We start from the raw sequence: 53,908 nt of genomic DNA on the forward strand, positions 1-53,908 counted from the left end.
GAAACCTCGTCTGCACATGCCCCCCAATGGACGCATACGAAGACGCCGCGGAATAACATCAAAAAACCCCGCCGAGTTTCGGCGGGGTTTTTCGCCAATCGGAAACTCATGTTCTGATTTGAGCCCTTTTGGGATGTCGTTTTTACCCAGCGAAGCGTCTTTTTCGCTTGCTGCGGGTGCGAAGGGCCCATAGCTCTGTGCGTGGGACACCCCTCCCCAACGAGGGGCGTGTATCTGGAAGGGTAATACAGATGAGCACTCAAAAACCGGCGACGCGGCCGGCCAATCCGCGTTTCTCCTCGGGCCCTTGCGCCAAACCCCCCACATTTGATCTGACCAAACTGGCCGATGCCGCCTTGGGACGCTCGCACCGTGCCGCCGTTGGCAAGGACAAGCTGAAAGCGGCCATCGAAGGCACGCGCGAGGTGCTGGGCATTCCGGCAGATTACAGGATCGGCATTGTTCCCGCCTCGGACACGGGCGCGGTTGAGATGGCTCTTTGGTCGCTATTGGGCGAACGCAAGGTCGAGATGCTGGCGTGGGAAAGCTTTGGGTCCGGTTGGGTGACCGATGTGGTCAAGCAGCTTAAGATCGACGCCGAGGTGAAGACCGCCGATTACGGACAGATCGTGGATCTGGCATCGGTCGATTTCGCCAATGACGTCGTATTTACCTGGAATGGCACGACTTCGGGCGTGCGCGTGCCGAATGGCGACTGGATCGCCGATGATCGTCAGGGTCTGACGATCTGCGACGCAACCTCGGCTGCCTTTGCGATGGACCTGCCCTGGGACAAGCTGGATGTGACCACCTTCAGCTGGCAGAAGGTTCTGGGCGGTGAGGCCGCGCATGGGATGCTGATCCTGTCGCCGCGCGCCGTTGAACGTCTGGAGAGCTACACCCCTGCATGGCCGCTGCCGAAAATCTTCCGCCTGACCAAGGGTGGCAAGCTGATCGAAGGCATCTTCACGGGGGCGACGATCAACACGCCGTCGATGCTGGCGGTTGAGGATTATCTGTTTGCACTGGATTGGGCGCGCTCGGTGGGCGGTCTGAAGGGCCTTATTGCCCGCGCGAACGCCAATGCCGATGCCGTGCATGCGTTCTGCGACCGGAACGACTGGATCGAAAACCTGGCCGAAGACGCAGCGACGCGGTCGAACACATCCGTCTGTCTGAAATTCACCGATGCCCGAATTCAGGACGGCGCAAGCTTTGCCAAGGCTGTGGCCAAACGGCTGGAATCCGAGAATGTCGCGCTGGACATCGGGGCCTATCGCGACGCGCCTGCGGGCTTGCGGATCTGGTGCGGCGGTACGGTCGAGACCTCGGATATCGAAGCGATGCTGCCTTGGCTGGCATGGGCCTTCGAGGCCGAAATCGCGGCGCAAACAGAAGCCGCCTGATCGCATCCCATCTTTACCGGGCCGCATCGGCCCGGACCTCTCAATACATTCAAGGACCACAAACATGGCTCCCAAAGTACTCGTTTCCGACAAACTCAGCGAAACCGCCGTTCAGATTTTCCGTGATCGCGGCATCGACGTGGATTTCATGCCCGATCTGGGCAAGGACAAGGACAAGTTGGCCGAGGTGATCGGCCAGTATGACGGTCTTGCCATCCGCTCGGCCACCAAGGTCACGCCGACCATTCTGGAAAAAGCCGACAAGCTGAAGGTGATCGGCCGCGCCGGAATCGGCACTGACAATATCGACAAGGAAGCGGCGTCGAAAAAAGGTGTGATCGTGATGAACACGCCATTCGGCAATATGATCACCACTGCCGAACACGCCATTGCGATGATGTTTGCCGTGGCGCGGCAGATCCCCGAGGCCAGCACTTCGACCCATGCGGGCAAGTGGGAAAAGTCCAAGTTCATGGGGATCGAGCTGACCAACAAGACGCTCGGCGTCATTGGTGCGGGGAACATCGGTGGCATCGTGTGCGAGCGCGCGCTTGGCCTGAAGATGAAAGTCATCGCCTATGATCCCTATCTGGGCGAAGAGAAAGCCGCCAAGATGGGCGTGGAAAAGGTTGAGCTGGACGAGTTGCTGTCCCGCGCCGACTTCATCACCCTGCACGTGCCGCTGACGGATCAGACCCGCAATATTCTGAGCCGTGAAAACCTTGCCAAAACCAAGAAAGGCGTGCGCATCATCAACTGTGCTCGGGGCGGTCTGGTGGATGAGGAGGCCTTGGCCGAGGCGCTGCAATCCGGTCACGTTGCGGGCGCCGCGTTTGACGTGTTCAGTGAAGAACCCGCCAAGGACAACCCCCTGTTCAACCTGCCCAACGTGGTCTGCACGCCGCATCTTGGCGCGGCAACGACCGAAGCGCAGGAGAATGTGGCGCTGCAAGTGGCCGAGCAGATCTCGAACTATCTGCTGACAGGTGCGGTCGAGAACGCTTTGAACATGCCTAGTGTGACGGCGGAAGAAGCCAAGGTGATGGGGCCGTGGATCAAGCTGGCCGGCCATCTGGGCAGCTTCATCGGCCAGATGACGGATGAGCCGGTCAAGGCGATCAATATCCTGTATGATGGTGTGGCCGCTGAAATGAATCTGGCGGCGTTGAACTGCTCGGTGGTCGCCGGGATCATGAAAAAGTTCAACCCCGAGGTGAACATGGTGTCGGCCCCGGTTGTCGCCAAGGAACGTGGGATCAAGATCTCGACCACCAATCAGGACAAATCGGGTGCCTTCGAAGGTTATATCAAAGTCACCGTTGTGACCGACAAGCGCGAGCGTTCCATCGGCGGCACCGTGTTCAGCGACGGCAAACCGCGGTTCATCCAGATCAAGGGCATCAATATCGACGCCGAGGTCGGTGCCCATATGCTCTACACCACCAACGAAGACGTGCCGGGCATCATCGGTGCTTTGGGGCAGACCATGGGCGAGAACAACGTCAACATCGCGAACTTTACCCTTGGTCGATCCGAGGCCGGCGGAGAAGCGATTGCGTTGCTTTATGTCGACGAACCGGTTCCGGCCGAGGCACGCGCCAAGCTGGCGGAAACGGGTCTGTTCACGCAGATCAAGCCGCTGGAATTTGATGTCACCTGACGTGGCCTGTTGAGTTTGAGAAACAGTTCAGGACCCGGTTGACCGAAGGCCCGGGTCCTTTGTTTTCTCAGCCTGCAATCTGCGGCACAAGCGAGCTGAACCTTACCGTCGGAGGATCTATGACACAGCCTGTCTACGTTGTTGGTGATCTGCACGGGCAGGTGGCCGAGCTGGAACGCGCGCTGTCTCTGATCCGGGGCGATGGCGGCCCGGATGCCCAGATCGTGTTTCTGGGTGATTACGTGGATCGCGGCCCGGACAGCCGCGGGCTGATCGAGCGTCTGATTGCCGGGCGCGATGCGGGCCTGAACTGGGTCACTCTGCTGGGCAACCATGACCGCATGTTCGCCTGGTTCATGGAGGATACGCCGCGTCACGATCCGCATTTGCTTGTCGGTTATCATTGGCTGCATGAAAGGCTGGGTGGGGTCGAGACCCTGCGCAGTTATGGCGTGGAATTCGAAGGCCAGATTCGTCTGGAAGATCTGCATCGGATGGCGCAGGCGGCGGTGCCGAAATCGCACCTGACCTTTTTGCGGGATCTGGTTCTGATGCATCAGACGCCCCAGCTTGCCTTTGTTCACGCAGGCATTCGCCCGGGCGTACCGCTCAACGCGCAGCGGGACAACGACCTGGTCTGGATCAGGCAGGATTTTCATGCTCATCGGGGCCCGCATCCCAAGCTGATCGTGCATGGCCACACTCCGGTAGACCGGGCAACGCATTATGGAAATCGCGTCAATCTGGACACAGGTGCCGGATATGGGCGTCCGGTGGGTGTCGCGGTGTTCGAAGGGCAGACCTGCTGGGAATTGACCGATCAAGGCCGTTTGCCGTTGACCCCCTAGATCACCTCGCCCGGCCAAGAAATTTGGAGATTGAAGATGTATGTCGCCACTTTGCTGACCAATCCGGCAGCGCCTTCGCTGGACAGCGCATTGCCCGAGTCATTGCGCAATGCGTGGGGTGGCGGGGACATCCTCTGGCTCAACCCGGATGAGGCGGCAGAGTTCGAGTTGAACGCCATCCCCGACAATCGCTGGGACGTTTGGGCAGACCTGCAAGGGATGGGGGTGGACCTGATCGTGCAACCTGCGCAAGGACGGCGCAAACAGATGCTGCTGGCCGATATGGACAGCACGATGATCCAGCAGGAATGTATCGATGAACTGGCGGATGAGGCCGGCGTCGGCGACCGGGTCAAGGACATAACGGCCCGTGCCATGAACGGAGAGCTTGATTTCGAAGGCGCCCTGATCGAGCGGGTTGGTTTGCTGAAAAATCTGGATGAACGCGTCATCGGCAAAGTTCTGCGGGAACGGATCACCCTGATGCCCGGAGGCAGGGAATTGCTGGCGACGATGCGGGCCAACGGGGCCTATACAGCATTGGTATCCGGTGGCTTTACGGCCTTTACCGCCCGGGTGGCAGAGCTTTTGGGGTTCGATGAAAACCGCGCCAACACTTTGCTGGCGGAAGATGGCAAGCTGACCGGAGACGTCGCGCGTCCAATTCTGGGGCGTCAGGCCAAGGTCGAAGCGCTGGCGCAGATTTCAACGCGTCGGGGCCTGTCGGAAAGTGACGTGATCGCCGTGGGTGACGGGGCCAATGACCTTGGAATGCTTGGCCGGGCCGGGACCGGGGTTGCCCTTCATGCCAAACCGTCGGTGGCCGCCCAATGTGATGTGCGGGTGAATCACGGCGACCTGACGGCACTGCTTTACCTGCAAGGCTATTGCCGCGCCGATTTCGTAGGCGGCTGATCAGGGCTATCTTTTATTTAACATTTGTGTTAAATAAGGGGTATGAACACACTTCTGACCACGTTTTCCGCTTTGTCCGATGCCACCCGGTTCTCGATTGTCGAGCAACTGATGGAGCAGGGCGAACTGCCTGCCGGTGATCTGATCGAAGGGCGCGGCATGTCCGGCGCGGCGATTTCGCGCCACCTCAAGGTGCTGCGCGAGGCCGGGTTGGTGCAGCAGCGCGTGCAAGGAACCCAGCGCATGTATTCCATCCGATCCGAAGGATTGCGGGCGATTGCCGACTGGACGATTTCCAAGCGGCAATTCTGGGAAGGCAGCCTGGATCGTCTGAGTGAAATAATAGAAAGGGAGAATTCATGGCCGACCTGAAACTGGAACGGGAATTCCCCGTCAGCCCCGAAGAACTGTTTGCTTGGATCAGTGACGGCACCAGATTGCTTCAGTGGTGGGGGCCCGAAGGGATGCACGTGCCGGACCACAACCTGGATTTCTCGCGCACCGGTCCTTGGTACTCGGTGATGGAGAATGGCGAGGGCCAGCAATACAAGGTCTCGGGCCACGTGACGCATGTCGACCCGCCTAAATCAGTGGGTTTTACATGGGGTTGGCATGACGATCAGGATCAACGCGGTGCCGAAAGCCACGTGACCCTTTCCGTTGCCGCAACCGAAAACGGTGCCCGCCTTGTGCTGGACCACCGTGAACTGGCCGATGCTGAAGCAGCTGCGAACCACACTCAGGGTTGGACGTCTTCGCTGCGCAAACTCGAAGCACTTTGCACTTAGGTTTTTGTCACGGAGGAGCGATATGCCCAAGTTTCTGTTTGTCTATCACGGGGGTCACACCCCGACCGACCCCGCCGAGATCGAGGCGACCATGGCCGCCTGGAGTGCCTGGTTTCAGGATATGGGCGACGCCCTCGATATCCCCGGAAACCCGGTGGGGCAGTCTTACACAGTCAGCAACAACGGAGTGGTCGATAACGGCGGCGCAAACCCGGCCTCGGGCTTCACGGTGATCAAAGCTGACAATATCGACGCTGCGACCGAGATGGCCAAGGGCTGCCCGATGGTCGTCAACGGCACAGGCTCGGTTGAAGTGGCCGAAATCCACGAAATCGAGATGTGAGGACCTTAGTCGGGGAAACCCGTCGCAGGTTTGATCACGCCGCATTCCAGCCCGCGCCGGCTGTATTGCGTGGCGTTCATGAATTTGCGGGTGGCCGGGTGATCGGCCTCCAGCACGCCAAGGCTGACAAGAATGGCGGCAATCGCGCATTCGCTGGCGCGGGTGGTGCCATCGGTGATCTTCAGCGCAACACCCATGCGTTTTTCCGGGATGATGGCCACGAACACGGCCTCGGCCCCGGTTTTGATGGCTACACGTCCGTTCATCGCGCGCATCAGTTCGGTGCAGGCCCGGGTCTCACCGGCAACAAGTTCCGGGTGTTTCACCATCGCGGCCACCAGCTGCATCGCTGCATCGCTGGAACGGTCGGACCGGTCTGCGGCTGAAGCAAACCAAGCCATCGAACGTGCCAAACCGAAAAGCGATGTGGCGAAATTCGGGGCGGAACAGCCATCGATGCCGTATGCCGGGCTGGTCTCGGCCGTTGTTTCTTCGACGGCAGACAGGCAGGCTTGTTGCACCGGATGATCAATTTCAAGGTATTCCGGCCCGGCGCCCATATGCTGTGCCAGAGTCAGAAAGCCGCAATGCTTGCCGGAACAGTTGTTGTGGATCTGGCAAGGCGTGTCGTCCGCCAAAATCAGCCGGTCGCGCGCGGCGGTGTCGGCGGGCTCCTGTGGGCCGCAACGCAGATCGTGCTCGTTCAACCCCAGATGGTCCAGCCACGCCGTCACGCGATCTGTATGGATCGCCGCCCCGTTATGCGAGGCGCAGGCCAACGCGAGGTGTTCGCTGGTCAGCCCGTATTTCGCCGCTGCCCCTGATGTGACCAACGGAAGCGCTTGAATCATCTTGGCCGATGACCGCGGGTATATGACGGATTGCGGGTCGCCCCAACTGCGCACGATGTGGCCCGTGTCATCGCAAATAACCGCATGACCCAGATGCAGACTTTCCAGCAGAGGGCCGCGCCAAAGTTCTGTCATGGGTACGGGCTGCGTCATCTCGACCTCCGAAATTTATGCGCAAAATTCTGCCAATCGCCCTTTCGCCTGTGGCGAAATCTGCGTTAGTGTGTGTATGTCGGCAATCATCGGAAGACGCAAACGAATAGACGAACCGGCAGGGTTCGCAGACGTGTCCGATGGGTATGAGGTAAGGGTCGAGCTAGGAGGCTGGACAAATGGGATCAATGCTCGTTCGCACAATAGCGGGCCTGTGTGTGGCAGGCATCGCAGCAACATCTGCAATCGCCCAACAGGCGACAAGCACCAACCGCGTTGCTGCAAAAACGGATTGGAGCGTTTTTGTCGAAGACGATCCCACCGAATGCTGGAGCGTCTCGGCGCCCAAGGAAACCGTAAACACCCGCGGAGGACGTGTGGTTTCCGTACGGCGCAGCGATATCCTTCTGTTTGTCTTCTATCGCCCGAATGCGGAGGTGAAAGGCCAATTGACCTTTACCGGCGGCTACCCGTTTGCTGCGGGTTCGACGGTGAACCTGAATGTGGACGGGACCGAGTTCGAACTGTTCACAGAAGGCGAATGGGCCTGGGCCGCATCGGATGCGGATGATGCCAAGATCATCACCGCCCTGAAGCGCGGAACCGAGGCTGTTCTGACCGCCCGGTCCGAGCGCGGTACGCAGACGAAAGACACCTTCTCGCTGCTGGGCTTTACCGCAGCGATTGAAGACGCTGAGAAGCGCTGCACCAACTGATCTTGTCGCGTCGAGTGTTGAAAAGGCCCCGCCTCGTAGCGGGGCTTTTGACGTCTGGTCATCTGCCAGATTTGATCCGTATCAAAGTTTCGCACTCGGCAATGTGAACTAAGTGGTTCAGCCACCTAGAGAGGACATCGTGATGAAACAGAAAACTTGGATCACTCTGGTTCTTGCCGCATCCGTCGCCGTGCTGAGCGCTTGCGAGAAAACCGCGGATTCCTATCCGATATCGGGCGAGCAATGTGGCCCGGAAGATCCGGTTCAGACCCTGGACGCCAATGATTGCTACACACCGCCGCCGGTAAACTGATCAAATAGGCCCGGCATGTGCATCGTGCCGGGCCTGCCGGCACAGGAAACCTTTTGATCTTTGCGCGGGTTCCTATATAGAGGCGCATCCCAAGCCCGATTCCTTTGAGATACGCCAATGTCGCCCAAAGCGCCGATCACCCAAGACGTCATGACCATCCCGCGCAAACTGCCCGACGGGAAGATCAACCTTGTCGGTCTTACGCGCGACAGGTTGCGCGACACCTTGATTGAACACGGCACGCCCGAGAAACAGGCCAGGATGCGCACCGGCCAGATCTGGCAATGGATCTATCAATGGGGTGTGCGCGATTTTGCCCAGATGACCAATCTCGCCAAAGCCTATCGGGCACAACTGGCCGAGCATTTCGTGATCGAAATCCCCGAAGTGGTGACGCGTCAGGTGTCCGAGGATGGTACCCGCAAGTATCTGTGCCGCATCGCCGGCGGGCATGAGGTCGAGGTGGTTTATATCCCCGAAGAAGATCGCGGAACCCTGTGCATCTCGTCCCAGGTGGGCTGTACGCTGACCTGTTCGTTTTGTCACACCGGAACCCAAAAACTTGTACGAAACCTGACATCCGCAGAAATCGTCGGCCAAATCATGATGGCGCGTGACGATCTTGAAGAATGGCCAACCCCCGGCGCACCCAAGGACGAAACCCGCCTGCTGTCGAACATCGTTCTGATGGGCATGGGCGAGCCGCTTTACAATTTCGAAAACGTCCGCGACGCGATGAAAATCGCCATGGACCCCGAGGGCATTTCTCTGTCGCGCCGGCGGATTACCCTGTCGACCTCGGGCGTGGTGCCCGAGATCGCGCGCACGGCCGAGGAAATCGGGTGCCTGCTGGCGATCTCGTTCCACGCCACCACCGATGAAACCCGCGACGTTCTTGTGCCCATCAACAAACGTTGGAATATCGAGGAACTGCTGACCGCTTTGGCCAGCTATCCCAATGCTTCGAATTCCGAACGGATCACGTTTGAATATGTGATGCTGGACGGTGTGAATGACAGTGACGAAGATGCGCATCGTCTGATCGATCACATCAAGCGACACAACATTCCGGCCAAGATCAACCTGATCCCGTTCAACGAATGGCCCGGCGCACCGTACAAGCGCAGCTCGAACAACCGCATCCGCGCCTTCGCCAACATCATCTATCAGGCCGGCTATGCCTCGCCCATCCGCAAGACACGCGGTGAGGACATCATGGCGGCTTGCGGTCAGTTGAAGTCGGCCACCGAACGGGCGCGCAAATCACGCAAACAAATCGAGGCCGAAACAGGCCTGAGCCGATAGGGTTTGGTCCATCTGGGCCAGGCTTGATCGGATCGCGCCTTAAGTGTTTTCTGGCTCTGTCTGCACGTCACAATTGTTTTGTTCAAACTTAATGTTTCAGATGCTGAAACCACATGCATAATTTGCTATATTTCTCGTGCCCGTCGCTGAATTTGCCTCTTCAATTCGATGCACAAGCCGGTGAGGTGTCCGGGTCAGAGATGGCGAGTTTTTGCGATTCCGCTAGACTGTTCCAAGTGGTGCAGAAAGCGCTCAGGTGAACTGAATTTCAGGTGGGCCACGATTATGAATGCAAGTTCTTTTTCGATCATCCGTTTTGGTGCCGCTGCGCTTGCTATCGTCTCGGGTTCAGGCTTGGCCTTTGCTGACGGCCAGGACGCTCATATCGCAATCGAAAACCCTGCCGAGTTGAGCAAACAAGAGGCTTTGGAACACTACCGATCCCTCAATCGCCGCATGGCGCGTGGCTACGCCGTGGCGCAACTAGACCTGATCCTCAACTACCAAAGCTGGCCGCTTTTCAACGATGCGCCCTATATTTCGGCAACCCACGGGCAAAGGTATGTGAACAGCTATGCCAATCGCATGGCGCATAATTACGCGACATTGCAGGAAGGTGAAGAACTTCCCATGGGGTCGGTTCTTGCCAAGGACAGCATGACCGTGACGGATGAAGGTCACGTGCATCCCGGTGCCATGTTCGTAATGGAGAAACTGGCAGAAGATGCCAGCCCGGACACGGCGGATTGGCGTTACATCATGGTCTTGCCGGACGGCTCGGTCTTTGGGGACACTATGGGCGACCGCGCCGGTGCCGTGGCCTATTGCCATGTCTGCCACGAACAGGTGGCAGATCGGGACTATACGTTTTACGTGCCGGAAGAGTATCGAACACGCGACTGAGCCGGCTCAGGCTTGTTGCGCGCCCGGCAGCTTCAGTTCCGTCGCCTCGCGGCGGCTGAGTTGTTCGCCTTGTTTGCGCTTTGACAGAACTTCACGGGCCAGCGCGTATTTGTCGTCCTGCCAGAAAATCAAGCAGCCGTTGCAACCTTTGCCGCAGCATCCCTCGGTGCCGATGCGGTTGGTTTTGAAACGGCGTTCGGTGCCGTCTTCGCCGATCTTTTCAACCAGGGCGTCGCGACGGCGGGCGTAGGCGCCAGGGTTGTCACGGCCCGAGGTTTCCAAACCCTGCACCAGCTTGTCAAAGCGGATGCGGCTCCAGTGTTCGTCGATCAGGGCGCGTTCCTTGCGCAGCACGGAATAGACGGGGAACCGGGCGCGCAGATCGTCGATATCCTCGTGGTCGAACAGGGTGAAGGGCAGGCGGATCACTGTTTTGGTGCTGCCATGCACCACGTCCATCCGCGCACCATCGGATGCGCGTTCGAAATCATAGACCCGCAGCAGAACCGTCTCGCGCGAGATGGGCGAGACGAAATCCAGCACATCGCCCGGTTCCAGCTTGTTCTTTACCTCGACCAGAAAGGCATCCTCGGTCACTTCGGTGACGATCCCGGCATATTCCCATTGCGCGATGGACGCCGTGTGCTCGTAATCATGGGCGTAGTTGGTCAGACGCCCCTCGTGGAAGGCCAGCGTGTAGCCGCGGTTTCCCACGGTCTCCAACTCGCGCATATAGGGTTTCGGGTCCCAGCTCTGGGGGTCGGCATAGTAATCGTCGATGGCCATGCGATAGGCGCGCGCGACGATGGCGGCATAGTATTCCGATTTACCGCGCCCCTCGACCTTGAGGCTGTCGACGCCGATCTTCAGGTATTCGTCCAGCTTGGGCATGATGCACAGATCGCGCGAATTGAGGATGTAGGAACCGCGATCGTCTTCCTCGATCGGCATCAGATCGCCGGGGCGGCAGCCTTCTTCCAGCAGGAATTCGAACAGGTCGGCGTTTTCCTCGGTGATCCGCAGTTCCTGATGGGTGCCATCCTTCAGGCGCAGTTTCAGCGCATAGTTCCAGCGGCAGGAATTGGCGCAGTTGCCCTGGTTCGCGCCGCGTTCCGCCATGAAGTTCGACAGCAGGCAGCGGCCCGAATAGGTCATGCACATGGCACCGTGGACGAAGGCCTCGAGCTTGATGTCGGGGCATTTTTCACGGATCTCCACCAGTTCGGGATAGGAAACCTCGCGCGCCAGAACCACCAGTTCCGCGCCCTGATCCTGCCAGAACTTCACCGACAGCCATGAACAGATATTGGCCTGGGTCGAGATGTGCAGCGGCAGTTCCGGCGCGCGGTCGCGCACGTACTGGAACACGCCGGGGTCGGCGATGATCAACCCGTCCGGCTGCACTTTGCGGACCGTGTCGATATATTCGTCCAGCTTCGGGATGTCCTTGTTGTGCGAGAACAGGTTCAGCGTCAGATAGGCGCGCCGGCCATGGCTGTGGCAGAACTCGACGCCCTCGATCACCTCTTCCAGCGAAAACTCGGATTTCGTGCGCAGCGACATATCGGGCGTGCCCAGATACACCGCATCCGCCCCGTAAAGGACAGCGAGTTTCAGCTTGCGCAGATTGCCCGCAGGCATCAGCAATTCGGATCTGGACTGGGTCATGGCGCCACCTGTCAAAGGATCAAGCCGGCCTTCTAATCCAAATGTTTCGAGTCCAAAACCCCGCTATCTGCGACGGAATCGCGCTGTACCGATGACCTTGACCAGTTGCTGCCGCACAGGTTCGGGTTGCGCCTCGATTGCGTTCAGAACTTCGCGCAGTTCGGCCCGCAGCCCATGCAGCTGGTCGATCAGTGAGATCATCATCGACAGCGCATCCGCCTCCATGTCGTACTGTTCGTGCAACTCGCAGGCCAGTTCCAGACGGGCGACGTCGATGTTTTGATAAACTAGCCCTTGATCCGACTGTTCCGGAATCACGATTTCCGCCGCCAGGTATTCGGTCAGGCGGTCCGATGTCAGGCGGGTGACCGTTTCTATCAGTTCCTTTTCGGTCAGGGTCATAGCTGCATTCCTTTCCGCGGATCATAGCGGTGCTTTTGACGCCAGGTTTCCATGAACTGCTTCAGTTCATCATCGATCTTGTCCGGTGTCGCAATGGTCAGCTCAATCAGCTGATCACCTCGGGCGGACGAGCCGCGCTTTTTCACGCCTTTGCCGCGCAACCGAAGCGTTTTGCCGCTGCTGGTGCCTGCCGGGACGTTGACATTCACCCCGCCGTCTATGGTGGGGGCCGGGACTTTTCCGCCCAGAATGGCCTCGTCGATCGTGATCGGCAGCGTGATATGGATGTCATCGCCCTGACGTTCAAAAACCGGGTGCTTGGCGACCGAAACCGTCACCAGTGCGTCACCCGGAGGGCCTTCGCCATATCCCGGCGCGCCTTTGCCGCGCAACCGGATGGTCTGGCCGTCGGTGATCCCGGCCGGGATTTTAACCTCGATCCGGTCTCCATCCGGCAAGGTCAATTTCTGACTGGCGCCGAACACGGAGTCCAGGAAGCTGATTTGAAGCGAGTAGCTCAGATTGTGACCCGGTGCGTGAAACTGGTGGCCGCGCTGGCCCCCAAAACCGCCGCGACCACGCATGAACTCGGCGAAGATGTCTGACATGTCGTCAGGATCCGCCTGACGCCCGCGATAGGGGTTTCCAGCGGCCTCGGCATAGTCCCGGTAATACTGCTGTTGCGGGCGCTCCTGACCCGAGGCGTCTATTTCCCCGTTGTCGAAACGCGCACGTGTTTCAGGATCTTTTAACAGATCATAAGCAGCCGCGGCGGCCTTGAACTTGGCCTCAGCCGCGTCATCGCCCGGTTTTAGATCCGGATGGCAATCCTTGGCGATACGCCGGTAGGCTTTTTTGATATCGGCTGTACTGGCGTCCTTCGAGACACCAAGAACGGTGTAGGGGTCGTCGCTCATATCACTCTCTCAGGTCGGGGACGGGTTTGATCAGGATGAAGGTGTTCTACCATGCGATTTCAACGGGTAAAACGAAAGAGGCGATTGAATTGTTTCGTAAAATCCCGCAGACCTGATAGTATCTGCATATTTATAATTGTCGAATGACGGAGACCGCCGCATGTCACGCAGAATAAAATCCGCCCTGGCCCTGCTGGCCGGGAATGCCATTGGGTTGTTGCTTGCCGCGCTGATATTGTCTGGATTTGCGATCAAGCCGATCTCGTTCATCGTGGTGGTGATAGTCTTCACCGTCGTACAGGTTGTCGCTGAACCCCTGATCCTGAAACTGGGCGAAAAGAAAGCGCCCGCCCTGAAAGGCGGGATCGCCCTGATCGTGACCTTCGTGGGCCTTTTCGTGACCGACCTGATTGCAGCCGGGCTGACCGTTGGCGGGGTTTCGAACCTGCTTGCGGCAACGTTGCTGGTCTGGCTGGGGGCGTTGATCGCCAGTGTGGTACTGCCGATCTACGTGTTCAAGGAACTGCGTGAACCCAAAAAGTAATCACACGACGTTCAGGCTGGCTTCGATAGCGTGCCACAGTTCTTCCACGGGCTCGCACCCGACGGACAGGCGGATGAAGGCCGGATCAACGTCGTCGCCCCAGCGCGCGCGCCGCTCGGCCGAACTGTGGACGCCCCCGAATGACGTGGCCGGGCGCAGAAGCGGGCAATTGTTGATGAAGGCTTCGGCCTGGTCTTCGCTGTTCAGCGTCAGGGACAGAAGAAAGCCGAAACGCGTGGTCTGTTGTTGCGCCAGTTTGTGCGACGGGTCATCGGCCAGCCCGGGATAGCGCACCTGTTTCACTGCGGGATGTGCCGCCAGGCGTTCGGCCAGTACTTCGGCCGAGCTGCACATCCGGTCGAACCGAACGTCCAGCGTTTCAAGGCCGCGATGCAGCAGCCATGCTTCATGTGGCCCCGGTATCGAGCCGGAGACTTTCCGCCATTCCTCGACCCGTTCCATGATGTCGCCGTTGCGGCTGGCCACATGGCCCATCAGCATGTCGGAATGCCCGCCCATCGCCTTGGTATCGGACGAGACGACCACATCGATGCCCAGATCAAGAGGACGCTGACCCAGCGGAGTCATCGTCGTATTGTCGGCAATGGTCATGCCCCCGGCAGCGCGCACCCGATCCGCCACCTCGGTCAGATCGATCATGTCCAACCCGGGATTCGAGGGGCTTTCGGCAAAGACCGCATCGAACCCGTCAAAACCGCCTTCGGCAAAGGCGGTGGTGGGGCGTTCTTCAACGATCACACCCAGCCGCGACAGGAAACGATCGGCCAAAAGGCGCGTCACGTAATAGCCATCGGAGGGGATCAGCAGGCGTGATCCGGCCTTTACGGTGGCAAACAGTGCCGCGGAAATCGCCGCCATGCCCGAGGGAAAGCTGAGGCAGGGCGCGTCCTCCAAATGCGACAGAACATGCTCCAGATGCACCCAGGTCGGGTTGTCCACCCGACCGTAACTCGCCCGCCCGTCCGGGGTGCCCGGCAGGTGGTACATGCTGCTTTGTATCAGCGGCAGCGCTACGGGTTCGCCATTGCTCAGGGCATTTCCGCGCAGATGCAGCATCTCTCCGGTCTTTGGCGCCATGGTTCAACGCCCCGGAATTTCGTCGCGGGGCGGGGCGGGCTCCCAGTTTTCGATGATCTCGACCGCCTCCTGCGCCGTGTCCACAAAGCGGAACAGATCAAGATCCTCGTCCGAGATGGTTCCGGCATCGGCCAGCGCTTTCCAGTTGATGACCTTTTCCCAGAATTCGCGACCAAACAGCAGGAAGGGCACGCGGTCCATCCGGCCGGTCTGAATCAGGGTCAGGGATTCGAACAGCTCGTCCATGGTTCCGAAACCGCCGGGGAAAATCGTGATGGCGCGGGCGCGCATCAGGAAATGCATCTTGCGGATGGCGAAATAGTGGAAGTTGAAGCTGAGATCCGGCGTCACATAAAGGTTCGGGGCCTGCTCGTGCGGCAGAACGATATTCAACCCGATAGAACATCCACCCGCGTCCTGTGCCCCACGGTTGCCTGCCTCCATCACGCCGGGGCCGCCGCCCGTGACGATCACGTTTTCACGGCAGCCGGTCTCGTTCGATTTCACGGTCATCAGCCGCGCGAACTCGCGCGCCTCGTCGTAATAGGCCGACAGACCAGCCAGCGTTTCCGTTCGTGCGGTGTGTTTCTGCGATGGTTCAGGGATGCGCGCGCCGCCGAACATCACGATGGTCGAGGTGATCTCGCGCTCGCTCATGATCATTTCGGGTTTCAACAGTTCCAGTTGCAGACGCACCGGGCGCAGTTCGTCCCGGCACAGGAATTCATCATCGGCAAAGGCAAGGCGATAGGCGGACGATCGCGTCTGCGGCGTGTCCGGCACTTCGCTCGCGGTCGAGCGATCTGTCTGCGCATCGCGAAACGGATTGTGGCGGTCTTCTCTCATGGGTGATCGATCCCTGCTTGCGTGTTTTCCAAACAGCTATAGGGTTCGCGGGCAGAGTGCCAGTCACGGAAAGACAAGAATGAATTGGAAGAGCGAAATATCAGCGGCGCGGGATCGTATCGCCGGACATACGCAGGTGACGCCGGTGATCGAGAGCCGAATTCCGGGCCATCCCATAGAACTGAAGCTGGAGCACATGCAACACACGGGCAGTTTCAAGGCGCGCGGTGCGTTCAATACGTTGCTGAGCCTCGACGTACCCGATGCAGGTGTCGTGGCTGCATCCGGCGGCAATCATGGTGCAGCGGCGGCCTTTGCGGCGCAGGCGCTTGGATATCCGGCCAAGATTTTCGTGCCCGAACTGGCGGGGCCATCCAAGATTGCATTGATCCGGCAAACCGGAGCGGATCTGAGCGTTGTGCCCGGCGAATACGCCAATGCGCTGACACAGGCGCAGGCGCATGAAGCGGAAACCGGAGCGATGCAGATTCACGCCTATGATGCGCCGGCTACCGTGGCGGGGCAGGGGACCTGCTTTGCGGAATGGGATGCGCAGGGTCTACAGGCAGATACGGTTCTGGTCGCCGTGGGCGGGGGTGGGCTGATCGCCGGGGCGTTGGCCTGGTTTGACGGAGCGCGCAAGGTCGTGGCGGTCGAACCCCAGACCTCCTGCGCATTGAATGCGGCGTTGCAGGCTGGTGAACCGGTGGATGTTTCCGTATCCGGCATCGCGGCAAATGCGCTGGGCGCGCGCCGGATCGGGCAGATATGTTTCGACCTGGCACAGGGGATGACGTCGGTCCTGGTGTCGGATGATGCCATCGCGGCGGCTCAGAAGGCGTTGTGGCAGGCGCATCGTATTCTGGTGGAACCGGCGGGCGCTACGGCGTTGGCAGCCTTGACCTCGGGAGTGTATCGGCCCGAACCGGGCGAACGCGTGGCCGTTCTGGTGTGTGGTGCGAATATCGCCCCGGACCCGCTTGCGGGGTGAATTATCTGGTTGAGGATAGCTGTCGTAGATTTTATCTATAATTTATGACCGCTACGATCTCGGACACGATTTACCAGAACCTCAGCCAGCAAATCATAACCGGAGAGCTGAGCGCCGGGGAAAAGCTGCGGCAGGATCATATTGCCCGCACCTTCGACACCAGCCATGTTCCGGTGCGGGAAGCTCTGTTGCGGCTTGAGGCGCATGGATTGGCCCGGCACGAGCCGCGCCGGGGCATGCGGGTCACGGCGCTGGACCCGGCAGAGGTGCGAGAGGTCATCGAAATGCGCGTGGCTTTGGAAACACTGGCGTTGCAGCAATCGGTGCAGAACATGTCTCCGGTCGCATTGGACAAGATCGATCGCGCACGCATCGCCTGTGACGAGGCGCAGACGATGCCCCAATGGGAGGCGTTGAACAGAGCATTCCATCGCGCCGTCCTGACACCTTGCGGGTTGCCCCGTCTGTTGCACACCATCGACGATCTGCATATCGCAAGCGCACGCCACTTGTTTGCGCACTGGCGGTCGAAATGGGTGCAACAAACTGACAAGGATCACGCCGCACTTGTTCAGGCGCTCAGGCGGAAGGACCTGAGCACGGCAAAAGGTATTCTGACCCGACATATACGCCGCGCCAGCTGATTGCGGGCCTTTCAGACGCAAAACGGCCCGTGTTCGTCGCATTGCGCCATTGGCCCGGCTTGCGTATAGGCCAAACCAACATGAACAGATTCTGTAGGGAGACGCCCCATGTCCAACGCGCAACTGGAAGCCGCCATCGAAGCCGCCTGGGAGGCACGCGACACGATCACACCCGCCACGGCAGGTGAACAACGCGAAGCGATCGAAGACACGCTGGACGCGCTGGACAGTGGGTCGCTGCGTGTTGCCGAAAAGCTGGAAAACGGCGACTGGCACGTGAACCAGTGGGCCAAAAAGGCGGTTCTGCTGGGCTTTCGCATCAAGGACATGGAAATTCAGACTGGCGGTCCGCAGGACGGCGGTTGGTGGGACAAGGTGGACAGCAAGTTCGCAGGTTGGGGTGAAGATCAATGGCGCTCGGCTGGATTCCGTGCGGTTCCCAACTGCGTTGTGCGCAAGTCGGCCTATATCGCGCCGGGCGTGGTGCTGATGCCATCCTTCGTCAACCTTGGCGCCTATGTGGATGAAGGCACCATGGTCGACACCTGGGCGACCGTCGGCTCATGCGCGCAGATCGGCAAAAACGTCCACCTGTCGGGCGGTGTAGGCATCGGCGGCGTGCTGGAGCCGATGCAGGCCGGCCCGACCATCATCGAGGACAACTGCTTTATCGGCGCGCGCTCCGAGGTGGTCGAGGGCTGCATCGTCCGCGAAGGCTCGGTTCTGGGTATGGGCGTGTTCATCGGCAAATCTACCAAGATCGTGGATCGGGAAACCGGCGAAGTGACATATGGCGAAGTCCCGCCCTATTCCGTGGTCGTTGCGGGTTCGATGCCGTCAAAGAACAACATCAGCCTGTATTGCGCGGTGATCGTGAAGCGGGTGGATGAAAAGACCCGGTCGAAAACCGGCATCAACGAATTGCTGCGGGACTGATCGCCCCGGTTGTACAGAAAGGCCGGAGCTGAACCGCTCCGGCCTTTCCAGTTTTTGGGGTGTTACGCGTATGTGACCGAACCTTGGTCAGAGCCGGTCCTGAGATTGTGTCCAGGCTCGGACGAACGCTCTGTGTGGATCAGCGATTTTCACCCTGCATAGCGTCAACTTCTGAGCTTCCTGCGTTGGTTTCCGTGCCTTCGCTTTCGTTGTCGCCGCCGCCTTCGTTTTCTCCACCACTCTCGTTATCGCCGCCGCCTTCGTTATCGCCGCCGCTTTCGCTGTCGCCGCCGCCTTCGTTATCGCCGCCGCCTTCGTTATCGCCGCCGCCTTCGTTATCGCCGCCGCTTTCGTTATCGCCGCCGCCTTCGTTATCGCCGCCGCTTTCGTTATCGCCTCCGCCTTCGTTGTCGCCACCGCTCTCGCTATCGCCGCCGCCTTCGTTGTCGCCACCGCTCTCGCTATCGCCAGCGCCTTCGCTTTCACCGCCGCCGTCTTGGGCGTAAGCTGCACTTGGCGTCACAAAAGACAGCACGACGACAGCAGGTACTCCGGAAAGCACAATCACACTTGCAGTTGTCATCATTAACTTGGACAGAACACTCATTTTAATTCTCCTGTAAAAAATGACTTACGCAGTGGCACCATCCTAGAGTTGGCTTCTCTTCACCGTTGTGAAAGGCAGGAAACGCGTCGAACTCAGCAGGAAATGGCTAAAATTGAGGTCAAAATGTGGCAAAAATGTGCCCGTTTCAACTCAGGGATTGGAATTGAAACGCTGCTCAGTTTTTGGGCGAAAACGGGAATAGGGCTTTGCTGAGTCGCATTTCTGCAAGTCCTCACTGCCTATGGGCGGGGCAAGGGGCTGCGTAAGATCCCATACTTAAAGCCAGGATCGATGGAAGCAGTTGACCCTTCAAAACGCCGCGCGTAATGCAGGGCCCATGGAAAAGCGAAAGAAGCCCTCACGTCAGCAAGTCTATACCCTTCTGGTCCAGATCGGCCGTAAGGATGGCGACGGGCTGCCGGACGGTGCGACCGGGGCGGCACTGATCTGCTATGCCAGTGGCGTGGACGAAGCCGAGGCCGTGCGCGAGACGGTGGCTATTCTGAAGCAGGCCGACACCGCGCCTTTGGATGTCACCGGGTACGGGACCTTGGCCGAGCGTGAGGCACAGGGACATGAAATCGAACCTGACGAACGTGCCCTGATGCAGCGTGCTCTGGATGAAAACGCCGTGATCGTCGCGCAGATGACACCGTTCTTCGGAGACGAGGCACAGGCCTAGTTCCGCATACCGAACCACTTGCGATAGATTTCGTCATAGGTTCCGTCTTCGCGCAATGACAGCAGGGCCTGGTTGACATCCTCGACCAGAGGCGACCCGGTCGGGAAAGCGATGCCATAGTTCTCGCGCAGGAAGACACCGCCTGTCATCGACGCCGTTCGCCGGCCTTCATGGGCCGCATAGTAGGACAGGATTGGCGCGTCGAATACGACGGCATCCAGTTGTTTGGACTGGAACGCATCCAGCATCTGCTCCAGCCCGGGATAGCCGGTGAATTCAATATCACGCCGGTTCAGAAAACTTGCCGCGGTCGAGTCCGTGATTGTCCCGACACTTTTGCCATACAGGTCATTCACCGAATTCACGCTGCCTGTGATCGCATCCACGGTCATGACCGAGGTGATGCGGGCCGTGAAAACGGACACGATGAACAGTGACGAAACAACCAGAACGACACCCAGAAGCCGGCCGAACGGCGTGCGCGGCATCCTCTCTTCGAACCCGCCGTTCACGACGAGGTTCAGCGCCCACCAGAACGAGGGAAACCAAGCCTCGTTCAGCTTGCGATCGAAATAGGGTTGAGCACTACGTTCAAAGCTCCACATCAACATGCCGCCGCCCAACAGAATGGCGAAGGCCAGGCCGATGGCGATAAACAACTCTTTTGAGAGCAGCGCATGCAGCAACGAAGGCTGGCGCGCGGCTTCCGATGGCACCATGATCTGTAGGCCCGCCTCAAAGATCGGCTGGCTGAAGTCCATTTGCGTTTCCCGCAGCGCGGTTATCGAGATATTGGCGACCGCAAGATCGGCGGACCCATTCTGAACCGCCTCCAGCATTTCCGAGAATGAATCGACCCGATTGATGGAATAGTCCCAGTTCAGCGCCTCTGCCAGCGCGGCGAGCAGATCCATCGAAAAGCCGGTTTCCGCACCGTCCTCTACATAGGAAAACGGGGGGCGGGTCACCGTCGTAACCGTTAGAGACTGTGCCATGCTCTGCTGCGCGAGGACGGCGAAAGTCAGGCAGATCAGTGCGTAGAATGCGCGCTTCATTTTCATTCACCTGTTTCGCGGCCCTGTAACGCGATTGTGCAGCGGGCGGCAAGATGGTCGCCGGGTAAACCACCATGATTTGTTAGGGTGTCGCTTTGATATCTGCACACTTGGTCGCAACGATATTTTTGCGAATTGGGGTTGGAAAACCGGCCAATTCGTTGAATCTGTGCGCGAACCCGCGAAAGATACAGTTCCAGAGGCCATTGCATGACCGACCCCGTCCAATTGACAGCCGATCTGATCCGTTGCCCATCGGTCACACCTGCCGAGGGTGGCGCGCTGGTTCTGCTGGGATCGGTGCTGGCGGATGCGGGGTTTGAATGCACGCGTGTCGACCGTGGTGGCGTCAGCAACCTGTTCGCACGATGGGGTCAGAAAGGCCATCCGCGCAGTTTCGGGTTCAACGGCCATACTGATGTTGTGCCGGTCGGCGACGAGGCCGCGTGGACGATGCCGCCTTTCGGGGCCGAAATACGGGATGGTGTGATGTATGGGCGTGGGGCAACGGATATGAAATCCGGCGTTGCGGCGTTTGCGGCGGCGGCAATCGATTTCGTGCGCGACACCCCGCCTGACGGAGCCATCATCCTGACGATCACCGGCGACGAGGAAGGCGACGCGCTGGATGGCACGACCGCCTTGCTGGATTACATGGACGGCGCGAATGAACATATGTCTGTCTGTCTGGTGGGTGAGCCCACCTGCCCGAACAAGATGGGCGAAATGATGAAGATCGGCCGTCGCGGGTCGATGACCGCATGGTTTACGATCACCGGTGTTCAGGGGCATTCCGCCTATCCGCATCGTGCTAAAAACCCTTTGCCAGCCATGGCGCGGCTGATGGATCGGCTGGCGGGGCACGAACTGGATCAGGGCACGGACCACTTCGATGCGTCGACATTGGCAGTGGTGACAATCGACACCGGGAATGCGGCCACCAACGTAATCCCGGCGCAGTGCAAGGGAACGGTGAATATTCGATTCAATGATCTGCATTCCGGGGCCAGCCTGAGCGACTGGCTGAAGTCGGAAGCAGATCAGGTGGCCGCTCGGTTCGGCATTGAAATAGATGTCGCAATCAAGATTTCAGGCGAAAGCTTTCTGACCCCGCCGGGGCCCTTGTCGGATCTGGTGGCCAAGGCGGTAGAGGCGGAAACAGGCGCAACGCCCGAGCTTTCGACGACCGGTGGTACGTCGGATGCGCGTTTCATCAAGAACCATTGCCCGGTTGTAGAGTTCGGTCTGGTCGGTCGCACGATGCATCAGGTCGACGAGTGCGTCGAGGTGGCCCAGATCCAGCAGCTAAAGTCGATTTATACTCGTATCCTGACCGACTATTTCGCCTGATCCATGCAGCGCACATTGGTGATCATGGTGAAGGAACCTCAACCGGGCCGCGTCAAAACGCGGCTTGGGCGAGAAGTCGGCATGGTCGCGGCGGCGTGGTGGTTTCGGCACCAGACCCGGACCTTGATCCGGCGGCTGCGTGATCCCCGTTGGCGTATCGTTTTGGCCGTCTCACCCGATCAGCAGGGTCTGAACAGCCGGGTATGGCCTGCGGACCTGCCGCGCGCCGCGCAGGGGCGTGGGGACCTGGGGGATCGCATGGGGCGGATGCTGCGCGGGATGCCCAAGGGGCCGGTTTGTCTGATCGGTGCGGATATTCCGGGCATTTCGCGCCGCCATATTGCCCGTGCTTTCGACGCATTGGGGCGTTCTCAGATGGTGTTTGGGCCAGCACCGGATGGTGGCTATTGGCTGATCGGCGCGCAACGATATGCGGCCTTGCCGGCAAGTCTGTTCCAAAACGTGCGCTGGTCGACGGAACACGCATTGGCTGACACGCTGGCCTCGATTTCTGGCGGTCGGGTGTCATTGCTTGATCAGCTGCGCGATGTGGATACGGTTGCCGATCTTGAACCCTGAGGCTTTTTGGTCATGACGCGGTCGCAAACGCGTGCTAGGCCGGACGTATGACTCGCATCCCTACCAAGCAGGAGGTCCTGGACTGGATCTCGGCGAACCCCACCCTGACCTCAAAACGCGATATCGCCAAAGCCTTTGGCATCAAGGGCGCGGATCGGATTGATCTGAAACGTATCCTCAAAGAGCTTGAGGCCGAAGGCCATCTTGAGAAGCGCAAGCGCAGTTACCGCGACCCGGACCGCCTGCCGCCGGTCAGCGTGTTGCAGGTAAAGGCGCCGAATGCCGATGGCGACCTGTTCGCGCGGCCGCTGGAATGGCATGGCGAGGGGGTCGAGCCCATCGTTCTGATCATTGCTCGCGCCAGCGACCCGGCGCTGGGCGAAGGTGATCGCATACTGGCTCGTCTGACCGTGGTGCATGAGGAAGATCACAATTACGAAGCCCGCCTGATCCGCCGTATCGGAACGAACCCTCGGAAAATCGTGGGTATCTTCCGCAAAGGGGCCGAAGGCGGGCGGATCGTGCCTATCGACAAGGCCGGATCGACCGAATGGCTGGTGGCCGAAGGCGCTGCGCTGGGCGCCCGGGATGGCGAACTTGTCGAGGCTGAACAAGCCGGGCCGAAAAACCGCATGGGGCTGCCACGCGCGCGCATCGTAGAACGGCTGGGCGATCCGACTGCGCCCAAGGCCGTTTCGTTGATCGCGATCCATCAACACGGCATCCCGGATGATTTCCCCGACAAGGTGATTGCCGAGGCCGACAAGGCCAAACCTGTCGGCCTGAAAGGGCGCGAGGATCTGCGGGATATGCCTTTGCTGACGATCGATCCCTCGGACGCGCGCGATCATGACGACGCCTGTTATGCCCATGCTGATGACGACCCGAAAAACCCGGGCGGTCATGTGATCTGGGTCGCCATTGCCGATGTCGCCGCCTATGTGCGGCCTGGTTCTGCGCTGGACCGCGAGGCGCGAAAGCGCGGCAATTCCAGCTATTTCCCCGACCGCGTCGTGCCGATGCTGCCCGACCGTCTGTCGGGTGATCTGTGTTCGCTGCATGAAGGCGTGCCGCGCGCCTGTATCGCGGTGCGGATGCAGATCGACGCGGATGGCAACAAGCTCGGTCACCGGTTCGTGCGCGGTCTGATGCGCTCGGCCGCGTCCCTGAACTATGCCGAGGTGCAAGAGGCTATCGACGGTACCCCCAATGACCGCACCGGGCCGCTGCTGGAGGGCGTTCTGAAGCCGCTTTATGCTGCATATGCCGCGCTGAAAAAGGCCCGTGCTGATCGCCAGCCGCTGGAGTTGGACCTGCCGGAGCGCAAGATCGTTCTGAACGACAAGGGCGAGGTCGAAAGCGTGGCCTTCCGCGAGCGGCTCGACGCGCACCGGCTGATCGAGGAATTCATGATCCTGGCCAACGTGGCCGCCGCCGAGACGCTGATCGCCAAGCGCAGCCCGCTGCTGTTCCGGGTGCACGAAGAACCCGCGCCCGAAAAGCTGGAAAGCCTGCGCGAGACGGCGCAGGCCGCCGGGCTGAATCTGGTCAAGGGGCAGGTGCTGCAAACCCGTCACCTGAACGCGCTGCTGAATGCCGCCGCCGGCACCGAGGATGCCGAGCTGATCAATCTCAGCACCTTGCGGTCGATGGCGCAGGCCTATTACAGCCCGGAAAACTTCGGCCATTTCGGGCTGGCGCTGCGCAATTACGCGCATTTCACCTCGCCCATCCGGCGCTATGCCGACCTGATCGTGCACCGGGCGCTGATCTCGGCCCATGGCTGGGGCAAGGACGGGCTGACCGAGGACGAAATTGCCCGGCTCGAAGAAACGGCCACGCATATTTCGGATACCGAACGCCGCTCGATGATGGCCGAGCGCGATACGACCGACCGCTATCTGGCGGCCTATCTCAGCGAACGTGTGGGCAACGAATTCACCGGGCGGATCAGTGGCATTGCCCGGTTCGGGGCTTTCGTGAAAATGGACGAAACGGGCGCGGATGGCCTGGTGCCGGTGCGGTCTTTGGGGCGCGAGTTCTTCCATTTTGATCGAGAGGCCGGAACGCTGATGGGCTCGGATTCTGGGCTGATCATCGCCATCGGCCAGCGGGTCACGGTGAGGCTGACCGAAGCGACACCTGTGACCGGCGGGTTGGAGCTGGAACTGCTGTCCATCGACGATCAGGCCCTGCCGCGCGGGCGCGGGCCCGCCAAGCGGTCGACGCGACGCAAGGCCGCCAGCACCAAGCGCAAGAAGGACAAGATCAAGCGCAAGGTCGAACGCAAGCGCCGTCAAAGGTGATAGGTCAGCGCCCGGGCAATCAGCCAGCCATGGCGGGTTTCATCGATCTGGCTCGGGTCATCGAACAGAATGGCCCGGTTCCCGTCAATCCGGTCCTCGCCCGGAAAGGCCGTGGTGAAATCACCGATCAATCGGCTTTGGCAGTGTACGAACAGTGCGAAATCCGCGGATTTGTGAGCCCCCAGCCGGATCGTTGATCCTTTGGGGGCAAGATAGGCGGGTTGGCCCCAGCGCAGCTCTTCTCGCAATGGATTGGCGGCGGGCAGAGACTCTGCTGTGTTCAGTATCAGATCGCGAAGCGCCAGCGCCGCCGCGCGTGCTTGCGGGGGCATGGCTTCAAAGGCCGAGGCGACCGAGGGGTCATCAAAAGGTGTCATGCAATCGGTATCGCCTGTTCCATCCGGTCCACGTAACTGTTCAACAGACTATCCTGTTTGATCCTGCGGGTCAGTGGGGTATCGGCAGGCGTTGCGCGCATGGCGGCGAGCATTGGGCCGACGCTCATATCTGCTGAAGTCGGTTGATCCGCCAGCAGGAAGCGGGATTGCCACAGATGGGCCGAGATTGCCTCGAGATCGCGTTCGACCCGGTCCAGGCGCTCGGGCAACGAGAACCGGCCGATCCCTTGTGACGTGATCCCTTTCAGAACGGATTTTCGGATCGCATTGGACGCCGGCTTTCGGATCAGAGCCGGAATTTCGGTGAAAAAGGTTTCGCGAAGGATCGGCCAGACCTCGTCATTTCCCCAGCGGTCCAGAACGATGTGGAAATACAGATGCTCTTCGGCCATGCGTACCAGCGCGCGGGATTGCGCTTTTTCCACATCCGAAAGCCCCTGATCGAACTCCGCCCCCTTCTGTTCCAGCCAATCGCGGATCAGATCGCTGTCTGGTATCAACCGCTCTGGCGTGCGCAGCACTGGCAGTTTTTGATGCGGCATCCTGCGCGGGTCAAGCATGTCCGAACGCTGCCAGACCTGACCGGAGTGCTGAAGCATCAAGGCTGTCTTGACGCAGAACGGACTGGCGCTGAACAGTCCGAAGGCGGAAGGATAGGTGAGAAGGGTCAGCATCGCATGGCTCCGTGTTTTTGACGTGCCGAATGAGTAAACCGGCCTGATGACAGTTTTTGTCATTAGGGATAGGTTAGGGTTCATCATGTCCCGCACCGCCCGATTGTTCCAACTGATGCAAGCCCTGCGTTCTGGCCCATCGCCCAGAACGTCTGAACAACTGGCGCAGGATCTGGGTGTGTCTGCCAGAACGATACACAGGGATATTGACGCGCTGCGTGGTCTGGGGGCCGTTATTGACGGTGAGGCAGGGTTTGGGTTCACTCTGATCGAAGATGCGACATTGCCGCCATTGGGTTTCACCGATGACGAGCTTGAGGCCCTGGTTCTTGGCCTGCGCGAAGTTCAGGTGATTGGTGATCCGGCCTTGTCAGATGCAGCCAGCGCCGCCCTGCGGAAACTGCAGGGGCGATTGCCACAGCGACAGTCCCATCGGCTGAGCCACGCGGTTCTGGCGGCAACGCGGTTCAATCGCCCGCCCGCGCCGACCATCGACGTGGCCATTTTGCGGCAGGCGACGTGGGACGAACGCGCGGTCGAGTTCTCGTATACGGACGCAAAAGGCGATGCCACACATAGACGGGTCAACCCGCTGAGCATCGTCTATATGGATCGATCAAATGTGTTGCTCGGCTGGTGCCACCTGAGACAGGATTTTCGCGTCTTCCGGTTGGATCGCATGCAGGACATGTCCGTGACAGATCAAAGCTTTAGACCGAGCCGGGTGCCCATGCTGCGCGAAGTTTTGGCGCAAATCCGCGCAGCGCACGACGCGCAAGAACGCGATGAGGGTGCCTGAGACTTTGTGATTCGCCGATTTTGCGCTACTCTGAGGCCGAGCAGTAATCAGGAAAAATCGGAATGCAAAAATGCGTAGGCGGCGTCATGACCGTCGCATTGTGGGCATCCATGGTGCAGGCGGACATATCAGAAAAAACGACTTGGCCAGACAGTGCAGTGTCCGGCAAAACGATACAGCTGGTCTCGGCGGATGTGGCGGTTTCGATCCGTCCGGTCCCGCGCCCGGCGGTTGAGGCTTTGCGGGTGTCCGCGGCCGTGACCGCACGGTTTCAGGCCTGGCTCGGCGCGTTTCAGGAGCGCGCGAAGCAGCAGGGTATATCGGAAAGAACATTGAACAGGGTGTTCTCGGACATGATCTTTGACGAGGACATCCTGAAACGAGACCGCAATCAGGCTGAATTTTCGAAACCGATCTGGGAGTATCTGGATTCCGCCGTCTCGGACACGCGCGTTTCCAATGGTCGTGCCGTGATGCAACGACATCGGCAAGTGTTGCAGCAAATCGAGGCGGAATATGGCGTTGAAAAGGAAGTGGTCACGGCGATCTGGGGGCTGGAAACATCATTCGGCTCTTATCGTGGCAGCAACCGGACGCTGAGTTCTTTGGCGACACTGGCCTTTGATGCACGGCGGGCGCAGTTCTTTGAAACGCAGTTGATCGCCGCCCTGAGGATCGTGCAGGCAGGTGATGTCAGCGCCAAAAACATGCTGGGCAGCTGGGCAGGTGCGATGGGGCACACGCAGTTCATGCCAACCTCGTATCTGGATCACGCGGTTGATTTCGATGGCGATGGTCGGCGTGACATCTGGTCGGATGATCCGACGGATGCGCTGGCCTCGGCCGCGTCCTATCTGGCGCGGCACGGCTGGAAAAAGGGGCAGCCCTGGGGCGTCGAGGTGCGCCTGCCCGAAGGGTTCGACTATGCCACCGCCAAACGGGACTACACCCTGCTGCCGTCAGAATGGGCGGCGCGCGGCGTGGTGGGGCGTGACGGCAAACCGGTCCCGGATCACGGGCAAGCCGCAATCCTTTTGCCCGCCGGGGGGCAGGGCGTGGCGCTGATGATTTTCGACAATTTCAGCGTGATCGAGGCCTATAACGGCGCCGACGCTTACGTGATCGGTATCGGGCACCTGTCCGACCGGCTTGCGGGTGGCGCACCGTTTCAGTCCGACTGGCCCCGAGGTGAACGGGCGCTGAGCTTCACCGAGAAGAAAGAGCTGCAAACCCGCCTGACTGATGCGGGGTTCGATACAAAGGGTATCGATGGACGCACCGGGCCGAACACCATCAATGCGGTTCGCGCCTACCAATTGGCGCAGGGTTTGGTGCCGGACGGCTATCCAACTGCGACACTTTTGGAGCGGCTGCGATGAACGATAAGAGGCGACCCAGACGGGCCGCCCCTTTGTAGAAGCCTTTTTCTGAACTCAGGATGCGGCTTTCATCAGCTCCTGAGCGATGATTTCCGCCTGTGCTTCGTCCAGCGATTTGTAAATCCGCACGAACATCTCGTCGATATCCGCCGGGGTCAGGATCAGCGGCGGCGAGATGATCATGCGGTCGCCCACATGGCGCATGATCAGATTGTTGGCAAAGCAACGGTCGCGGCAGATATAGCCGACCGTTCCGGGCTCGGACGCGAACTTGGCGCGGCTGGCTTTGTCGGGTGTCAGAGCGATGGAGGCCATCATTCCGACGATCTTCGCCTCACCCACCAGCGGGTGATCGGCCAGCGCCTCCCATTTCTGTTTCAGATAGGGGGCGGCAACATCGCGCACATGCTCGACGATCTTCTCTTCTTCCAAAATGCGCAGATTCTCAAGCGCCACGGCAGCGGCGACGGGGTGGCCGGAATAGGTGTAACCGTGGTTGAATTCCGTCCCGCCGATCACTTCGGCGATCTCGTCATTCACGATGGACCCGCCGATCGGCGCATAGCCCGAGCTGAGCCCCTTGGCGATGGTCATGATATGCGGCTTGATGCCCACGGTTTGCGATCCGAACCAATTGCCGGTTCGACCGAACCCACAGATCACCTCGTCTGCAATCAACAGGATATCGTATTTGTCGCAGATGCGCTGAATTTCCGGCCAGTAGGTATCGGGCGCCACGATCACGCCGCCTGCACCCTGAACCGGCTCGGCGATGAAGGCCGCGACACGGTCCTCGCCCAGCTCCTGTATGGCCTCTTCCAGCTCGCGCGCGCGGGCCAGGCCGAATTCCTCGGGCGACATGTCGCCGCCTTCGGCCCACCAGTTGGGTTGGTTGATGTGGTGAATGTTCGGGATCGGAATGCCGCCCTGCGCGTGCATGCCTGCCATGCCGCCCAGCGAAGCCGACCCGACGGAAGACCCGTGATACGCGTTTTTCCTGCTGATGATGATATTTTTTTCCGGCTGCCCCTTCTCGGCCCAGTATGTGCGCACGAGGCGGATATTGGTGTCGTTTGCCTCGGACCCGCCAGCTGCGAAAAAGACATGGTTCAGATCACCTGGTGCCAGTTCGGCGATTTTGGCCGCCAGTGCGATTGCCGGCACATGGGTCGTCTTGAAGAAGGTGTTGTAGTAGGGCAGTTCGCGCATCTGACGCGCCGCGACATCGGCCAGCTCATCGCGGCCATAACCGATATTGACGCACCAAAGACCTGCCATTGCGTCCAGGATTTCCTCACCTTCGCTGTCGGTCAGGTAAACCCCGCTGGCGCGTGTAATCACGCGGGCCCCTTCCTGCCCCAGCGCACCATTGGCCGAGAAAGGATGGATGTGATGCGCCGCATCCAGCGCCTGCAATTCGGCGGTCGGCATATGGTTGGTTATGGTGGACATCGGAGAATCTCCTACAAGAACGCGGTTGCGGATCACAATATGATCAAATTCATCGCTGTCAATCGAATCAGGCTGAGTTAAGCGGAAGTCAGGGCGTCCGACATCAATTCCATACCTTGCTCAATGTCCTGAGCCGTTGCCTTTGCCGCTTTTTCGGCGTCGCCTTCACGCAAGGCGGAAATGATATCCTTGTGCCGATCCGGCAGGCTTTGAGTCCCGAATCGACCACACACGACACGCAGCGAAGGGCCGAACCGCAACCAAAGCCTTTCGGCGAGATCACTGAGAATCGGTGCGTTTGCATGAGAGTACAGCGTTTCGTGGAACGCCTGGTTCAGACGCAGATATCCGCCCACATCCCCGTCGGCAATCATACGGTCCAAATGCGTATCGAGCCGCTCAAGATGATCGATGTCCTCGGCTTGCAAATTCGACGTCGCGCGCCTTGAAAGCTCTGATTCTATTGAGGTTCTGGCAAAGATCATTTCCTGAATATCGCCCGGGGACAGTAGCGGCACGCTTACACGCCGATTGCCCTGGAACACCAATGCCCCGTCCGAGATCAACCGGCGGATGGCTTCGCGCACCGGTGTCATGCCAACACCCAGCGAATCAGTCAGGCCCTGGATCGTGACAGGCTGGCCCGGAACCAATTCGCCGAATAGGATCTGTGATCTGAGCGTTTGATAAACCTGCTCATGCGCGGGCTGTTTCCCTTTGTCGATTGTCGACGTAGATGCCTTATTTTTGATCAAATCCAATTGGTTCTTCCCATTTCGACTAACCCTGACTTGTCAGGTGACAGACCTCGTGAAACCATACGCTGGATCGAGGAAAAACGCAAAACTTGATCAAATCCAAAAAAACGGGAAAATAGCCGTACACTTGCAGGGAGAAGAATATGACAATCAAAACGCTGACCATGACAGCGGTCATCGCATTGGGGACTTCGGCGGCATTCGCCGAAGAGGTGCGTGTTTACAACTGGTCCGACTACATCGACGAAGAATTGCTGAGCAAATTCGAGGAAGAAACCGGCCTGACTCTGATCTACGATGTGTTCGACAGCAATGAGGTTCTGGAAACCAAGATGCTGGCCGGTGGTTCGGGATACGATGTGGTGGTGCCTACGGCCGACTTTATGCAAAGGCAGATTCAGGCGGGTGTTTACCAAAAATTGGACAAATCCCAATTGCCCAATTTGAAAAACATGTGGGACGTCATCGAAGAAAGGACATCCAGATACGATCCCGGGAACGAGTATTCGATTAACTATATGTGGGGAACCACGGGGCTCGGCATCAATGTCAACAAAGTGAAAGAGGTGTTGGGTGAAGACGCTCCGCTAAACAGCATGGACTTGGTCCTAAAGCCCGAGAACATGGAAAAACTAGCTTCTTGTGGAGTGCATTTTTTAGATGCTCCCACAGAGATTATTCCAATGGTCCTACAGTATTTGGGAGAAGATCCCGATAGTTCCGATCCAGAAGTTATTGCTAAGGCGGAAGCACCTTTGTTGTCTGTACGTCCTTACATTCAGAAATTTCACAGCTCGGAATATGTTAATGCTTTGGCAAATGGCGAAATCTGTGTTGCCGTCGGTTGGTCGGGCGATGTTCTACAATCTCGGGATCGTGCTATCGAGGCGGACAACGGTGTGGAGATAGCCTACAACGCTTTCGCAGAAGGCTCTCTCATGTGGTCTGACCAGATGGCAATTCCTGCCGACGCGCCGAATCCGGAAGGTGCGCATAAGTTTCTGAACTTCATAATGGATGCGCAAAATATGGCGGCAGCCTCGAACTACGTTTACTACGCCAACGGCAACAAAGCGTCTCAGGAGTTCCTTGTTGAAGATGTAATCGGTGATCCAGCCATTTACCCAACAGAGGAAACAATGAACAACCTCTACACTAAATCGCCCTACCCCGCGAAAACACAGCGGGTCGTGACGCGCCTGTGGACCAAGGTCAAATCGGGCACCTGATCCGGTCAAAAGTGCGGGGCGGTCTGGCGATCGCCCCGCCGCACTATTGTCCAAACTGACCATGCGGGGGCTGCTTTGAGTTCTGACGTTTTTGCGCCGTGGAATGACCCACAGGCGAAACCCTTGATCCAGTTCCAGAACGTGACCAAGCGCTTTGGCGAGTTCACGGCGATCGACAACCTGTCTCTGGATATTTTCGAACGTGAGTTTTTTGCCCTGCTAGGCCCTTCAGGGTGCGGCAAAACAACGATGATGCGGATGCTGGCCGGGTTCGAGACCCCGACCGAAGGCCATATCCTGCTGGGCGGGCAGGATATCGACCCCATCCCGCCGAACAAGCGGGCCGTGAACATGATGTTCCAGTCCTATGCCCTGTTCCCGCATCTGAGTGTCTGGGAAAACATCGCTTTCGGTCTGCGACGGGACAACATGCCCAAGCACGATCTGGAAGACCGGGTCGAAGAGATGCTGCGCCTGACCCGGCTGGAACAGTTCGCCCGTCGCAAACCGCATCAGATCTCGGGCGGTCAGAGGCAGCGCGTCGCACTGGCGCGCTCGTTGGCCAAAGCGCCCAAGCTTCTGCTGCTGGATGAACCGCTGGGCGCGTTGGACAAGAAGCTGCGTCAGGATACCCAGTTCGAATTGATGGATATCCAGGAAAAGACTGGCACCACCTTTGTCATCGTCACCCATGATCAGGAAGAGGCGATGACAGTTGCCACCCGCGTCGCGGTGATGGATCAGGGCCAGTTAAAGCAAGTGGCCACCCCGGATCGGATCTATGAAAACCCTGAATCTGTCTATGTCGCTGACTTCATCGGAGATGTGAACATCATCGAAGGCCGCGCGACGCCATCCGGAGAGGACGCCTATCAGATCGATTGGGCCGAAGGTCAGGCCCCGTTCACGGCGTCTTCGCCTGCCGGTTTCTCAGACGGTCAGCCCTGCCATCTGGCGATCCGCCCCGAGAAAGTGACGATCTCTGCCGAACGGCCCGTCGATGCGGTCAACGCCGTGCAGGGCAAGGTTCACGACATTGCCTATCTGGGCAATCTGTCCACCTATCACGTTGAATTGGCAAACGGCACAATCATCAAGGCTCAGACGGCCAACACCCGCCGCATCTCGCGCCGTTCTTTCACCTGGGAAGACCCGGTCTGGCTGTCCTGGACAGCCACGGCCGCGGTTCTGTTGGCCAACTGATGCGCCGCGCCGTTCTGATCGCCATTCCTTACGTCTGGCTGTTGGCCCTGTTTCTGGTGCCGTTCTTCATCGTTCTGAAGATTTCGCTGTCGGATACCGCGCTTGCCATCCCGCCCTATACTCCGACTTTGGACCTGTCAGCCGGTTGGGCGGGGATAAAGGAGTTTTTCAGCCAGCTTGATCTGGAGAATTATGTCTGGCTGACCGAGGACGACCTGTATTGGAAAGCCTACCTGTCCAGCGTCAAGATCGCTTTGATTTCGACATTCCTGACACTGCTGGTGGGCTATCCCATTGCCTACGGCATGGCCCGCGCGCCTCAGGAATGGCGACCGACACTGATGATGCTGGTCATCCTGCCCTTCTGGACCTCGTTCCTGATCCGGGTTTACGCCTGGATGGGCATTCTGTCGAACGAAGGGTACCTCAACCAGATATTGCTGTGGACCGGTGTCATCTCGACCCCGCTGACGATCCTGAACACGTCAACTGCCGTCTATATCGGCATCGTCTACACCTATCTGCCTTTCATGATCCTGCCGATCTATTCTGCGTTGGAACGGTTGGACGGATCATTGATCGAAGCGGCCGAGGATCTGGGGTGTTCCCGTTTGCAGGCCTTCTGGCTGGTGACCATCCCGCTGTCCAAACCCGGTATCATTGCAGGGTGTTTCCTGGTGATGATCCCCGTGATCGGTGAATTCGTGATCCCATCTCTTCTGGGGGGTTCCGGTACGCTGATGATCGGCAAGGTTCTGTGGGAAGAGTTCTTTTCGAACCGTGACTGGCCGGTGGCAAGTGCGGTGGCCATCGTGCTGCTGCTGATCCTTGTCATTCCCATCGTGCTGTTCCAGCGCAACCAGCAGAAGCAGGCGGAGGCCGAGGGATGAACAGATTGAGCTGGTTCAACACGGTTTCGCTGACGCTGGGTTTTGCGTTTCTGTACATCCCGATGATCATCCTGATCGTCTTCAGCTTCAACGAAAGCAAGCTGGTCACGGTCTGGGCCGGGTTTTCGACGAAATGGTACGGAGAGCTGCTTCGGAACGAAGCGTTCCTTGATGCTGCCTGGGTCACGATCCGGGTCGCGGTCTTTTCGTCGACGCTGGCGACAATTCTGGGAACGGCTGCCGCTTATGTGCTGGTCCGCAGCGGGCGTTTCTTTGGCCGGACACTGTTTTCCGGCATGATCTATGCACCGCTGGTCATGCCCGAAGTGATCACCGGCCTGTCGCTGCTTTTGCTGTTTATCGGCATCGGCCTGGATCGGGGTATTCTGACCATCGTTCTGGCGCATACGACCTTTTCGATGTGTTTCGTTTCCGTTGTCGTATCCTCGCGCCTCATCACCTTTGACCGGTCGCTGGAAGAGGCTGCGCTGGACCTTGGGTGTTCGCCCGCGCAAGCCTTCCGTCTTGTCACCCTGCCGATCATCGCACCTGCTGTAATCTCGGGCTGGTTGCTGGCCTTCACCTTGTCACTTGATGATCTGGTGATTGCATCCTTCACTTCGGGGCCGTCAGCGACGACATTGCCGATCAAGATATTCTCGGCCGTGCGCCTTGGCGTCAGCCCGGAAATCAACGCGTTGTCGACGATCATGATCGCTGTGGTGACGGTCGGGGTAATCACGGCCTCGCTTGTGACCAAACGCGCGATGGTACGTCAGCAGCAGGACGAAATGGCCGCAGCGCGCACCGAATGAAGCGGGTTTTTCCAGACTACGCCTATGGCAGCGAACCTCGCGACGGCTGTTGGTGGGACGAAACTGTTGCCAGCCCGGATTGGCCAGAGTTCCAAGGCGACATGCATGTGGATGTGGCCGTCATTGGCGGCGGATTTACAGGCGTTTCGGCTGCCCTGCATTTGGCTGAAAATGCTTCGGTTGCGGTGTTCGAAGCCGGCGCACCGGGGTGGGGTGCCTCGGGCCGCAATGGCGGGTTTTGCTGTCTAGGCGGGTCAAAACTTGGCCACGCATCCATGCAGCGCCGATTTGGCCGCGACGCCGCTTTGGACTATGCGGCAGCGGAACAGGAATCGGTCCGACTGGTCGCCGATCTGCTGGCACGACATCAGATCGATGCGGATACGCACTCCAGCGGGGAAACCCAGCTGGCGCATTCCAGGCGGGCGATGGACATGCTGCGCCGCAATGCCGACGAGGCGGGAACCCTGCACGAAGCCAGAGACCTGCCCGCGAAGGGCATGGGTGGCGCGTTTCATGGTGGATACACATCGCCGGTTGGTTTCGGGTTGAACCCTCGCAAATACCTGTTTGGGATTGCCCGAGCCGCCGAAGCAATGGGCGCGTATCTGTTCCGGAATTCCCCGGTTCTGAGCGTTGAAAAAACGGCGTCCGGCTTTGTGTTGCAAACACAGAGCGGGACAGTCAAAGCGCAGGCGGTTTTGGTGTGTACCAACGGCTATTCCAGCGAGGATATCCCGGCCTGGATGTCCGGACGATACATGCCTGCTCAGTCGACCGTCATGGTAACGCGACCCCTTGGTCGAACCGAGCAGATGGCACAGGGATGGACATCGGATCAGATGTGCTATGATACGCGCAATCTGTTGCACTATTTCCGCCTGATGCCGGACGGGCGCTTTCTGTTTGGTATGCGGGGCGGCCTGCGGTCATCGGCCGAGGCTGAAGCAGCCATTCGGCGAAAGGTTCAGCAGGATTTCAAACGTATGTTTCCTGCTTGGTCGACGGTCGAGGTCACTCATATCTGGTCCGGTTTGGTCTGCCTGTCACGGGCCCTGACACCATTTGTCGGCCCCGTTCCGGATCAACCGGGGATGTTCGCCGGTTTTGCATATCACGGCAACGGCGTCGCCAAGGGCACGTATTGCGGTCGAGCATTGGCGCGGTTGGTTCTGGGGCAGGACGCCAGGCTGCCGGTCGTGATGACGCAAACACCGGGTCGGTTTCCTTTGGGTCGCTGGCGCCGTGTGCTCATGCCGCCAGCCTACGCCATGCTGGCGCTGGCCGACCTGCGATGAGGCGGGGCGTTACAGAATTGCGGTTTCCAAGTTCAACCCTGTCGCGTAATCGGGCGCACCACTTTCAGCGCGCCAGAGGCAATACGTCGCCATGCGCCACGCATACCATGGCCTGAGCTGTTCATAGCGCGCGACGATTTCGGGCCTGCCGTAGGCCGAAAGAAACTGGTCTTCCTCTTTCTTCGACAGCGGTGAGCCTCGGTAAAGCTGCTGCATTGCAGGCGACAAAAACAGCGCAAGGTCTTCGCAGGGATCGCCCAGGGCCGGGCATTGCCAATCGATCAAGGTCAGACCGCCAGTCGCAACCAGGATATTGCCTGCCACGGGGTCGCCATGGATCAGGCACGTCTGTTGCGCGGGTGCGACCGAATTTGAAGGTTGCAATTCGGCGAGTCTGTCGCGCCCGTTTGACGTACAGCCTTGCAGAATTCTGTTTCCATGAGCGCGCAAGTCTGCGCTGCCATTGCATCCGGCTGGCGCCCGGACGGCAATGGGCAGGGTATGAAGCTTGCGCAGCAAGGCGCCAACCTGGGCTGAATCCTGCCGCCAGGGGGTTCCGGGGGCGTGGTCGTAAAACACCCAACGGGCTTCATCGTATTGCCCTGTGGCCCGCAGCCTTGGCACGAAACCCGTGGTGCCAAGCGCCTTCAGGCATTGGGCCTCCAACTCTGCATCATTGCGAAACAAAGGATTGCGCAATGCCGTGCTGTAAAGTTTCAGGACTTTGTCACTGTCGCGGCCCTTGACCTTCCACACCCTGTTGGTGCGCCCGCCGTACAAGGTCTCGAACCGAGGATGCGCGTTGACCAATCCTTGCGCGTGAAGATGGTCAACCAGATCACGAGGGGGGGCAGGCAAGTCGGGCAGAGGTTCCATCACTTCTTATGGCGAGTCGATTTGCCAAGGTTTGGCCCGTCCCGCCCGACAGATCAAGCACCAGTTCGGACTGCGGTGACCTGAGTTGCGGGAATCACCTGACCGCCCTGCAAGGTCAGCAAAACAGCATCGTCGCCAACCTGTGCTTCGACGACGCGATTGTAGGCGGCGACAGGTTTTTCCGAGAGCAACTTGTCGCCTTTGTAGCTTTCCAGGGTTGCGCTGTAGTTGCCTGATGCCAATGGATTTCCTGAAGAATCCACTCCGGCCCAAACAAACTCCTCGGTTGTCGTGGGTACAGTGACGTTATCGATTACCGTGCCATCACTGTCGCGGATCACCAATTTCGTCGCGTCCGCATCAGGGTCTGCCTGGGCGAACAATGTCACGGGTTGGCCGTCAAAGTGAAAGGCTGATGTCGAGCGGACGTCCATGCCCACCCAGCTTGCAAGCTCGTTCAGTTTCGTGCCGCCCAATGCGTTGGCCAGGTTGGACAAGAGGTCATTGGTCTGGACTTGTTGCTCGACCATCGAGAACTGCGCCAACTGAGACGCATATTCGGTCGAATCCATCGGCTCCAACGGATCCTGATTCTTTGCCTGCGCCGTTAGCATCAGCAAGAATGTCTCAAAGTCCGACGTAATCGCGGATTTCTGAGATGCCCCGGCCTTTTGTTGATCCGCAACGGGCTGCATGGTGTTGACAGGCGTAATCATTGGTCAAAACCTCATGTCGATGCCCCGGCCCGAGGCCGGATACTGTGGATGGGAAGTTGTGTGATCGATCCGTTCGTGCGGCGCAGCTTCTGAATGTGAAGGGGATTGTGTGTCAGCGTCGTTTGCGTCCTTTTGATGTGCGCCAGAACCCCAAGGGGTTCCCAGATCAAAGCTCAGATCCCCATAACCCAGCTTCTGAAACTCTTCTGTCAGAACGGACAAATGACGCCGTATTAAATCGAGGGTTTCCGGGCGCTCGGTCGCAATGGTGATTTGCAGGCCGTCCTCCCGCCCGTTCAGAACAATGGACACACGCCCAAGCTCTTCCGGATTCAACGCTATTTCCGTTGCTCCTGATCCGGTGCGGGTCTGGACGGCTGCCGACAGCTGACCAGCAATCGCCCGGGCGATTTCCGCTCGGGCGGCAGTGGACGGAGCCGCGAGTTGAGGCACGGACTCACGCGAGGTCAGCGGCAAAGGTTCCTCTCTGACGGCGGGCAGGGCCTCAGCCTCGACAACGGGTGTCACGGGTTCGGCCTCGACGGCAGTTGCCATCAACTGAAGCTGCGCCACCGAGGGCGCCCGGTCAGGCGCTGACGGTTTGGGCGTCAGAATGTTCACTTCGGGCAACGGCTTCTTTTCAGCGTCCAGCGGGAGGGGGACGGCCCCCGTTTGTTCGACCGTGCCTTTGGGCTTTGCAAGCTGATCAAACATCTGACCGATTTCGGTCATGGCTGTCATTTGCACAGGTTGGGGCGTCGGACCCTGTGCCTTCTGCGAGAGCGCCGGAACCGGGGAAGGCGTGTCGCTTTGTGTGGGCAAACCTTTTGGTACCGATACCGGTGGTTGATTCGGTATTTCCGAGGGTGCTTGATTTACTTCCGCCATCTGAACCGGCGCCACTTTTACCTTGTCCAAGTCCGGGGTTTCCAGGAATGCAGAAGGGGGTTGCTGTTCGCCTATGTGTTCTGAAATCGGGGTCGGATGGACCGTTGCAGATGCCTCGGCCGATGTCTCCGGCACAGGTTCGGGCTCTGCTTCGACAACTTTCATCTCGGCATTGATGGCAGCGTTTTCGCCTTCTGGGTGGCCGGTGGCACCAACCTCTTGCCCGAGGACATCCTGAAAGCTCTCCGAGCCAGTGTTTTGGCCCGGAGCCTTACGCGATGTGACGGCTTTCTCGGGCGTGGTCGGCGTTGCGTTCGCCAGCGTTAGGGGGTTGGGCATTTTGCTCCCTCTCCGTGTGACTGGTCGGAACACTGCCAGTAGGTAGTTACGTTTATTTTAACCGCTTTCACCTTTGATCGAGAAAGTTCGAAGCAAATTCGGAGAATGCTATGAAGGTTTCAACCCTTCCTCACGTATCTCAATCACAGTCACCCCAGACCCGGCTGAAAAACGCCGCCATAGAGCTTGAGGCCGCGTTTCTGGCCGAAATGCTGAAATCTGCCGGATTGGGAAAGACCCGTCAGTCCTTTGGCGGTGGCGCCGGTGAGGATCAGTTTTCTTCGATGCTTGTTCAACATCAGGCGCAGCAACTTGCCCGGTCCGGTGGTGTGGGCCTTTCCGAAATTCTGTTCAAGTCACTGATGGAGAAAACCGATGACGTCTAAGGCCGATAAAGCGTTGATCAAGTCTTTGGAAGAAGTCCTGGATTTGGAACGTGCCGCACTTGTACAGGGGGATCTGGACCGTTTGTCCAGCATGGTGCCTGAAAAAGAAAAGCTGATCGGGGCAATCAATGATCTTCAGGTGCTGGAAAGTGAGGCACTGATTCGCGTTCAACAGAAAGCCGAGCGCAATCAGGCGCTGCTGAACAGCGCGGCTGAAGGCATCCTGGCGGTCGCCAGCCGAATGGCTGAATTGCGACGCGTTCGGCAGGAATTCAGCACCTATGGTGCAGACGGACAGCGAAGTGAATTCGCGGTGCGCAGCACGGCAAAGCTGGAAAAGCGGGCATAGCCAGAATTTTGATTCAAATCCGAAATTTCTGGGCCGGGCGCTTTAGCACTCCGTTAGGGGATCGGGTTCAAAAGTGGTGTTGCACCTGAGATCAACAGGTGGCGCGAACGGCCACGCGGCGCGTCGCACAGGTCAGAAAGACACCAATGCCCGCAAATAATGCGGGGTGAACATGGGCAAAATGGCCCGAACGGAAAAGGATGAAAGCTATGTCCAGCATTCTGACAAACAATGGCGCGATGGTTGCGCTGCAAACTCTCAAGTCGGTCAACAAAAACCTGGCGATGACCCAGAACGCAATCTCGACCGGCAAGGATGTCGCGACGGCCAAGGACAACTCGGCAGTTTGGGCGATTTCCAAAGTGATGGAGTCGGACGTCAAGGGTTTCAACGCCATCAAGGACAGTCTTGCGCTTGGCGAATCGACCGTCGCCGTTGCACGGAATGCCGCGGAAACCGTCACTGATCTGCTGACCCAGATGAAAGGCAAGATCGTCGCGGCGCAGGAAGACAACGTTGACCGCGGCAAAATCAATGATGATGTGACTGCACTGAAAGATCAGATCGCGTCCGTCGTCAGTGCGGCGCAGTTCAATGGTCTGAACCTGGTTGACGGCTCTGCCGGTTCCGCTTCGATCCTTGCATCGCTGGATCGTGACAACACAGGTGCTGTGACCTCGTCGTCCATTACCGTTGCAGGGCAGAACCTGTCGACCGGTGGTTATGTCACCAAGCAGGTTTTTGACGGTTCGACCGGCGCATCGACAGGCAACGATCGCGTTGGCGCAACCATTGATAACGGCGCAACCGCCGCAACCGCTCTGGTCACCGACGAATCCAGCGGTGTTTTTGCCGCCGGGGACAAGGTTGTCGTCGCGATCAACGATAAGGTCGTATCCTATACCGTTTCCGCCGAAGACGCCGCCGCGACAACAACGGGTGATCTGGTTGCCGTTGGGTTGAAATCGAAGATTGAAGAGCTTGGGATTACCGGTCTGACGGTCGATTATGACTCGGGTGCAGCCGGAACCTTGTCTGTCACCAACGGTACGGGCTCGGACATTTCGTTTTCGGCTCAATTCGTGAACGCTGGTGCAGGTGGTCTGGGCGCGTTGGCCGGCATTGATGTCTCGACCGGTGCGGGTGCGACCGCTGCACTGGCCGCCGTTGAGTCGCTGATTGATACTTCGATCGACGCGTCGGCTGCTTTCGGTTCTTCTCAAAGCCGGATCGAAACTCAGAAAGAGTTCATCTCGAACCTGTCCGACTCATTCAAGTCAGGCATCGGGTCGCTGGTCGATGCGGACATGGAAGAGACTTCGGCACGGTTGCAGGCGCTTCAGGTTCAGCAACAGTTGGCGACACAGTCGCTTTCGATCGCCAATCAGGCACCGCAGTCGATTCTGTCGCTGTTCCGCTAATTCGCGAAATCGGTTGGGGCGCGGTCTTCGCGCCCCATCAATGACTGCCTGATGACGGCCCTTCGGGAGGATTTCAAGTGACACCGCAAACCCTAGCCCATCAAACCTATGCGCAAACCGCCGCGCCGACTCGGACGCCTCGAGACACGGAATACGAAGCGATTTCAAGGATCACACGACGCTTGAAGGCAGCAACGGCACAAAAGGCAACGGATTTTTCGGGCTTTGTACAGGCCGTGCACGAAAACCGGCGGCTGTGGGGGGTGCTCGCCACCGGAGTTGCCGATTCCGAGAATGCCCTGCCCAACGACCTGAGAGCTAGGATCTTCTACCTTGCCGAATTCACCGAACAACACAGCAGCCGCGTTCTGGGAGACGGCGCAACCGTTGAACCGTTGGTGGAAATCAACACGGCTGTATTGCGCGGATTGCGCCAAAGGAGGGCAACTTGATGAGTGGTCTGGTCCTGAAGCTTGCCCCGAAAGAAAGGGTTCTGATCAACGGGGTCGTGATTGAGAACGGCGATCGCCGCGGCCGGTTTTCGATCATGACGCCACAGGCAAATGTACTTCGACTGCGGGACGCGATTCATCCGGATGAGGTGAATACTCCGGTGCGCCGCGTCTGTTATGCTGCGCAGCTTGTATTGTCGGGGGACATCGAACCTGGCCAAGCACGTCAGCAATTGTTGCGCCGCGTGGAAGAGCTGAGCCAGGTTTTTACGGATGCAGATAGCCGTCGGGTCTTGGCCGAAGCCACGGATGCCCTGGTTGCAGAGCATTATTACAAGTGCCTCAAATCGCTTCGCTCGCTTCTGCCGCGCGAAGAGCGGCTGATGGCTTACCAGCAATGACATTCCAACCCGTCATCCCAAGCGGCGGAATCGTGGGCTGGCGGTTCCTGCAACGTACCTATGAAAGTCAGCTCCAGAGTTTTTCGTCGTCAGCAGCAAATGAAAGAGAGACAAAGTACTTTCTGGACAACATCGGAAAAATCCAATCCGCCGAAGAGCTGGTTTCGGATCGCAGGTTGTTGCAGGTCGCTTTGGGTGCGTTCGGGCTGGAAGGAGATTTGGACAACCGGTTTTTCATACGCAAAATCCTCGAGGATGGGACACAGGCGGATGACGCGTTGTCCAATCGATTGGCCGACAAGCGATACCGGGAATTTTCTGACGCCTTTGGGTTTGGTCCCGGTGCTGTCCGAAAAACCGCGCTGACGTCCGACATGGAGCAAATCGCCCAGGCCAATTTGACGGCCCGGTTTGAAATTGCCGTTGGCGAGTCGGATGAAACGATGCGTATTTCGCTCTATGCACAACGAGAGCTTTCGGATCTTGCCAACAAGACCTCAAGCGCAGACACAAAGTGTTTCGATCTGATGGGGTTGCCGCCCTTGCGCAGGATGATGGAAACGGCACTTGGACTGCCGTCATCCTTTGCGCAGCTGGACATTGACAAACAACTGGTCGAGTTCAAGGCCAGGTTGCTCAAACTGACCGGCTCGGAGGATCTGGCACAGTTTTCGAACCCAAAGTCCATCGAGAAACTGACCGACACCTATTTGGCCAGAAGTCAGATTGCGCGACTTCAGAACACGATCTCGCCGGCGCAGACCGCATTGATCTTGTTGGGGGCCGGTTGAGCAGAGCGCCTCCGGATCGAAGTGACCGGTGAAGCATGATCGCAAAGGCGTCACGTTGATCAAGGCAATGCGGTTTTCTTCAGAACTGCAAACGACAGGCCTCAACCGTTCAGAATCTCATCGGCTGTGGTTCGTAAAGCATATGATCTGACGGGTCGGGACACATTGTGCAGATTGACGTCTCCCAGCGGTACAGCATTGGAACAGGCCGGTTCGATGTCTTCTGAAACGACAATGCGGTGCCCTTGCGACTTGCCGAACTCGCCCAATCGCGCGGCGATGTTTGCGGCCTGACCGATAACTGTGAAATCAAGCCGTTCGCGCGATCCCACATTGCCGTAGGTGACACGCCCATAAGCGACGCCGATCGAACAGTCGCAATGCCTGTCCGTACCTTCTTTGCGCAGCTCTCCCAAAGTTTCGACGATTTTGATCGCCGAGCGCTGGGCATTGGTGCGGGCCGTACTGGCATCCTCGTCCGTTGCCGGGAAGACGGCCAGCACGGCGTCGCCAATGAACTTCAGGACTTCTCCGTTGTTGTCATGAACAATGCCCGAGACCGTTTCAAAGAACTCGTTCAGCAGATTGATATACTCGCCCCGGCCCAGCTTCTCTTCCAGGCTCGTTGAATTACGGAGGTCGCAGAACATGATGGCGGCGTCGATCTCATCCCCGTCACCCCGCCTGATTTCGCCGCCCAATACGCGCGCGCCGGTGCGTTTGCCGACATAGGTTTCCAGCAGGACCTGCGCGTTTTCGCGCTGCATGAACACTTCGTAGAAACGGGCGATTACCGAGGAACACTCAAAGACAAGGCCCAGATTTTCGGTGGTGAACCCGTCCGGGTGATCGCAGGTCAGCGTCAGAACATTGGTGCGACCGTCGGAAAACGGCAAGGGCATGGCCACGTAATCTGTTGCGCCCTTGGCCCGCAGATCCTCCATGATCGGGAAGCTGTTATGCGGGTTTTCATCATTCAACCTTTGCCGCACGCCACCCAAGCCGTTCGACACATGCCGCAAGGGGCTGTTGATGAAAGCTGGGTGATCATAGATTTCATATGTCGGAGCCCGTGTCAGAATCTCTTCTTCATCTTTTTCCCAGATATAGTGCTTTCCCGCGATCAGGGGGTGAAGAGACCAGGCCAGAATGCTCAGCCTTTGTATCGCGATGCCGTGCTCCAGCATCTTTTCGGCCAGCGCTTTGGTAAAGCTTTCGGGCGTTGTCGCGGTCGAAGCGCCACGCATCAACCAATCGATCAGGGGGCCGCTGATGTTGCCGTCTTCAGGTTCACGAAGGCGGTTGTCGCCCAGATCGATTTTCGTATAGGCGCCGGGCACAAAGCCGATACAGCCTTGAATGGCCGCGCTTTCGGGCAGGGCTTCCTCATAGGCCCAGACAGAATTGGCCAGGTTTTCGGACCCCAGATTGATGTCGTGATACGTGGCAGTGCCTTTGAACGGGCAGAATGTTTGCAGGTCTGTTTCTTCGCTCAGATCAACACAGACATCCGCGCGGGGAACATAGATCGTGGGCGGCAGGCGCGTTTCATACATCACCTTGGCATCTGTGCTTTCAGCCAAAAGCACATCATTGCGGTAAATGGCAATTCTGCCATTCAGCGATTCAACCGAGATTCCATACCCATTGATTTTTGGTGCGGCGTGGACGTTCATATGCGACCTCCCTTGCCTGGGTTTTTTTTAGAATGGGGCTTTGCATCCCACATTCCAAGAGGCGCAGAAGGGAAAAGTGCCAACGCATACGGTCATGCAGCAAGGCTCAGACCATTTGTATCACGTCTTTTTCGATGGACAGCATATACCCTTTTTTGGCGATGTTCTTGACCAGAAGTTCACTGACCATCTGGTTGCCAAGCGCATCCCGCAACCGTTTGATCCGCGTCGCGCCTGCGGCTTCGTCGCAATCGGCCTCATTGCGGCCGGAAATCATCGCCTCGATCTGGGCGCCGGACAAAACCTCATCATCCAGCCGGGATTCAGCCAGAACAGACAGGGTTTCCATGGCGGCGGGCGTGAGTTTGAAATCCATGTTGTTGAGGTAGACGGTGTTTTCCTCGCGGCTGATCAGCAACGAGGTCACCTGAATGCCGGTGCGTTCGATTTGCGCCATGCGTCGGTTCAGCAGTACCAGCATCACCAGAAAGACCAATGCCGAGGCCATCATGGCACAGGCAAAAACCAGCAGCACATAGATCACCATCCGATAACTGGACAGGGTGTCGGCGAAGGCGGTGCCGGACTGGGCCAGAATTTCAAGCAACCGGATTTCGGTTTGCGAGGTCAGATCGGTCTCGATGAACAATCGCTCGACCCGGGCGTTGAATGCGTTGGCGTCCGGCAGGGTCCAGAACAGGAAAACGGCGGCGGTGATCAGAATGGCGACAATGGCTGCGACGCCCAGCACGACCAGACGGACCCCCGACCGGCGCGCGTCAGAAACGGAGATAGAATTGTCCGGCATTGCCTTTCCTCTGATCCAACCCTTCCGGCCCGAAAACGGACTGCACTTCAAGCAAGGTCCAGCCTGACGCGCTCAGGCGCTGGGCGATTTCTGCCCGGGCCTGGCCCTTGTCACAGTTCGAGACCTGAATGACCCCATAGTGCAGACGCAGCGGATTGTCTTTCTTGGCCTTGTAATCCGCATAGCAATCCGCCGCAGACGCAGCAAAGCCAAGCGATATCAGGACCGCAAAGGTCAGAGAAGAGAGGATCTGTTTCATAGGCCGCATCCTGCGCATGAGTTGCCGCGATATTCAATAACCCAAGGGGTTTGCGGGCTCTGATATCCGATAACATCGGGCCGTTATTGCTTGTCTGGACCGGTCGCCCCCAGTGTCAGGGCGATCAGGACGCGCTCCGTCACACGGTCGCCCAAACACTATGAAGGACACGCATCATGCACAGGAAATTCATCGCTTTCATCGTTGCGACCGCGGTTGCAATAACCGGGGTTTCTGCGTCTCAGGCACGGGCTGCAGACGCAAAGGACATTCTTGGCGGGCTGGCGGCCATCGCGCTCATCGGGGCCGGGGTTCACTATTACAACAAGGAAAAGAAAAAGGATCGGGCGACTCGCCATCAGACCTATACCCCGGCACCTTACACGCCGCAGCCGGTGCGCCCTCTGCCGCCGCGCGTGGCGCGCTATGATCTTCCCCAGCGCTGCCTGCGCACATTCAACGGGTATTCACAGGATCATCCGCTGCTTGGGCCGAAATGTCTCAAGAAGCACTACAAACATGCCAATAGCCTGCCGCAAGAGTGCAAAGTCGGTTTCTGGAATGGCCAAAAGGTCAAGCGGGCATACGAACCCGCGTGCCTGCGCCAGAAAGGATACCGTGTCGTTTACCAGTAACACCGGTTGAGCAGGAGCGGCGCCAAAGACGCGCCGCGTGAGAGAGGGTGGTGTGGGCTGCCCTCTCTCTTTTTTCTTGCGGCGCTGTGTGAAACACGGTTTTCCAAAAGGATGACAAAACCAGATTTCGAACTTGAACAGGCGCTGCTGGACCGGGGCCATTTTCGCATCGCGGGTGTGGATGAGGTCGGGCGCGGCCCTTTGGCCGGCCCGGTCGTCGCGGCAGCGGTGATCCTGAACCCACAGGCCATCCCCGAAGGGTTGAATGATTCCAAGAAGCTGACAGCCAGACGTCGGGTCGCGTTGGATGCCGAGATCCGACACAGCGCCGAGTTTGCCGTGGCCGAAGCCTCGGTCGCCGAGATTGACGAGATCAACATCCTCAGGGCATCGCATCTGGCGATGCTGCGCGCGGTCGAGGCTCTGTCGCCGGCCCCTGATTTCCTGCTGATCGATGGGAACATGATTCCACGCGGCCTGAAAATCCCGTCGCAGGCCGTCGTGAAGGGGGATGCCCGATCGGTGTCGATTGCAGCCGCGTCGATCCTTGCGAAAAACTGGCGCGATCAGGTGATGGTGGATTTGGCGCAACAGCATCCGGGATATGGATGGGAAACCAACGCCGGTTATCCGTCAAAACAACATAAGGAAGCACTGCAAAATCTTGGCGTGACCCCACACCATAGACGTTCGTTCAAGCCGGTGCACAATATCTTGTATCAAGAGTAAATCGTAAGTCGCTGATTCAAAAAAGAAATTGACGCCGATTCGTCTTTGACTCATCCTTGTCTCAACCAAATGAGCGCAAAAGCGCCGTGGACACTTGAGGCAGTGATATGACGACAACTACCAAAAAGGGCGCAATCGCGCCCCCTTTAAACACGATTCTATCCGGGGACTGCATCGAAGTGATGAACAGTCTTCCCGAGGCATCCGTTGACCTGATTTTTGCGGATCCGCCCTATAATTTGCAGTTGAAAGGTCAGCTGCATCGCCCGGACAATTCTCAGGTGGATGCGGTGGATGATCACTGGGATCAGTTTTCCAGCTTTGGTGCTTATGACCAATTCACCCGCGCGTGGTTGAAGGCGGCGCGCCGTCTGCTCAAGCCAAATGGTGCGATCTGGGTGATCGGCTCTTACCACAACATCTTCCGTGTGGGTTCGGCTTTGCAGGACGAGGGCTATTGGATTCTGAACGATGTGGTCTGGCGCAAATCAAACCCGATGCCCAACTTCCGCGGCAAACGTTTTACCAACGCGCATGAGACGATGATCTGGGCTTCCAAGCGCGAAGGGGCCAAGTACACCTTCAACTATGAGGCGCTGAAGGCCCTGAACGAAGGCGTGCAGATGCGCAGCGACTGGGTGCTGCCGATCTGCACCGGGCATGAACGTCTGAAGGATGAAAACGGTGACAAGGCACACCCGACGCAAAAGCCGGAATCACTGCTGCACCGTGTTCTGATCGGCTCGACCAACCCCGGAGACGTGGTGCTGGATCCGTTCTTCGGTACCGGAACGACAGGAGCCGTCGCCAAGATGCTGGGCCGCGAATTCATTGGTATCGAACGCGAGGAAAGCTATCGCAAGGTGGCCGAGAAGCGCATTGCCAAGGTCCGCAAATTCGATCGTGAGGCTCTGGAAGTCAGCGCCAGCAAGCGCGCCGAACCCCGCGTTCCCTTCGGCCAGCTGGTCGAGCGTGGGATGCTGCGCCCGGGCGAAGAGCTTTATTCCATGAACCGGCGTCACAAGGCCAAGGTCCGGGCCGATGGCACATTGGTCGGTGACAACGTCAAAGGCTCGATCCATCAGGTGGGCGCCCATCTGGAAAATGCGCCGTCCTGCAATGGCTGGACCTATTGGTGCTTCAAGCGTGACGGCAAAACGGTTCCGATCGACGTTCTGCGCCAGCAGATCCGGGCCGAGATGAACTGATTTCAAGAACACCGCCGGTGCCTGTGGCCTGACACAAGGCACTACGCCTTGCCCCGCCGATCCTACGGCGGGGTCTTTTGTTTTCGGATCAACAGTGATTGCATGTTGTTGACCCTGACACTGCAAGAAAGATCACGGCCATGACCGAGACAACCGCGCAGCCCCGCCGCAGCCTGTTTTTCACGGAACCTGACACGTTCGATCTGGACAACAAATACACCGAGGCCGCGTTGGAGCGGCACAAGCGAGAAGGGTTGGAACTGGCCGTCCGCGCGCGCTGGGTGGCGATGGCACTGACCGGGGTTCTTCTGGTTTTCCTGAACCCGCATTGGGAGGTGCTTTGGTATCACTTCATTCTGCTGCTGATCTGCGCCAACGGTTGGCTGATCCGCCGTTCCGGTCGGGTGGGACAATCGCGGGTCGAGCTTCTTTTGATCTTCGTGGATCTGCTGATCATGACCCTTGGAATGATCGTGCCCAACCCGTTCAGTGACGATGTCCGCCCTCTGGCCATGCAATACCGGTTCGACAATTTTCAGTACTTTTTCGTCATCCTGGCGGCTGGAACCCTGGCCTATTCCTGGCGCACGGTCATTGCCATCGGTTCGTGGACGGCATTGATGTGGACGATCGGTTGGATCGTTGCCTCGTGGGTGGCAACGCCGATTCCGGGGATCAGCGAAAAGGTTGCAGAGGCCTTGCAGGGCTATCCGGATGTTGCCGAGCTGTTGGATCCAAACAGTTTCATGGTCCCTCAACGTATCCAGCAAGTGATCGTATACATAATGGTCGCGGTAACGCTGGGCATTTCGATGCGGCGTCTCAATCAATTGTTGATGAACAACGCGGGTTTGGAACGGGAACGGGCCAACCTGTCGCGGTATTTCTCACCCAATGTGGTGGATGAGCTGAGCCAGAACGATGAGCCGCTGAAACAGGTCCGCAAAGAAGATGTGGCCGTTCTGTTCATCGATATCGTCGGATTCACCAAATACGCCGCCGGGCGGGATCCCTATGAAGTGATCGAGGTTCTGCGCGGGTTCCATGCCCGTATGGAAACCGAGGTATTCCGGCACCACGGGACCTTGGACAAGTATCTGGGCGACGGTTTGATGGCGACCTTCGGCACTCCGGTGCCAACGCCCCTGGACGCGAGCAATGCCCTGGACTGCGCGCGTGCGATGGTGGGTGTGATCGACCGTTGGAATCTGGAACGTCGCAGGGCGGGAGAGCCCGAAATCCATGTCGGCGTTGGGGTGCATTACGGCTCGGTCGTACTTGGGGATATCGGTGCCAACCGGTTGGAATTCGCGGTGATTGGCGATGCGGTCAATGTGGCGGCCAAGCTTGAGGCACTGACGCGTGATTTCAAGGCGCGTATCGTTGTCAGCGATGCCGTGCGTATGCGGGTTGAGGAAGAAAACCCGCAGGCGCCGGAGGTCATGGCCGGTTTTGTTGCCTGCCGCGACCAACCCGTGCGAGGGGTCGAGGCGCCGATGGATGTCTGGGTGATGAAAAGCTGAGGGCCTCCCGCCCGTCAGAACAGCATCGCAGATGCAGTGCTGACAGTTGGGCCAAGCAGCGCGCCTGTGCGCGCTGCGGTCACGCTTTGGGCATGGGGTTCAAAGATTTGTTGTAGGGGTGCCAGTCGGTGATCTCGGGATAGTAGTGGCGCCGCCACGCACGAACGCGCGGGTTCATGACCCGCCGCCACAGCGGAGGGATCATGGCGAACACGGTCATGACAGGATAGCCATAGGGCAATTGCGGTGCCGTGTCCGACGCGTGATGTTGCAGCAGCGGAAACCGGCGGTTGGGTTTGTAGTGGTGGTCCGAATGGCGTTGAAGATTGATCAGCAACCAGTTCGAAGCTTTCTGCGAGGCATTCCAGGAATGGCGTGGCAGGACATGCTCGTACCGTCCTTCGCCCAGATGTTTTCGGGTCAGGCCGTAGTGCTCGACGTAATTGACCAGCTCGAGCTGCCAGATCGCGACACCAGCCTGAAGCAGAAACAGCGCCACGCCGGACCATCCTCCGATCAGGCCGGCCAGTGCCAGCATCCCACCTTGCAGCGCCCAGTACCGCCAGAACGGGTTTGAACGATCTGTCCACGGTCTGTCGATGCGGGCCAGCTTGTTGCGCTCGGCGTTGAAGGCCGAAACCCAGCATTGCCACAGAACGCGGGGATAGAAGCGATGGAAACCTTCGTTGTAGCGCGCCGTTACCGGATCGCGCGGGGTGCCAACATGGCGGTGATGGACCAACAGGTGCTCGGACCGAAAATGAGAATACAGCACCATGGCAAGAAGGATGTCCCCAAGCCAGCGTTCCAGGCGGCTTTTCTGGTGCATCAACTCGTGGCTGTAATTGATCCCAATCGTGCCCGAAATGACGCCCATGCCAAAGAAGAGGCCGATTTTCTCAAGCGTTGACAGATGGGTGTTGTGGGTTGCGTACCAGATCAGACCAAAAAGGGTGACGAACTGGATCGGGGCCCAGAGTTTTGTTAGCAGTATGTACCATTGCAGCGCCGTGTCCGGCGTCTCGGGGTCGGCGTTTCGAGTGTTGAGCCCGGTGATCCGGTCCAGCACTGCAAAAGCCCACCAGGTTGCGGCAGGAACCAGCAGCAGTGACCATCCACCGGTAGCAGCTGAAAACCAGACCAGCGGAATCAGCAGCAGCGACACCCAGAAAGGGGATGCAGATTGCCAGCGGGACAATTTGCCTGTTGCGATCATCTTTTCTGCTCCGACTTTACGGAGATATCCTAGCCATGGCCCGAAGACTTACACAACGGACTTATTGTCCTCGCCAAAGATCATAGGCCTTGCGCATCACGGTTGGTAGGTCGCCGGGCCTGAAGCTGTGCTTGTCTACAACTGTCAGATGTTCGGGTATGTCGTGATCGGCGGCATCCGTGGTCCAGATCCGCAAAATCAGGTGGAAATGCGTAAATGTATGGCGCACTTCGCCCGACAACATCTTCCAATTCGCGGGGAACGGAGGCCGTTCGGCCGGGGCATCGTTCCACTCTGATCCGGGCCAGCCCAGCATTCCGCCCAACAAACCTTTGTCAGGCCGGCGTTCCAGCACCATGGCCCCGTCTGCGCTTTGCGCAACATACACGTGCCCATACCGCGTGGGTTTGGGCTTTTTGGGTGTTTTTCGTGGCAGGTCGGCTTGGGTGCCTGCGACGCGGCTCTGACAGGGGTCACGCAGGGGGCAGATGCCACATGCCGGCGACTTCGGCGTGCAGATGGTTGCCCCCAGATCCATGAAGGCCTGCGCGTAATCGCCGGGGCGTGTGGCCGGGGTCAGGGCCGACGCCTTTTCCTTCAGCAGGGGTTTGGACCCGGGTAGCGGATCGTGAATGTCATGGAGCCGGGCCATGACACGTTCGACGTTTCCGTCCAGCACGGTTTCGGGCTGATCGAATGCAATGGCCGAGATCGCAGCGGCGGTATAGGGGCCTATGCCGGGTAGGTTCAGCAGCGCTTCTAAGCTGTCGGGAAACCGGCCTTCGTAGTCCTGCGTGACGGCACGGGCGCATTTCAAAAGATTGCGGGCGCGCGCGTAATAGCCAAGCCCGGCCCATTCCCCCATGACCTGGTCGTCCGGTGCGGCGGCCAGAGCCTGAACCGTAGGCCAGCGGGTGGTGAAGCGCAGGAAATAGTCGCGAACGGTGGCAACTGTCGTTTGCTGCAACATCACTTCGGACAGCCAGACCCGATAGGGATCGGGGCGTATCCCGGCGGCGCGATCTGCCGGACCGATGCGCCATGGCATTTCGCGGGCGTGGCGGTCGTACCATTCCAGCAACGCATCACTGACGGTGAATTCAGCAGAGTCACGCAAGTTTTATTCAACTCCCGGTCGGGTTTCGCTGGCACATGGTGGCCTGCCCAGTACAATAGAGGCGTAGGAGCAGGAAACCAGATGCAACGCAGACGTTCTTCGACCCGCGGGTTCAAACGCACCGCATCCTTGCTGAATGATCAGATCCGGCGCGCCGGGGAAAGCCGGGGGTTTGCCGTGTCGCGGCTTTTGACCCACTGGGCCGAGATTGTCGGCCAGGAAACCGCCGCCATCGCACGCCCGGTCAAAGTGGGTTATGGCAAGGGCGGATTTGGTGCCACCCTGACCGTGTTGACGACCGGGCCACAGGCTCCGATGCTGGAAATGCAGAAGGAACAGCTGCGCGGCAAGGTGAACGCGGTCTATGGCTACAACGCCATCAGCCGGGTCCGTATCACCCAGACCGCTCCGACCGGATTTGCCGAGGGGCAGGCCAGTTTCGACCACAAGCCGAAGCAAGCCAAACCCCAGATTGCGCCTGACATTGCCGCCGAGGCCGACAAAATGTCACGCGATGTACATGATGAAGATTTGCGCGCGGCTCTTGAACGTCTCGGGCGCAACGTTTTATCCAAACAGAAACGCTGAGAAAGGGCTGAAAATGAGCCGTATTGCAACCGTAATCTGTGCGGCCGTCGCCGTGGCCGCTGGCGGCTATTGGCTGACAGGGTCGAACACCAATGTCACCATTCCACTGGTCAGTGCCGCCGAAGCGCAGGAGGCGGACCTGGATACTTCGACGATCGTCGAGATGGTGCTGGGCGCCGAGGATGCACCTGTCGAAATCATCGAATATGCGTCCTATACCTGCCCGCATTGCGCGAGTTTCCATCAGGGCGCCTTCAAACAACTCAAGAAAGACTTCATCGACACCGGCAAGGTCAAGTTTACCTATCGTGAGGTGTATTTCGACCGCTACGGCCTTTGGGCATCGATGGTTGCACGCTGCGCAGGCCCCGAAAAGTTCTTCGGTATCACAGACCTGATCTATGAAGGGCAGGCAGAATGGACACGCGCAGGTGGTCCGGCCGAGATCGTGGACGAGCTGCGCAAGATCGGTCGTTTGGCCGGCATCGATGGCGACCAGCTTGAGGCTTGCCTGCAAGACGGTACCAAGGCGCGGACATTGGCTGCGTGGTATCAGGAAAACGCCGAACGTGATGGCATCCAGGCGACACCATCATTTGTGGTGAACGGCAAGAAGGTCGACAACCAGTCCTACGCTGACTTCAAAAAGCTGATCGAAGACGAACTGGGTGGCTAAACACCCTTTTCCGGTTGGCCCCGCCCGGGCCGACCGGGCCTATTTTGGTGCAGGTGCTGCCTTCAGCAGCATGTCGCGGACCTTGTCAGTTTCGCCGACTCGCAGACGCACCGGCAGAGTGATCACTTTGCTCCGAAAAGCCGGGGGCAGACGTACGGCATCTTTCTCGGTCGTTATCATCTGAGCACCCAGTTGGCGCGCCTCGTTTTCCAGACGGGCCATCAGTGCCTGAGTCAGAGGCTGGTGATCGTCCAGAGCTTCGGCGCGGACCAGGTCTACGCCCAGCTGCCGCAGGGTTTTGAAGAACTTCTCGGGGTGGCCGATACCGGCAAATGCCAAAGCGCGTGTGCCGGTCCAGTCCATGCCGGTTTGCAGGGGCTCGATTGCTCCGGTGACATGGGGAACGGACAACTTGTCGCCCCACTGAGCGGTGAAAGCCATTTGCGCGGCCTCATCGCCCAGAGACAACACAAGGTCGGCCCGTTTCAGCCCGATGTCGACCGGTTCCCGCAACGGCCCGGCAGGCAGGCACAATCCGTTTCCGAACCCGCGTTGAGCATCGACAACAATGATCGAGAAATCCTTGGCCACCGAGGGGTTTTGAAACCCGTCATCCAGCACGATTACCGTGGCGCCCGCCGCTGCGGCGGCCCGTGCGCCCGCCGCCCTGTCCTTGGCAACCCAGACTTCGGCAAACATCGCCAGAAGCAGCGGCTCGTCCCCAACTTCGGCAGCCGTGTGCCGGGCCGGATCGACCTGCACCGGCCCGTCCAAAGAGCCTCCGTGCCCCCGCGTGACGACATGTGGTTCGTGCCACGCGCCTCGAAGCTGTTCTAGGGTCCAGATCACCGTCGGTGTTTTACCGGTTCCACCGGCATTGAGGTTTCCGATACAGATCACGGGCACACCCGGCTTTTCGCCGGTCCCCAGGGCGATCCTTCGGGCGGTTGCCGCTGCATATAGGCGCCCCAACGGTGCCAGCAGACGCGCCCTCAGATCCGGTTGGTCCGGGGTCGTGTTCCAGAAATCAGGTGCCCGCATGATCCGCACTCCGCTGATCCAGAATATCCTGCACCATTTCGATCAGGGCGTCAGCCTGCGGTGCGCCTTCGGTCAACAACTGCCATCCCGCC

60 protein-coding genes (1 of these 60 cut by a window edge) are annotated in these 53,908 nt (G+C 58.7%); 38 read left to right on the forward strand and 22 right to left on the reverse strand.

Features of this window, described 5'->3' with window-relative positions; genetic code table 11:
* Positions 1–251 precede the first annotated feature (251 nt).
* From GOW60_RS19150 to GOW60_RS19180, 7 genes are all read left to right on the forward strand, one after another.
* Entirely contained in the window at positions 252–1,406 is a 1,155-nt protein-coding gene (locus GOW60_RS19150; protein WP_171230543.1) for a phosphoserine transaminase, read from the forward strand.
* 64 nt (positions 1,407–1,470) lie between these two features.
* Positions 1,471–3,066: a phosphoglycerate dehydrogenase gene (gene serA / locus GOW60_RS19155; protein ID WP_171119971.1), complete on the forward strand. Its 1,596-nt coding sequence runs from the start codon at positions 1,471–1,473 to the stop codon at positions 3,064–3,066.
* A 119-nt stretch (positions 3,067–3,185) separates the two neighbouring features.
* Positions 3,186–3,914, forward strand: coding sequence for a metallophosphoesterase family protein (locus tag GOW60_RS19160; RefSeq protein ID WP_171230544.1), 729 nt, complete (start codon positions 3,186–3,188; stop codon positions 3,912–3,914).
* 36 nt (positions 3,915–3,950) lie between these two features.
* The gene (serB, locus tag GOW60_RS19165; RefSeq protein WP_171230545.1) at positions 3,951–4,829 is read left to right on the forward strand and encodes a phosphoserine phosphatase SerB; all 879 of its coding nucleotides are present in this window, start codon (positions 3,951–3,953) and stop codon (positions 4,827–4,829) included.
* A gap of 42 nt (positions 4,830–4,871) precedes the next feature.
* The gene (locus GOW60_RS19170; protein WP_152459330.1) at positions 4,872–5,201 is read left to right on the forward strand and encodes a helix-turn-helix transcriptional regulator; all 330 of its coding nucleotides are present in this window, start codon (positions 4,872–4,874) and stop codon (positions 5,199–5,201) included.
* Positions 5,189–5,617 (forward strand): SRPBCC domain-containing protein, encoded by a 429-nt coding sequence (locus tag GOW60_RS19175; RefSeq protein ID WP_171230546.1) that lies wholly within the window; start codon positions 5,189–5,191, stop codon positions 5,615–5,617. Before GOW60_RS19170 ends, GOW60_RS19175 begins: the two co-directional genes overlap by 13 nt.
* Before the next feature lie 22 nt (positions 5,618–5,639).
* Positions 5,640–5,960: a YciI family protein gene (locus tag GOW60_RS19180; protein ID WP_171230547.1), complete on the forward strand. Its 321-nt coding sequence runs from the start codon at positions 5,640–5,642 to the stop codon at positions 5,958–5,960.
* 5 nt (positions 5,961–5,965) lie between these two features.
* Here the strand turns inward: GOW60_RS19180 and GOW60_RS19185 are convergent, their stop codons facing one another.
* Positions 5,966–6,964: an asparaginase gene (locus tag GOW60_RS19185; RefSeq protein ID WP_171230548.1), complete on the reverse strand. Its 999-nt coding sequence runs from the start codon at positions 6,962–6,964 to the stop codon at positions 5,966–5,968.
* Between the two features lie 179 nt (positions 6,965–7,143).
* Here GOW60_RS19185 and GOW60_RS19190 point away from each other — a divergent pair, with 179 nt between their 5' ends.
* From GOW60_RS19190 to GOW60_RS19205, 4 genes are all read left to right on the forward strand, one after another.
* A complete protein-coding gene (locus GOW60_RS19190; protein ID WP_171119964.1) occupies positions 7,144–7,680 on the forward strand; it encodes an invasion associated locus B family protein in 537 nt (178 codons plus the stop codon).
* A 142-nt stretch (positions 7,681–7,822) separates the two neighbouring features.
* Positions 7,823–7,993 (forward strand): hypothetical protein, encoded by a 171-nt coding sequence (locus GOW60_RS19195; protein WP_171230549.1) that lies wholly within the window; start codon positions 7,823–7,825, stop codon positions 7,991–7,993.
* A gap of 117 nt (positions 7,994–8,110) precedes the next feature.
* Positions 8,111–9,298, forward strand: coding sequence for a 23S rRNA (adenine(2503)-C(2))-methyltransferase RlmN (rlmN, locus tag GOW60_RS19200; protein ID WP_171230550.1), 1,188 nt, complete (start codon positions 8,111–8,113; stop codon positions 9,296–9,298).
* A 285-nt stretch (positions 9,299–9,583) separates the two neighbouring features.
* Positions 9,584–10,201 (forward strand): cytochrome P460 family protein, encoded by a 618-nt coding sequence (locus GOW60_RS19205; protein ID WP_171119961.1) that lies wholly within the window; start codon positions 9,584–9,586, stop codon positions 10,199–10,201.
* 6 nt (positions 10,202–10,207) lie between these two features.
* Here the strand turns inward: GOW60_RS19205 and GOW60_RS19210 are convergent, their stop codons facing one another.
* From GOW60_RS19210 to GOW60_RS19220, 3 genes are all read right to left on the reverse strand, one after another.
* Complete coding sequence (locus GOW60_RS19210; RefSeq protein ID WP_171230551.1) at positions 10,208–11,869, reverse strand: U32 family peptidase; 1,662 nt, start codon at positions 11,867–11,869, stop codon at positions 10,208–10,210.
* A gap of 63 nt (positions 11,870–11,932) precedes the next feature.
* Positions 11,933–12,271, reverse strand: coding sequence for a hypothetical protein (locus tag GOW60_RS19215; protein ID WP_170345537.1), 339 nt, complete (start codon positions 12,269–12,271; stop codon positions 11,933–11,935).
* Positions 12,268–13,188 carry a DnaJ C-terminal domain-containing protein gene (locus GOW60_RS19220; protein WP_171230552.1) on the reverse strand — a complete coding sequence of 307 codons (921 nt, stop codon included), beginning with the start codon at positions 13,186–13,188 and terminating at the stop codon, positions 12,268–12,270. Before GOW60_RS19220 ends, GOW60_RS19215 begins: the two co-directional genes overlap by 4 nt.
* 160 nt (positions 13,189–13,348) lie before the next feature.
* On the opposite strand from GOW60_RS19220, the gene GOW60_RS19225 reads away from it, so the two are divergent.
* A complete protein-coding gene (locus GOW60_RS19225) occupies positions 13,349–13,732 on the forward strand; it encodes a hypothetical protein (RefSeq protein ID WP_152459320.1) in 384 nt (127 codons plus the stop codon).
* On the opposite strand, the gene GOW60_RS19230 is transcribed toward GOW60_RS19225, so the two are convergent.
* Together GOW60_RS19230 and GOW60_RS19235 are read right to left on the reverse strand one after the other, a co-directional pair.
* On the reverse strand, positions 13,733–14,830 hold the full coding sequence (locus tag GOW60_RS19230; RefSeq protein ID WP_171230553.1) for a cystathionine gamma-lyase: 1,098 nt from the start codon (positions 14,828–14,830) through the stop codon (positions 13,733–13,735).
* Between the two features lie 3 nt (positions 14,831–14,833).
* On the reverse strand, positions 14,834–15,676 hold the full coding sequence (locus GOW60_RS19235) for a TIGR00730 family Rossman fold protein (protein ID WP_152459318.1): 843 nt from the start codon (positions 15,674–15,676) through the stop codon (positions 14,834–14,836).
* Between the two features lie 79 nt (positions 15,677–15,755).
* Between GOW60_RS19235 and GOW60_RS19240 the strand changes: the two genes are divergently transcribed.
* The 3 genes from GOW60_RS19240 (at position 15,756) to dapD (ending at position 18,247) form a co-directional block, all read left to right on the forward strand.
* A complete protein-coding gene (locus GOW60_RS19240; protein WP_171230554.1) occupies positions 15,756–16,667 on the forward strand; it encodes a threonine/serine dehydratase in 912 nt (303 codons plus the stop codon).
* Positions 16,668–16,711: 44 nt separating this feature from the next.
* Positions 16,712–17,311 (forward strand): GntR family transcriptional regulator, encoded by a 600-nt coding sequence (locus GOW60_RS19245; protein WP_171230555.1) that lies wholly within the window; start codon positions 16,712–16,714, stop codon positions 17,309–17,311.
* Positions 17,312–17,419: 108 nt separating this feature from the next.
* Positions 17,420–18,247, forward strand: a complete 828-nt coding sequence (gene dapD / locus GOW60_RS19250; RefSeq protein ID WP_171230556.1) for a 2,3,4,5-tetrahydropyridine-2,6-dicarboxylate N-succinyltransferase — start codon at positions 17,420–17,422, stop codon at positions 18,245–18,247.
* A 139-nt stretch (positions 18,248–18,386) separates the two neighbouring features.
* Here the strand turns inward: dapD and GOW60_RS19255 are convergent, their stop codons facing one another.
* On the reverse strand, positions 18,387–18,854 hold the full coding sequence (locus tag GOW60_RS19255; protein ID WP_171230557.1) for a hypothetical protein: 468 nt from the start codon (positions 18,852–18,854) through the stop codon (positions 18,387–18,389).
* A 337-nt stretch (positions 18,855–19,191) separates the two neighbouring features.
* On the opposite strand from GOW60_RS19255, the gene GOW60_RS19260 reads away from it, so the two are divergent.
* A complete protein-coding gene (locus tag GOW60_RS19260; protein WP_171119954.1) occupies positions 19,192–19,536 on the forward strand; it encodes a hypothetical protein in 345 nt (114 codons plus the stop codon).
* On the opposite strand, the gene GOW60_RS19265 is transcribed toward GOW60_RS19260, so the two are convergent.
* Positions 19,533–20,591 (reverse strand): transporter substrate-binding domain-containing protein, encoded by a 1,059-nt coding sequence (locus GOW60_RS19265; RefSeq protein WP_171230558.1) that lies wholly within the window; start codon positions 20,589–20,591, stop codon positions 19,533–19,535. The two genes, GOW60_RS19260 and GOW60_RS19265, sit on opposite strands and share 4 nt — an antisense overlap.
* A gap of 210 nt (positions 20,592–20,801) precedes the next feature.
* On the opposite strand from GOW60_RS19265, the gene dapE reads away from it, so the two are divergent.
* Genes dapE through rnr form a run of 3 tightly spaced genes read left to right on the forward strand, consistent with a single transcriptional unit; the run spans position 20,802 to position 24,826 of the window.
* Positions 20,802–21,941, forward strand: a complete 1,140-nt coding sequence (gene dapE, locus GOW60_RS19270) for a succinyl-diaminopimelate desuccinylase (protein ID WP_171230559.1) — start codon at positions 20,802–20,804, stop codon at positions 21,939–21,941.
* Between the two features lie 3 nt (positions 21,942–21,944).
* Positions 21,945–22,520, forward strand: coding sequence for a TIGR04282 family arsenosugar biosynthesis glycosyltransferase (locus GOW60_RS19275; RefSeq protein WP_171230560.1), 576 nt, complete (start codon positions 21,945–21,947; stop codon positions 22,518–22,520).
* Between the two features lie 47 nt (positions 22,521–22,567).
* Complete coding sequence (gene rnr, locus GOW60_RS19280; RefSeq protein ID WP_171230561.1) at positions 22,568–24,826, forward strand: ribonuclease R; 2,259 nt, start codon at positions 22,568–22,570, stop codon at positions 24,824–24,826.
* Here the strand turns inward: rnr and GOW60_RS19285 are convergent.
* Positions 24,817–25,203 (reverse strand): DUF1801 domain-containing protein, encoded by a 387-nt coding sequence (locus GOW60_RS19285; RefSeq protein ID WP_171230562.1) that lies wholly within the window; start codon positions 25,201–25,203, stop codon positions 24,817–24,819. The two genes, rnr and GOW60_RS19285, sit on opposite strands and share 10 nt — an antisense overlap.
* Positions 25,200–25,898: a glutathione S-transferase family protein gene (locus GOW60_RS19290; RefSeq protein WP_171230563.1), complete on the reverse strand. Its 699-nt coding sequence runs from the start codon at positions 25,896–25,898 to the stop codon at positions 25,200–25,202. Before GOW60_RS19290 ends, GOW60_RS19285 begins: the two co-directional genes overlap by 4 nt.
* An 85-nt stretch (positions 25,899–25,983) precedes the next feature.
* On the opposite strand from GOW60_RS19290, the gene GOW60_RS19295 reads away from it, so the two are divergent.
* Both GOW60_RS19295 and GOW60_RS19300 read left to right on the forward strand, forming a co-directional pair.
* Entirely contained in the window at positions 25,984–26,697 is a 714-nt protein-coding gene (locus GOW60_RS19295; RefSeq protein WP_171230564.1) for a YafY family protein, read from the forward strand.
* Positions 26,698–26,759: 62 nt separating this feature from the next.
* Positions 26,760–28,076: a lytic murein transglycosylase gene (locus GOW60_RS19300; protein WP_171230565.1), complete on the forward strand. Its 1,317-nt coding sequence runs from the start codon at positions 26,760–26,762 to the stop codon at positions 28,074–28,076.
* A 54-nt stretch (positions 28,077–28,130) separates the two neighbouring features.
* Here the strand turns inward: GOW60_RS19300 and GOW60_RS19305 are convergent, their stop codons facing one another.
* Together GOW60_RS19305 and GOW60_RS19310 are read right to left on the reverse strand one after the other, a co-directional pair.
* A complete protein-coding gene (locus GOW60_RS19305; RefSeq protein WP_171230566.1) occupies positions 28,131–29,528 on the reverse strand; it encodes an aspartate aminotransferase family protein in 1,398 nt (465 codons plus the stop codon).
* 77 nt (positions 29,529–29,605) lie between these two features.
* Positions 29,606–30,289, reverse strand: a complete 684-nt coding sequence (locus GOW60_RS19310) for a GntR family transcriptional regulator (RefSeq protein ID WP_171230567.1) — start codon at positions 30,287–30,289, stop codon at positions 29,606–29,608.
* 140 nt (positions 30,290–30,429) lie between these two features.
* Here GOW60_RS19310 and GOW60_RS19315 point away from each other — a divergent pair, with 140 nt between their 5' ends.
* From GOW60_RS19315 to GOW60_RS19335, 5 genes are all read left to right on the forward strand, one after another.
* Positions 30,430–31,515 (forward strand): polyamine ABC transporter substrate-binding protein, encoded by a 1,086-nt coding sequence (locus GOW60_RS19315; RefSeq protein ID WP_171230568.1) that lies wholly within the window; start codon positions 30,430–30,432, stop codon positions 31,513–31,515.
* Between the two features lie 75 nt (positions 31,516–31,590).
* On the forward strand, positions 31,591–32,718 hold the full coding sequence (locus GOW60_RS19320; protein ID WP_171205253.1) for an ABC transporter ATP-binding protein: 1,128 nt from the start codon (positions 31,591–31,593) through the stop codon (positions 32,716–32,718).
* Positions 32,718–33,608, forward strand: coding sequence for an ABC transporter permease subunit (locus tag GOW60_RS19325; protein ID WP_171230569.1), 891 nt, complete (start codon positions 32,718–32,720; stop codon positions 33,606–33,608). The genes GOW60_RS19320 and GOW60_RS19325 overlap by 1 nt, the downstream gene beginning before the upstream one ends.
* Positions 33,605–34,423: an ABC transporter permease gene (locus GOW60_RS19330; protein WP_152459300.1), complete on the forward strand. Its 819-nt coding sequence runs from the start codon at positions 33,605–33,607 to the stop codon at positions 34,421–34,423. Before GOW60_RS19325 ends, GOW60_RS19330 begins: the two co-directional genes overlap by 4 nt.
* The gene (locus GOW60_RS19335; protein ID WP_171230570.1) at positions 34,420–35,721 is read left to right on the forward strand and encodes an FAD-binding oxidoreductase; all 1,302 of its coding nucleotides are present in this window, start codon (positions 34,420–34,422) and stop codon (positions 35,719–35,721) included. The genes GOW60_RS19330 and GOW60_RS19335 overlap by 4 nt, the downstream gene beginning before the upstream one ends.
* Positions 35,722–35,730: 9 nt before the next feature.
* Here the strand turns inward: GOW60_RS19335 and GOW60_RS19340 are convergent, their stop codons facing one another.
* The 3 genes from GOW60_RS19340 to GOW60_RS19350 are packed head-to-tail and all read right to left on the reverse strand — an operon-like array spanning position 35,731 to position 38,540.
* A complete protein-coding gene (locus GOW60_RS19340; RefSeq protein WP_171230571.1) occupies positions 35,731–36,597 on the reverse strand; it encodes an aminoglycoside phosphotransferase family protein in 867 nt (288 codons plus the stop codon).
* A gap of 53 nt (positions 36,598–36,650) precedes the next feature.
* Positions 36,651–37,313 carry a flagellar hook capping FlgD N-terminal domain-containing protein gene (locus GOW60_RS19345; RefSeq protein WP_171230572.1) on the reverse strand — a complete coding sequence of 221 codons (663 nt, stop codon included), beginning with the start codon at positions 37,311–37,313 and terminating at the stop codon, positions 36,651–36,653.
* A 3-nt stretch (positions 37,314–37,316) separates the two neighbouring features.
* Positions 37,317–38,540, reverse strand: a complete 1,224-nt coding sequence (locus tag GOW60_RS19350) for a flagellar hook-length control protein FliK (protein WP_171230573.1) — start codon at positions 38,538–38,540, stop codon at positions 37,317–37,319.
* A 110-nt stretch (positions 38,541–38,650) separates the two neighbouring features.
* Between GOW60_RS19350 and GOW60_RS19355 the strand changes: the two genes are divergently transcribed.
* The 6 genes from GOW60_RS19355 (at position 38,651) to GOW60_RS19380 (ending at position 42,340) form a co-directional block, all read left to right on the forward strand.
* Positions 38,651–38,926, forward strand: coding sequence for a rod-binding protein (locus GOW60_RS19355; RefSeq protein WP_171230574.1), 276 nt, complete (start codon positions 38,651–38,653; stop codon positions 38,924–38,926).
* Positions 38,916–39,275 carry a flagellar biosynthesis protein FlgN gene (locus tag GOW60_RS19360; protein WP_171230575.1) on the forward strand — a complete coding sequence of 120 codons (360 nt, stop codon included), beginning with the start codon at positions 38,916–38,918 and terminating at the stop codon, positions 39,273–39,275. The genes GOW60_RS19355 and GOW60_RS19360 overlap by 11 nt, the downstream gene beginning before the upstream one ends.
* Before the next feature lie 209 nt (positions 39,276–39,484).
* Complete coding sequence (locus GOW60_RS19365; protein WP_171230576.1) at positions 39,485–40,696, forward strand: flagellin; 1,212 nt, start codon at positions 39,485–39,487, stop codon at positions 40,694–40,696.
* A gap of 77 nt (positions 40,697–40,773) precedes the next feature.
* On the forward strand, positions 40,774–41,148 hold the full coding sequence (gene flaF / locus GOW60_RS19370) for a flagellar biosynthesis regulator FlaF (RefSeq protein ID WP_171230577.1): 375 nt from the start codon (positions 40,774–40,776) through the stop codon (positions 41,146–41,148).
* A complete protein-coding gene (gene flbT / locus GOW60_RS19375) occupies positions 41,148–41,549 on the forward strand; it encodes a flagellar biosynthesis repressor FlbT (RefSeq protein ID WP_152459291.1) in 402 nt (133 codons plus the stop codon). Before flaF ends, flbT begins: the two co-directional genes overlap by 1 nt.
* Entirely contained in the window at positions 41,546–42,340 is a 795-nt protein-coding gene (locus tag GOW60_RS19380; protein ID WP_171230578.1) for a DUF1217 domain-containing protein, read from the forward strand. The genes flbT and GOW60_RS19380 overlap by 4 nt, the downstream gene beginning before the upstream one ends.
* Positions 42,341–42,441: 101 nt before the next feature.
* Here the strand turns inward: GOW60_RS19380 and GOW60_RS19385 are convergent, their stop codons facing one another.
* The 3 genes from GOW60_RS19385 to GOW60_RS19395 all read right to left on the reverse strand — a co-directional run bounded on the left by GOW60_RS19385 (position 42,442) and on the right by GOW60_RS19395 (position 45,083).
* Positions 42,442–44,016, reverse strand: a complete 1,575-nt coding sequence (locus tag GOW60_RS19385) for a DUF427 domain-containing protein (protein ID WP_171230579.1) — start codon at positions 44,014–44,016, stop codon at positions 42,442–42,444.
* 106 nt (positions 44,017–44,122) lie between these two features.
* Positions 44,123–44,824, reverse strand: coding sequence for a helix-turn-helix domain-containing protein (locus GOW60_RS19390; RefSeq protein ID WP_171230580.1), 702 nt, complete (start codon positions 44,822–44,824; stop codon positions 44,123–44,125).
* Entirely contained in the window at positions 44,796–45,083 is a 288-nt protein-coding gene (locus GOW60_RS19395; RefSeq protein ID WP_171230581.1) for a hypothetical protein, read from the reverse strand. Before GOW60_RS19395 ends, GOW60_RS19390 begins: the two co-directional genes overlap by 29 nt.
* Positions 45,084–45,259: 176 nt before the next feature.
* On the opposite strand from GOW60_RS19395, the gene GOW60_RS19400 reads away from it, so the two are divergent.
* The 4 genes from GOW60_RS19400 (at position 45,260) to GOW60_RS19415 (ending at position 49,178) form a co-directional block, all read left to right on the forward strand.
* Positions 45,260–45,718: a hypothetical protein gene (locus GOW60_RS19400; protein WP_152459286.1), complete on the forward strand. Its 459-nt coding sequence runs from the start codon at positions 45,260–45,262 to the stop codon at positions 45,716–45,718.
* Positions 45,719–45,829: 111 nt separating this feature from the next.
* A complete protein-coding gene (locus tag GOW60_RS19405) occupies positions 45,830–46,447 on the forward strand; it encodes a ribonuclease HII (protein ID WP_171230582.1) in 618 nt (205 codons plus the stop codon).
* 107 nt (positions 46,448–46,554) lie between these two features.
* Positions 46,555–47,655 (forward strand): site-specific DNA-methyltransferase, encoded by a 1,101-nt coding sequence (locus GOW60_RS19410; RefSeq protein ID WP_152459284.1) that lies wholly within the window; start codon positions 46,555–46,557, stop codon positions 47,653–47,655.
* Positions 47,656–47,795: 140 nt separating this feature from the next.
* Entirely contained in the window at positions 47,796–49,178 is a 1,383-nt protein-coding gene (locus tag GOW60_RS19415; protein WP_171230583.1) for an adenylate/guanylate cyclase domain-containing protein, read from the forward strand.
* Positions 49,179–49,257: 79 nt separating this feature from the next.
* Here GOW60_RS19415 and GOW60_RS19420 read toward each other — a convergent pair whose 3' ends face one another.
* Positions 49,258–50,394 (reverse strand): alkane 1-monooxygenase, encoded by a 1,137-nt coding sequence (locus tag GOW60_RS19420; protein ID WP_171230584.1) that lies wholly within the window; start codon positions 50,392–50,394, stop codon positions 49,258–49,260.
* A 61-nt stretch (positions 50,395–50,455) separates the two neighbouring features.
* Positions 50,456–51,511: an A/G-specific adenine glycosylase gene (gene mutY / locus GOW60_RS19425; protein WP_171230585.1), complete on the reverse strand. Its 1,056-nt coding sequence runs from the start codon at positions 51,509–51,511 to the stop codon at positions 50,456–50,458.
* Between the two features lie 81 nt (positions 51,512–51,592).
* On the opposite strand from mutY, the gene GOW60_RS19430 reads away from it, so the two are divergent.
* Entirely contained in the window at positions 51,593–52,099 is a 507-nt protein-coding gene (locus tag GOW60_RS19430; protein ID WP_171230586.1) for a DUF721 domain-containing protein, read from the forward strand.
* 13 nt (positions 52,100–52,112) lie between these two features.
* Positions 52,113–52,775: a DsbA family protein gene (locus GOW60_RS19435; RefSeq protein WP_171119927.1), complete on the forward strand. Its 663-nt coding sequence runs from the start codon at positions 52,113–52,115 to the stop codon at positions 52,773–52,775.
* A 39-nt stretch (positions 52,776–52,814) separates the two neighbouring features.
* Here GOW60_RS19435 and lpxK read toward each other — a convergent pair whose 3' ends face one another.
* Both lpxK and GOW60_RS19445 read right to left on the reverse strand, forming a co-directional pair.
* Complete coding sequence (lpxK, locus tag GOW60_RS19440; RefSeq protein ID WP_171230587.1) at positions 52,815–53,816, reverse strand: tetraacyldisaccharide 4'-kinase; 1,002 nt, start codon at positions 53,814–53,816, stop codon at positions 52,815–52,817.
* Positions 53,803–53,908, reverse strand: the end of a protein-coding gene (locus tag GOW60_RS19445; protein WP_171230588.1) for a 3-deoxy-D-manno-octulosonic acid transferase. 1,133 nt of this gene lie beyond the right edge of the window; 106 of the gene's 1,239 nt are visible here — the last part of the coding sequence; its start codon lies beyond the right edge, outside the window; the stop codon is at positions 53,803–53,805. Before GOW60_RS19445 ends, lpxK begins: the two co-directional genes overlap by 14 nt.

The organism is Ruegeria sp. HKCCA4008, from assembly GCF_013033125.1.
In the GTDB taxonomy this organism is placed as follows: domain Bacteria; phylum Pseudomonadota; class Alphaproteobacteria; order Rhodobacterales; family Rhodobacteraceae; genus Ruegeria.

What these genes read in the sequence shown, in the direction of transcription:
- GOW60_RS19150 (WP_171230543.1), top strand. Translation starts at nt 252, where the DNA reads ATGAGCACTCAAAAACCGGCGACGCGGCCGGCCAATCCGCGTTTCTCC.
- serA (WP_171119971.1), top strand. Translation starts at nt 1,471, where the DNA reads ATGGCTCCCAAAGTACTCGTTTCCGACAAACTCAGCGAAACCGCCGTT.
- GOW60_RS19160 (WP_171230544.1), top strand. Translation starts at nt 3,186, where the DNA reads ATGACACAGCCTGTCTACGTTGTTGGTGATCTGCACGGGCAGGTGGCC.
- serB (WP_171230545.1), top strand. Translation starts at nt 3,951, where the DNA reads ATGTATGTCGCCACTTTGCTGACCAATCCGGCAGCGCCTTCGCTGGAC.
- GOW60_RS19170 (WP_152459330.1), top strand. Translation starts at nt 4,872, where the DNA reads ATGAACACACTTCTGACCACGTTTTCCGCTTTGTCCGATGCCACCCGG.
- GOW60_RS19175 (WP_171230546.1), top strand. Translation starts at nt 5,189, where the DNA reads ATGGCCGACCTGAAACTGGAACGGGAATTCCCCGTCAGCCCCGAAGAA.
- GOW60_RS19180 (WP_171230547.1), top strand. Translation starts at nt 5,640, where the DNA reads ATGCCCAAGTTTCTGTTTGTCTATCACGGGGGTCACACCCCGACCGAC.
- GOW60_RS19185 (WP_171230548.1), bottom strand. Translation starts at nt 6,964, where the DNA reads ATGACGCAGCCCGTACCCATGACAGAACTTTGGCGCGGCCCTCTGCTG.
- GOW60_RS19190 (WP_171119964.1), top strand. Translation starts at nt 7,144, where the DNA reads ATGGGATCAATGCTCGTTCGCACAATAGCGGGCCTGTGTGTGGCAGGC.
- GOW60_RS19195 (WP_171230549.1), top strand. Translation starts at nt 7,823, where the DNA reads ATGAAACAGAAAACTTGGATCACTCTGGTTCTTGCCGCATCCGTCGCC.
- rlmN (WP_171230550.1), top strand. Translation starts at nt 8,111, where the DNA reads ATGTCGCCCAAAGCGCCGATCACCCAAGACGTCATGACCATCCCGCGC.
- GOW60_RS19205 (WP_171119961.1), top strand. Translation starts at nt 9,584, where the DNA reads ATGAATGCAAGTTCTTTTTCGATCATCCGTTTTGGTGCCGCTGCGCTT.
- GOW60_RS19210 (WP_171230551.1), bottom strand. Translation starts at nt 11,869, where the DNA reads ATGACCCAGTCCAGATCCGAATTGCTGATGCCTGCGGGCAATCTGCGC.
- GOW60_RS19215 (WP_170345537.1), bottom strand. Translation starts at nt 12,271, where the DNA reads ATGACCCTGACCGAAAAGGAACTGATAGAAACGGTCACCCGCCTGACA.
- GOW60_RS19220 (WP_171230552.1), bottom strand. Translation starts at nt 13,188, where the DNA reads ATGAGCGACGACCCCTACACCGTTCTTGGTGTCTCGAAGGACGCCAGT.
- GOW60_RS19225 (WP_152459320.1), top strand. Translation starts at nt 13,349, where the DNA reads ATGTCACGCAGAATAAAATCCGCCCTGGCCCTGCTGGCCGGGAATGCC.
- GOW60_RS19230 (WP_171230553.1), bottom strand. Translation starts at nt 14,830, where the DNA reads ATGGCGCCAAAGACCGGAGAGATGCTGCATCTGCGCGGAAATGCCCTG.
- GOW60_RS19235 (WP_152459318.1), bottom strand. Translation starts at nt 15,676, where the DNA reads ATGAGAGAAGACCGCCACAATCCGTTTCGCGATGCGCAGACAGATCGC.
- GOW60_RS19240 (WP_171230554.1), top strand. Translation starts at nt 15,756, where the DNA reads ATGAATTGGAAGAGCGAAATATCAGCGGCGCGGGATCGTATCGCCGGA.
- GOW60_RS19245 (WP_171230555.1), top strand. Translation starts at nt 16,712, where the DNA reads ATGACCGCTACGATCTCGGACACGATTTACCAGAACCTCAGCCAGCAA.
- dapD (WP_171230556.1), top strand. Translation starts at nt 17,420, where the DNA reads ATGTCCAACGCGCAACTGGAAGCCGCCATCGAAGCCGCCTGGGAGGCA.
- GOW60_RS19255 (WP_171230557.1), bottom strand. Translation starts at nt 18,854, where the DNA reads ATGAGTGTTCTGTCCAAGTTAATGATGACAACTGCAAGTGTGATTGTG.
- GOW60_RS19260 (WP_171119954.1), top strand. Translation starts at nt 19,192, where the DNA reads ATGGAAAAGCGAAAGAAGCCCTCACGTCAGCAAGTCTATACCCTTCTG.
- GOW60_RS19265 (WP_171230558.1), bottom strand. Translation starts at nt 20,591, where the DNA reads ATGAAGCGCGCATTCTACGCACTGATCTGCCTGACTTTCGCCGTCCTC.
- dapE (WP_171230559.1), top strand. Translation starts at nt 20,802, where the DNA reads ATGACCGACCCCGTCCAATTGACAGCCGATCTGATCCGTTGCCCATCG.
- GOW60_RS19275 (WP_171230560.1), top strand. Translation starts at nt 21,945, where the DNA reads ATGCAGCGCACATTGGTGATCATGGTGAAGGAACCTCAACCGGGCCGC.
- rnr (WP_171230561.1), top strand. Translation starts at nt 22,568, where the DNA reads ATGACTCGCATCCCTACCAAGCAGGAGGTCCTGGACTGGATCTCGGCG.
- GOW60_RS19285 (WP_171230562.1), bottom strand. Translation starts at nt 25,203, where the DNA reads ATGACACCTTTTGATGACCCCTCGGTCGCCTCGGCCTTTGAAGCCATG.
- GOW60_RS19290 (WP_171230563.1), bottom strand. Translation starts at nt 25,898, where the DNA reads ATGCTGACCCTTCTCACCTATCCTTCCGCCTTCGGACTGTTCAGCGCC.
- GOW60_RS19295 (WP_171230564.1), top strand. Translation starts at nt 25,984, where the DNA reads ATGTCCCGCACCGCCCGATTGTTCCAACTGATGCAAGCCCTGCGTTCT.
- GOW60_RS19300 (WP_171230565.1), top strand. Translation starts at nt 26,760, where the DNA reads ATGCAAAAATGCGTAGGCGGCGTCATGACCGTCGCATTGTGGGCATCC.
- GOW60_RS19305 (WP_171230566.1), bottom strand. Translation starts at nt 29,528, where the DNA reads ATGTCCACCATAACCAACCATATGCCGACCGCCGAATTGCAGGCGCTG.
- GOW60_RS19315 (WP_171230568.1), top strand. Translation starts at nt 30,430, where the DNA reads ATGACAATCAAAACGCTGACCATGACAGCGGTCATCGCATTGGGGACT.
- GOW60_RS19325 (WP_171230569.1), top strand. Translation starts at nt 32,718, where the DNA reads ATGCGCCGCGCCGTTCTGATCGCCATTCCTTACGTCTGGCTGTTGGCC.
- GOW60_RS19330 (WP_152459300.1), top strand. Translation starts at nt 33,605, where the DNA reads ATGAACAGATTGAGCTGGTTCAACACGGTTTCGCTGACGCTGGGTTTT.
- GOW60_RS19335 (WP_171230570.1), top strand. Translation starts at nt 34,420, where the DNA reads ATGAAGCGGGTTTTTCCAGACTACGCCTATGGCAGCGAACCTCGCGAC.
- GOW60_RS19340 (WP_171230571.1), bottom strand. Translation starts at nt 36,597, where the DNA reads ATGGAACCTCTGCCCGACTTGCCTGCCCCCCCTCGTGATCTGGTTGAC.
- GOW60_RS19345 (WP_171230572.1), bottom strand. Translation starts at nt 37,313, where the DNA reads ATGATTACGCCTGTCAACACCATGCAGCCCGTTGCGGATCAACAAAAG.
- GOW60_RS19350 (WP_171230573.1), bottom strand. Translation starts at nt 38,540, where the DNA reads ATGCCCAACCCCCTAACGCTGGCGAACGCAACGCCGACCACGCCCGAG.
- GOW60_RS19355 (WP_171230574.1), top strand. Translation starts at nt 38,651, where the DNA reads ATGAAGGTTTCAACCCTTCCTCACGTATCTCAATCACAGTCACCCCAG.
- GOW60_RS19360 (WP_171230575.1), top strand. Translation starts at nt 38,916, where the DNA reads ATGACGTCTAAGGCCGATAAAGCGTTGATCAAGTCTTTGGAAGAAGTC.
- GOW60_RS19365 (WP_171230576.1), top strand. Translation starts at nt 39,485, where the DNA reads ATGTCCAGCATTCTGACAAACAATGGCGCGATGGTTGCGCTGCAAACT.
- flbT (WP_152459291.1), top strand. Translation starts at nt 41,148, where the DNA reads ATGAGTGGTCTGGTCCTGAAGCTTGCCCCGAAAGAAAGGGTTCTGATC.
- GOW60_RS19380 (WP_171230578.1), top strand. Translation starts at nt 41,546, where the DNA reads ATGACATTCCAACCCGTCATCCCAAGCGGCGGAATCGTGGGCTGGCGG.
- GOW60_RS19385 (WP_171230579.1), bottom strand. Translation starts at nt 44,016, where the DNA reads ATGAACGTCCACGCCGCACCAAAAATCAATGGGTATGGAATCTCGGTT.
- GOW60_RS19390 (WP_171230580.1), bottom strand. Translation starts at nt 44,824, where the DNA reads ATGCCGGACAATTCTATCTCCGTTTCTGACGCGCGCCGGTCGGGGGTC.
- GOW60_RS19395 (WP_171230581.1), bottom strand. Translation starts at nt 45,083, where the DNA reads ATGAAACAGATCCTCTCTTCTCTGACCTTTGCGGTCCTGATATCGCTT.
- GOW60_RS19400 (WP_152459286.1), top strand. Translation starts at nt 45,260, where the DNA reads ATGCACAGGAAATTCATCGCTTTCATCGTTGCGACCGCGGTTGCAATA.
- GOW60_RS19405 (WP_171230582.1), top strand. Translation starts at nt 45,830, where the DNA reads ATGACAAAACCAGATTTCGAACTTGAACAGGCGCTGCTGGACCGGGGC.
- GOW60_RS19410 (WP_152459284.1), top strand. Translation starts at nt 46,555, where the DNA reads ATGACGACAACTACCAAAAAGGGCGCAATCGCGCCCCCTTTAAACACG.
- GOW60_RS19415 (WP_171230583.1), top strand. Translation starts at nt 47,796, where the DNA reads ATGACCGAGACAACCGCGCAGCCCCGCCGCAGCCTGTTTTTCACGGAA.
- GOW60_RS19420 (WP_171230584.1), bottom strand. Translation starts at nt 50,394, where the DNA reads ATGATCGCAACAGGCAAATTGTCCCGCTGGCAATCTGCATCCCCTTTC.
- GOW60_RS19430 (WP_171230586.1), top strand. Translation starts at nt 51,593, where the DNA reads ATGCAACGCAGACGTTCTTCGACCCGCGGGTTCAAACGCACCGCATCC.
- GOW60_RS19435 (WP_171119927.1), top strand. Translation starts at nt 52,113, where the DNA reads ATGAGCCGTATTGCAACCGTAATCTGTGCGGCCGTCGCCGTGGCCGCT.
- lpxK (WP_171230587.1), bottom strand. Translation starts at nt 53,816, where the DNA reads ATGCGGGCACCTGATTTCTGGAACACGACCCCGGACCAACCGGATCTG.